Here is a 57,671-nt window from a genome sequence, read left to right as displayed (position 1 = left end):
CGAAGGAGTAGAAGGTCTTGCTCTTCACTTTGTGCAACCTGAAGGAGCAAAAGCAGCAACAGACACAGAGTTGATGACGCATGCGCAGCTCGACGGTGAAGCAATAAAGGCGCAGGTTCGCTATGAAATCATCTCGGCAGATAAAGAAACCACATGGGTAGATACGGAAGAATCCAAGCCGGGTGAGTATACAGCAAACTATCAATTCCCTAAAGTAGGCAGCTATCAAGTGATTATTCATATCGAAAATGAAGACATTCACGAGCATGAAGAACATACAGTAGAAGTGAAATAAGTACCATCCCTCGTCGCTCCGGTGGTGAGGGTATTTTATTGGGAAGTAAAAGCTGTAATTCATTGATGAAAAGGGTTACACTAGTATACGTGAAAGATTAATGAATCAAGAGGAGTGTTAGCATGACAAATTATCCAGAAAAAACATGTTCAATAGAAAGACTTGTAACTATTCCGGAGGACGTACAAAAAGTACTCAACGGTGAAAAGTGGGCTACTAGACGTAATGGTGTCTATGCATACCCAGGCGAAACGATGACGTTAGAAGGCAAAGAGTTCAAAGTTGAAAAATTATATGAACAAACACTCGGAGAACTGACAGATGAAGACGCCAAATCAGAAGGTCATGAAACAGTTGAAGAATATAAACAGGCGATGCTGTCGATCCACGACAAAATGCCTTGGCTTCCTAAAATGAAGGTTTGGGTGCACGAATATAGCCCAATTCAGAAATAATATCTTAAATGAACTTTTATTACGGAGCGATTGTCTTTGCACACGTAGTGTCGGCTATAATTTCAGTAGGACCTTTATTCCTCTTGCTGCCCTTAATACGCCGGCTACGTTCTGCTAAAGCAGAAGCAGAAGACATCTATCTGGCGATTATCCGAGTCATTATACGACTTGTTATGCATTCAGGCCATGTGCTTGTTGTGACTGGTATATTATTAATTTTATTTGGTCCGTGGCCATGGAACACGTCGTGGATTATTCTCACAATAGGCGTCATGTTGCTGTCCGGGTTCTTCCTGGCAACTGGTTTCTCTTCTGTATTGAAAAGATTCCATGATCCAAGCAAAGACAGGGAAGCGGTACTCAACAAGTTACAACGTACTGCCTGGATTTATATTGGATTACTTATGGTGATGCTTTGGCTTATGGTACAAAAACCGGCAGTCTGGTGAAATTACATAGCGAGCAAAAAGATGTGTACAATGTTGCACATCTTTTTAATTGCAGGATTTGGTTTGACAGTGAAAATTACAGCGAATATGATGAAGATAGTGTTTTTTGAAAGGAACGATTTAAGATGAAAATGAAACTAGTCGGTCTGCTGACGATCCTTGGAATGCTGTTAACCGCATGCAATCCTACAGGCAGTAATGAAACGATAAAAATTGGTACAACGGCAGGGATTTATGCGAAAGTCATCGATCAGGCATTAAAACCGGCACTTGAAGAACAAGGGTACAAAGTCGAAGTGGAATCATACGTAGATTTAATTGAACCGAATAAAGAGTTGGCAGATGGTGAAATAGATGCCAACATCAACCAACAACAAATTAATCTTCAACAATTTAACGAAGAATATGACTTGCCTATAGTTGCTTTGACGGAAGTTCCAAGTGTGGGACTAGGCTTATATTCTAACTCGTTGACGTCGATGGATGATATTCCTAACGGTTCATGGATTACTATTCCGAATGATGAACTAGGCACAGCGAGAGCCCTACGTTTCCTTGAACAACAGGGATTAATTTCATTGGATCCAAGTGCAGCCACTTATGCAGTTACAGAAAAACATATTGATAGTAATCCGAAAAACTTGAACATCCAGCCTATCTTGATTGCACAGCTGATACCATCTATGGCAAGTGGTGATTTAGCCATCATTCCAGACAATTATATTATGGTCAATGAAATGGAATTGGAAGACGCACTAGCACATGAAGAGCTTGGTGAAGAGTTGCAATATATCGTTGCGGTCAGAGAAGAAGATCGTGAGAAGGGTTTTGCTTTAGCGATTAAAGAAGCAGTAGCATCAGAGACGTTCCAAGAAGCTATTGATGAACATTTCCAAGGCTTCGGAAAATAAAAACCACGTATGGACTCAACTATGAGCCATACGTGGTTTTTTCATCTACCTTATCTTTGCTGTCGCTTCAAAAAGTCTACATTTGGATAATAGGCATCTTTTACGAGTAAATTCGGTCCAAGACAACGCACTGCAGGACAGTGACAGCTTACGCTTTTTGCTAAGGGATGTTGTTGCCATTTAGTATATAAATCCGTCAACTGGTCGGTTTGAATATTCCCTAGTGGAGGAACATCTCCGAAATCTGTCACGATCACGTCTCCGGTAAACATATTGACATTCAACCGAGAACGACCGTCTGGATCATTTCGCACAGTGACATTTTCACTTGCTGCAAGTTTCTCAAATAATTCTTGATCTCTTGCATCGTTACTACAATTATAAAACGGTAAAGTCCCAAATAGCATCCATGTTTGTGGATCACGGTATGACAGCAGATCGAACATTGCTGTACGTGTTTCATCCAAAGTTAGTACATCCAATGAAGAAGCGAAATCGCTAGGATACATAGGGTGAATTTCATGGCGACCACATTTCATTTCATGGATAATTTGTTCATGAATGGTCTGTAGATGAGGTAATGTTCGGCGATTCAACATCGTTTCCGCTGACACCATAACACCCATTTCAGACAACGCTCGGCTGTTTTCAATCATTAGTTCGAATTGTGCGGCACGACGCTCACGTGGTGGCTTGCGTTCCATCCGGGCGAATCCACCATCGATGAAATCATCCACTGTACCCCAGTTATGCGAAATATGCAGGACATTCAAATACGGTGCAATTAATTCATAACGTTCAATAGGCATAGTTAGATTCGAATTCATCTGCGTCTGAATTCCGCGCGCATGTGCATACTGCAATAACGGTACGACATACTGCTCGACAGATTTTTTCGAAAACATCGGCTCGCCGCCTGTTAAGCTAATCGTTCGTAAATGGGGGATTTCATCCAGCCGCTGTAGCAGCAACTCGAGTGGTAATGCTTGTGGGTCTTTTTGTTGTAGCATATATCCAACCGCGCAATGTTCACAACGCATATTGCATAAATAGGTCGTCGTGAATTCTATGCTGGATAGAACTTGCTTACCATGCAAATCTACATCTTGATATGCTTCCCATGCATCTGATAAACGGGAATGTGATAGTACCATGTTCGTAACTCCTTAAGTCAATTAATTTTCATCGCTAGCATATTCTGCTAGGTCTTTCGCATATTTACTCATCGAAGAGGTAGAAACATCGAATGCTTCTGCGATCTCTTTTAATGTCATATCAAGCGGTTCGAAATGTTTATTGTCTAAACCATAACGGATTGCACCCGCAGCAATTGCTAGTTTCTTTCGCGCTTTTGGTTGCTTATCTACTAAGAAATCTTCAAGCACTTCTAACAAAGCTTGGGATTCTCGGTCATGTTGCTTTAAAAATTCAGCAGCCGCCTCTATAACTCCTGCTTCAAATTCGGTAAACTCATCTCCTGTATAGCCACTTTCACCGAGCGCAATCCAGAATTTCATGATGGAGTCTTTGAGTGAAGGATTTTGCGTGTCCGCAAGAGTTTCAGCAAACTGTTTGATCGCTTCCGAATGATCGGTCGGGAAGAAGATTAAACTTGAGACTGCTAGATAGTTACTTTCAGACGTACCATCGGAAAGAATGAAGCAATAGAAGTGGACACCTACGGGAACAGGCTTATCGCTTTCTTTCCACAATTCAATCGTTTCATCACCTAGAATACTTGTAGCCGTTAAATATGTATCTCCGACAGCGGTTACTTCACCGACAAATACCCTCGGCTCTGACCATCTATCAAGTAATTCTAGAATCGATGGGCGAATATGTTTTTTCTTCTGCTTGGCCAAATAGTCGTCCCAAATATCTCTCCGTTGATGGAAGAAGAATTCATCAAGCGCAATCGTTTCAATCATTTCTTGTGGTAAATAACTATTCAATGAAGATTTCCATGTATTTGCAAATTCCACGAACGCCGGTACATCTGGTCGCTCTGGATGAATGTCATAAAACGTCTGTAGTATATTCTCCATTTCATCTGTCAGTAAATCTTCAACTGTCACAGCTTCTTTTCGTTCACAGCACTTTTTATATTTCTTTCCACTGCCACAAGGGCACGGATCATTACGTCCAACCATTAAAACACTTCCCTTTTTAAAATTACTACATCTCTAAGTGTACCAAACGAGAGGCGAGTTCGCATGATATATGTGTGATGAATAAACTGCAGTGAAGTATTCGCTTATTTGTACTAAATAATAGTGGTAGTAGTAATCAAGAAAATGGAAGAAAGCAAAGTATGCAGTTAGATCCTCTCATATGTTCCCGGAAAAAATTAGGTAAACAGGTTACCATTTTGTTTGTTTATCCATATGCTATTTCGAGGTGACCTATGGAGCAGTCTAACTTGCTGTATTTATTGTATGTAGACATCTGTTTAATCATTGGCTTTTATATGTACATCCGAAAAATGAGGAAATTAATAGGTTTCCATTTAGGTATGAATATGAGCATGGATTACATAAGTCTTTTCTACAACGGCTACAGTATTTGGTATCATATTTTTTTTTGAGGCACTTCTGACAGTAATGGTGATCTCCACATTTACAATTATTTTCTTTTTTCAAAGCATTCACCTCCCACCGCTCTATGTAGTATATGAATATCTACTGCTAGAGAGATGATGGAACAACCTAAGAAAGTTGTAATGTCTAGAGATTCATTTTTTATAACAGATAGTGAGTGAAATTCATTCTCCACAAACTTTCTTTCCATAATAATTATATGGCTAAGTATACAAAATGAGAGGCGAGATCGTATAATGCTTTTCTGATCAAAGGATGCTGGAGAAATGAAAAACCGCTCTTTGAATCATCTAGATTCAAAGAGTGGTCCATTACGTAGTATTAGCTATCTAGACTTTTAATGAAGTGCAACACTTCATCCGCGGTAGATAGGGAAAGAATATGATCTATCTGTTTTTCTAAGGTAACCTTAGATAGTTTCTGGATTTGTGAACGTGTACGAAGTATGGAAGATGCACTCATGGAAAACTCATCTAATCCCATCCCGAGCAGTATAGGAATCGCCGTTTCATCACGTGCCATTTCTCCACACATTCCCACCATCTTGCCTTCTTTGTGAGCCGCATCAATAATCATTTTGATAAAGCGTAAAATAGATGGATTATACGGCTGGTAGAGGTAAGAAACGTGCTCATTCATCCGATCAGCAGCCATCGTATACTGAATTAAATCATTTGAACCAATGGAGAAGAAATCTACTTCCTTGGCAAATATATCAGCCAAAATAGCTACAGCCGGTGTTTCAACCATAATTCCGAGTTGAATCGTCTCACTTACTTCGATTCTTTCACTAATAAGTTGTTGCTTTACGTCTAAAAATAGTTCTTTTGCTTGCCTGAATTCATTAATCGTTGCGATCATCGGAAACATGATCCTCAAGTTTCCATATATACTGGCACGCAATAAAGCGCGTAACTGTGTTCTAAACATCTCTTCATGATCAAGACATAGACGGATTGCTCGTAATCCTAAGAATGGATTGGCTTCATGTGGAAGTTGTAAATACGGTAATTCTTTGTCTCCACCAATGTCTAGAGTACGAACAATGGTAGCGCTTCCGTTCATTTGCTCTAGCACGCTTTTATATGCTTCAAACTGCTCATCTTCGGTAGGGAATTGTTCTTTTCCCATGTAAAGAAACTCCGTCCGGAATAATCCAATCGCTTCTCCACCATTTTTCAAGACATTTTCCACATCATCGGGTGTCCCAATATTTCCAGCTAATTCAACGCGATGACCATCAAGTGTAATAGCAGGCTCGTTCGCAAGTAACTGCCATTCGGCTTTTTGTTTGGCAAATGCCTGCTGCTTTTCTTGATAAACGGCTAATGTTTCTGCGTCAGGGTTTACAATAACCTTCCCAGCTTCACCGTCTACAATAATGATTTCACCGTTTTGAATCATAGCCATTGCGGTTTTACTTCCGACAACGGCTGGAATTTCCAATGTTCTCGCTAAAATAGCAGAGTGAGAAGTAGGACCCCCAATATCTGTTACGAAACCTTTAATTAGTTCAGGATTCAGTTGAACAGTGTGAGAAGGCGTCAAGTCTTCTGCAATGATGACGACCTCTTGCGTAATGTCTTCGGGCGTTTGAATGCTGACGCCGAGCAAATGGGAAAGGATTCGTTTTGTTACATCCCGAATATCAGCAGCGCGTTCTCTCATATATGGATCATCCATCGCTTCGAAAATTGAAACATATAAGTTTGCCGCTTCTTGTACTGCATATTCGGCGTTTACGTGTTGCGTCTGGATTGTATCTGTAATAGCTGTGCGTAATTCTGGATCGTCGAGAACAAGTACATGTGCACTGAAAATAGCTGCTTCCTGTTCACCGAACTTTTCTTGTGTCTGTTTCTGAATCGTCGTCAATTCTGATCGGGAATGAGAAAGAGCGTTTTGTAGACGATCTATCTCTGTTGACACGTCTGAAATGGATTCCTTCAGTACAGTCAACTCCGCATTTTCTAGACGAAAGGCTTTGGCGATAGAAATACCATTGGAGGCTGCGATGCCCTGAAGGATCTTTGTCATTAGTCTTCTGCGCCTTCAGATCGTAATAATTCCTCCAGCTTGTTCATCGCGTCTATTTCATCTTCACCATCCGCAATCAATGTAATTGTAGATCCTCCAGCGACGCCAAGTGACATCACACCAAGAATAGATTTTAGATTTACCTTTTTTTCTTTATACTCAAGTGAAAGTTCTGATTTAAAAGGGGTAGCAGCAGCGACCAATTGGGCGGCTGGACGAGCGTGAAGCCCTTCACCATTGCTGAATACGAATTGTTTTTTTATCATTACGAAAACCTCCTATGAATTGTTTTGAATGTTTTTGACTGCTTATGAATGATTATGATGGATTTTATTGAATAATTCAAGTAATATGGTGTTATTGATAGAGAAGGTGGGTTGCATATGCTGACAAATGAACGGTTTGAATTGATTTTAAATAAATTAGCTACTCATAAAACAGTAAAGATCTCAGAATTAGTAGAAGCAACCAGCGCATCGGAATCTACCATTCGAAGAGATTTAACTGAACTTGAAACACTTAATAAACTTCAGCGTATTCATGGTGGAGCTACAATGCCAGATCGGGATATGCAGGAACTTAGCATCTCAGCGAAGTCAGAAAAGTATTTGGCAGAAAAAGTTCAAATTGCTTCATTGGCTGCGGACCTGGTAAAGGATGGAGATTTTATTTATCTAGACGCAGGTACAACTACGTATCAAATGATTCCTTTTCTAAGAGACCGTAATATAACGGTTGTAACAAATGGACTGACACATGTGGAATCACTAACTGAGCATGGTATTTCCTCTTATTTAATTGGAGGGTATGTCAAAGCGTCAACAGGTGCACTTGTAGGGCAACAGGCAATGACATCTTTGAAACAATATCATTTCAATAAATGCTTTCTCGGTACGAATGGAGTGGACTCTGTTAATGGATATACAACTCCCGATCCCGATGAAGCATCAGTGAAAAGTTTGGCAGCTGAGCTATCGAGAACCACGTACATTGTGGCGGATCATTCCAAATTGAGAAAAAGTAGTTTTATTAAATTTTTATCTATCGACGAAGCGGTATTACTGATAGATAAATTACCAGACGAGATCTTGAATGAATTAGAAGAAAAAACGTTAGTAAAGGTGGTACAGAAATGATTTATACATGTACATTCATGCCATCAGTGGACTATACCACCTATATACCCGCTTTTGAGCTTGGAGAACTAAATCGTTCAAATGAAGTATATTATTACCCTGGAGGAAAAGGTATAAACGTATCGAGGGTAGTCAAAAGACTAGGTGTAGATACTATAGCAGGGGGCTTCATTGGCGGTTTCACAGGAGATTATATCGAGAACTTTTTACGAGATGAAGGAGTAAAAACGGATTTTATTCGGACACCAGAAAACACTCGAATTAATGTGAAGATCAAATCTACCGAAGAAACAGAATTAAATGGACCGGGGCCTGAATTGAATGAACAGAATATTCAAAGCCTTATCGAGCGAATTGGACGCTTATCAGAAGAAGACTGGTTGATAATTGCAGGAAGGATACCAGCCTCGTTACCTTCATCTTTTTTATTAGAACTTGCAGCATATTGTGAACAAAATAAAGTGAAGCTGGTAGTAGATACGTCAGGGCCAGCTTTGAAACAGATTATGGAAATAATCAAACCTTTCTTCATCAAACCCAATGTGCAAGAACTTGAAGAATTGGTTGGTAAGACTATACACAGTAAAGAAGAAGCGATTGTTTACGCTAAAGAATTAATCGGTGACGGAATTCAACATGTTGTAGTGTCGATGGGTGGGGAAGGTGCGCTCTATGTATCTGACGAAGAAACATTGTTTGCCACTGTACCAAAAGGAAAGCTAGTTAATTCAGTAGGTGCAGGAGATTCACTAGTATCGGGTTTTATTGCGTCTTATTCTCAGGATGGTTGTGCAGAAAAAGCATTTAGATATGGCGTAGCAAGCGGGAGTGCCACTGCTTTCCAATCTGATTTATGTAAAAAAGAAGATGTTGAATCGTTAGTAAGTCAAGTGATTATTAGCAAACAATAGGAAGAGGTGCTATTTTATGAAAATTACACAACTCTTGACGGAAAAGACAATTAATTTGCATTTGCATTCCAGCTCCAAAGAAGCGGTCCTAACAGAACTGATCCAGCAGCTACATGATGCGGGGAATCTGCGTGATAAAGAACAATTTACAAATGATATTCTACAACGTGAGAGTCAGAGTACAACGGGGATTGGAGAAGGAATTGCTATCCCGCATGCGAAGTCAGCTGCGGTGCAAACACCTGCTATCGCGTTTGGTCGATCTATTGAAGGAATAGATTTTGAATCGCTTGATAGTCAACCTGCACACTTGTTTTTCATGATTGCTGCGAGTGAAGGGGCTAACAACGATCATTTGGATGCACTGTCTAGATTGGCTACATTCTTGATGGATACGTCATTCCGCGACAAAATCTTGTCTGCACAAACAGCGGCGGACGTTTTGCAAGCTGTTAATGAGAAGGAATCGGAATTAGATGAGGAATCCGTGGAAGAAGTTCAAACAACTCAAGAAGAGAAGTCAACTGTACGTCTGCTAGCGGTCACTGCGTGTCCAACAGGAATTGCACATACGTATATGGCTGCTGAAAAACTGAATGAGAGAGCAAAAGAACGTGGTCTTTCTTTGAAAGTCGAAACAAACGGTTCATCAGGTGTGAAGAATAGATTAACAGATGCAGAAATTGCGGAGGCAGACACCATTATTGTCGCGGCAGATACCAAAGTCGAAATGGCACGATTCGCTGGTAAACATGTGATCCAGACGAAAGTCGGGGATGCGATCTATGAAACCGATGCGTTATTGGACAGAGCGATTCAAAAAGATGCACCGATTTATCAACCTGAAAAAGGTCAGGAAGATACATCATCAGGGGAAAAGAAAAGCGGTTTTTATAAGCATTTGATGAATGGCGTATCCAACATGCTACCATTCGTTGTCGGTGGGGGAATATTGATAGCGCTCTCTTTCTTTTGGGGAATTGAATCATCCAATCCTGACAGTCCTGAATATAATGCTTTTGCAGCCATGCTTAACACTATAGGCGGTGGGAAAGCATTCTTCCTGATGGTTCCTGTATTGGCTGGTTTCATTGCTTCAAGTATAGCGGATCGACCTGGTTTTGCTCCTGGTATGATTGGCGGTTTGATTGCTGTTACAGTTTCAGGTGTGGATGGAGCAGACGGCGGTTCAGGATTTTTAGGGGGATTAATCGCTGGATTCTTGGCAGGATATATTACATTACTCGTCAAAAAACTGTTTGCGCGTTTGCCTAATTCATTGGAAGGGTTAAAGCCAGTACTGTTTTATCCGGTTTTCAGTATTGCAGCGACAGGATTAATCATGTTGGTCATCAATCCACAGTTGGCTAAGCTATACACAGGATTCTCTACTTTCCTTGAAGGAATGGGTGGGACAAATCAAATTTTGGTTGGTTTAATCATTGGTGGAATGATGGCTGTGGATATGGGTGGACCCATTAATAAAGCAGCGTACACATTCGGTATTGCGATGCTTGACGCACAAAACTTCCAATTTATTGCGGCTGTAATGGCTGGCGGTATGGTACCACCGCTTGGGATGGCCATAGCGACTACATTATTTAAGAATCGTTATACAAAAACTGAGCGCGAGGCTGGTAAAACAGCGTATGTGCTGGGCGCTTGCTTCATAACAGAAGGTGTCATTCCGTTTGCAGCAGCTGACCCATTGCGTGTTATTCCCGCTGCCGTAGTAGGGGCAGCGACGGCAGGTGCACTGACGATGGCTTTTGATATCTCCTTGCGTGCACCACATGGTGGAATCTTCGTCATGGGTCTCGTCGAAGGTGGAATTAGCAAGATTGTGCTTTACGCTTTAGCAATTGTCGTGGGTTCTATCATTACTGGACTACTTGCAGGAATGTTACGGAAGAAGCCCGCTTAATTTTGAGTTATATAATTAATAAGAGCTGGCCATGCGAAGTGATCAATTTGACACTGCATGGCCAGTTTTTTACTATTTCTATCCTATTCTCCTGCAACATGGTAAACTATTCTGAATGAACACTTCCGTATGAGATAGAAAACCATTGATATCCCCAACGGCAGTGTATGGTGACGTTTTAGACAAAACTATATCGAAAAGGGGAATAATTGTATGGGACTATTTGATGCGCTATTAGGAAATGCTTCTGCTGTAAACAATGTAGAAGTGAAGAAAGAACTGAACATGATTTTGGCAGATAGCGAAGATGTGGAAGCGGCATTTAAGCTTGTCCGTGATTTAATTGTATTTACGAAAACGCGATTAATTTTAGTCGATAAGCAAGGCATCACAGGAAAGAAAGTGGAATACCATTCGGTACCTTTTAAAAGTATCTCTCACTTCAGTGTGGAAACTGCAGGTACGTTCGATATGGATGCGGAATTGAAAATCTGGATATCAAGTTCCGAGACTCCACAAATCCAAAAACAATTTAGAAAAGATCAAGCCATTTATGATATTCAAAAAATATTAGCAACCGTTTGTGTTTAATTTTTATTTCAAACAAAGAAGTGGTGCTCTCTGTAATAGAAAGTACCACTTCACTATTATTTCGTGTTTTTTGAGATAGTACTCTCATACGCAACGAGTGTCACACCTAGTTTGTTTTCCAGGTGGTGTAAAGCATGTAATTCCTCCGCGTTTAACTTTGCAATCGAAGCGGCTTTGTTTGTCATACACATAACCTCCCTTCACGATTTGCATATAAGGTGGCTTTATTGAAAAAATCTATACATATAAGAGATGGGGAGGCCACGCTATGTACGATCCAACTGTATTTGAAAATTTAAGAGTGGCATTTGAAAATCAAATTTATGACTTGGACAATCTAGAACAAACAGTCCATATTTTAAATCGTAAAGATCAATTGGATTTAGCTATTATGGCAAGAGAATTTACGATTCGTTTTTCAAAAGTCGGATATCCGTCAGTCATCGTGGATCTCACTTTGAGTTCATCCCTTAAGGAACTTGCGAATGAAATACTCGAAGTTGAAGAAACGGAGCCGGGTTGCACGCTAACGCTTCTCGTTCGCACATTCATTTCTGATGTAGATAGGGAATGTGAGGAAATTGCGAGTATCCTTCGTACAGTTTGGGAAAACGATATTAGTTATACGCAAACACTTAGTTTTCGATATGAACAAACAGAGCCAGGCTTGATGAATCGTGTACGTATTCAATTTAAACCGAAATTGACGGAAGAACATATGTGTGAAATCGATGCATTCCTAGAAAGTGTACTGGACATGATGGTGCGAATTGGGGAAGTCTCATAGCAAAAGAAAAGCGCTTCCTTATACGGAGCGTTTTTTAAATTCTACTGTACTATTGTTTGTTTAAGAGCCCATATATAATCCATACCATCTTCACTTGGATGACTGGGATCACCAAACTCCGTCACACAACCACATCGATCACATACTGCGGAATAGCCAATTGATAACACACCAACTCCCGGTTCTTCCACGTTTGATACGGTTAGATAGGGGATAAATTTATCATGCGTACAAAGACGACAAATAAGCAGATGGTCTAAAATTGTTATATGGCTTCTAACGCTTTCTAGTTCTTCTACCATCATGCATCCACCTCGATATAGACAATATTTGGTTCGTCATGATGCGACTGTTCTTGAATCAACTGCGTTGTACTACATACTTCACAAGCAAAAGATTGTAATGTTAGGCGAGCAGGTACTTCTTTGGATGTGGGTTCTACATCCATGTACACTTCTCGGTGAATAAACGTTGTGCCACCGCAAAGTGTACACTGAAGCGGCATGCTTAGTACTTCAATTTCATAAATACCACGTCTTCTAACCATTGTTCAACACCTGCCTTATTTTTTAAATCGATTTCCTGTATTTGCGTAAATCCATGCAAAACCGAGTACTATCACGAAAAGTGATAGTCCCACTATGAAATATATATCTTCTCCTAGCAGTTCACTCACTGCGAATAAACCGACACAAAAACTTAAAGTGAACATAATCTTTGCTATAAACTTGAATAATGCACGTTCGTTTAGTTGCATCCTTTTCTCACTAGACATCGTATTATAACCTGTAAGCAGAGCTGCGCCTTTACCATGCCAAAGAGCAATACCGTACACAATAAATGCAAGCAGAATGACAACATCGAGTAGCAGACCGAGCATAAGCATCCCTCGTTTCATTAAATATGGAGTGAACTCTGTAACGAGTTCACTCCATTTTACATGATTAAACAGTTGCTTGACGAGTCTTTACGGCCATTGAAAGTGAGATAGCCGCACATATGAACGCAATGATGACAAGGATGCCGCCAACAGCAGGCATATTTGTTACGGTACCTGTCTGACTGTATACGACACCACCGACACCCGAACCAAGCGCGATTCCGACTTGCAGAGCCGAGTTGTTGAAACTCTGGTGAACGTCGGATGTAACAGGATCACTTTGAATAATATAATCTTGTTGTGCAGGTGCCAACGCCCAACTCAATCCACCCCAAACCATCATGAAAATGATGAATAACGGAATCGAAAACGTAGAGTAGGGAAGGGCGAATAAGCTAATAGCAAACGCGCCAAGAATAATTAAAATACTTTTCTTAGAACCAAGCCGTGTTGCCAACCCTCCACCGAATGCTCCGCCTGCAACTGCAGCCAATCCGAATAGGAAGTAGAAGACACTAATCCAGTAAGGACTTAATTTCATTGTTGTCTCAAGGAACGGAGTGAAGTATGCATACACGGTGTAATGACCGGCTAGCATAAACATCGTTGCCATATGAGCAAAGAATATTTTTTTATTCGCCAATGCTTTAATTTGTACAGAAAGTGGTTGTACATCGCCTGTAGGAATCTTCTCGAAAAACTTGGCAATCAAAATAATCGAAATGATGGTCATTATAGAGATTCCTAGGAATACAGAACGCCATCCAAAAGCATTTGTTATGACGATCCCAATTGGCACACCGAGCACAAGCGATGAACTGATTCCCATATAAATATAGCCAAGTGACTTCGCTCGGATTCGAGGTTCAACCATACGCGCCGTAATCGTCAACGACAAGACAATGACGAGTGCTGCGCTTGCTGCAGTTAATATGCGTGCAGCCATCATCAAGCCGAACGTTGGGCTCAAATACGTTAGGATGTTACCTATTAAGAATACAAAAAGCGTAAGTAAATATAATTTCTTTCGCTCCACTTTCGCAGTGAATGATAGTAACACAGGTCCCGCCACTGCATACACCAGTGCGAAAATTGTGATTAACTGACCCGCGGTTGCAATCGAGACATGTAAGTCCTCTGCAATCACTGGCAGTATGCCTCCGACTACCAACTCTACCAGTCCTACTGTTATAGCTGAAATAGCCAATAATAATACACGTAAATTCAAACTAACTCCTCCTACCAGTTCTACCACATTTATTACTCCATAGAAAAATCCCGATTACAAAAATGACTTTGTAATCAGGATTTAACGGTTCCTGGTAGAGACCCTCGAACCATATTATCGAGGTTATACATGTTGATTCCGTAAATGAAATTTTCTATTGTTCAATTTATCACGGAAATTATAGAATGGCAAGGAGAAAGAGCCGAAATTAATGTGGTTCCACCACGACACCTTCGAAGGCAGACTTATAAATCGCAAAAATGTCATCTCTTTTCAATTCCATTGGGCTGCGTGCTAAAATTCTGGTTTGTTTAATAGCGTCATCAGTGAGAGCTTCTAAAGATTCAATAGGAATATTAAATCCTTTAAGTGTAGATGGAATACCTACATCATTAACAAGTTCCTCCAATTTATTTATACATGTATAGGAAGCTTCTTCTTGTGTTTGTCCAACCGTACTACTACCCATGGCTTCCAAGATGTGTTTCAACTGTTCTTCACAGCTTATTCTTATATACCCCATCACATAAGGTAATAATACAGCATTGGAATCTCCATGAGCTATATGAAATTGACCGCCTAAAGGATAGGCAAGCGCGTGGACACCCGCAACACCTGCATTAAAAAATGCTAATCCGGCTAGATAGCTTCCATAGCTCATATCAGAGCGGGCTTGTTTATTTTCACCATCTTTCACTGCTGTTCGTATTGCTCCACTAATTAATTGTATGGCTTTAAATGCTAAAGAATCCGTTATGGGATTAGCATTTTTTGATACATAGGCTTCAATGGCATGGGTTAATGCATCAACACCTGTAGCTGCAGTTACTTTCGGAGGCAAAGTGATGGTTAGTTCAGGGTCTACAATAGCAACATCTGCTAATAAAAAGTCATGTGTGACTACATCTTTTGTTGTATCTAGCGATAGTACGGAGATATTGGTAACTTCAGATCCGGTGCCTGAAGTAGTTGGAATAAGTATTTTAGGTAAACCTTTGTCCGTAATAGTTCGATTTCCAGATAGGTTTAGATAGTCTGAGACGTTTCCATCATTCATTGACAAAACAGCAGCGATCTTCGCTAAGTCTAATGCGCTACCGCCTCCTAAACCAATGACCAAATCAAATTCATGACTTCTTGTGTATGCAACCAACCTCTCTCCGATTTCTAGTGGCGGTTCCGGTTCTACATCTGTGTAAATATCTGTTGTGCAACCCATTTGTTGTAATGGTTTTTCAATAGTGTCAGTTATACCGAGCTTCAGTAAGAAAGGATCAGTCACAATAAGGATTTTTTTAGCTTGTAGTCTTTTAACTTCGTCAGGTAATACCGAGAGGCAACCCCATCCTATATAACTCGTTGGTGCGAATGTCAGTTTATGCATAAGCTTCTACTCCATTCTTATTCATAATAACCTTCCGTTGATTTTCTGAAACTCTTGAATTGTACTGGATCATGGCCGAACCATACATCGGAATTGGTTTCATTGGCTAATCTGCGAATTCTTTCAACAGTAGAATTATAGCCAACAGAATCATAAATGATGCCTGGTGGTTTTACAGGTGGTCCGAAACTTTCTGCTGTATATATTGCATCTGATGCTAAGATGATTCCTCCGGTGTCAGGCATATTAATATGAAGACCTAACATACCCCAAGCATGTCCACCGCCGAAATTCAGGATTTCAATACCTTCAGCTAACTTAACATGATCTTCTCCTCTTTTTATCACACGCCATTGCAAATTATTCTTTATCCACATATCAATGTCTGACCAGATATAAGCCCCTTCAGTTACATTTTTAGCGTAAGTTTGGAGTGTGCCATTGAATTCATCTTCTTGGACAATGATCGTCGCATTTGTAAAGTACTCTAAGCAACCGGCGTGATCTAAATGCAAATGAGATGCCACTACATATTTAATATCTTCTGGTCGTGTATTCAACTCTTCTAAACGATGTAAAAGATAGCACTCTTCTGGCATATTGATAGGGAATGCTTTTTGTGTAGATTCACTCCAGCGTCCTTCAGGGCCCATAGAGTTTGGGTTGCAAGCGGTATCGAATAAGATCTTACCTTCAGGATGATCAATTAATACAGTGTAAACAGGAAATTCAACAAATTCATTCGGTTGATGGGGATGATCAATAGTAGCAGGATTGTGCATAGCAATCATAAAGTTCTTATCCATTCGCATAGTTCCGTTATCCATAACGTAAAGTTTTGGCTGTTGATTAATTAAATTCATTACTACCATCTCCTTTTATTGTTTGAATGTATAATGATCTGTTATTGCTTACCAAAGTTTAACAGAATCTATTTCTCTCACGCAAGTAATAAGTTGATTATTCTGAATTTTGTTGAGGTAGATGAAGTTATTATAATTTCTTAAGTACTTTAATAAAAGACTAATCAAGATTCGAAATGTGTTAATAAGATTGAAGTAGGAACAAACAGTTTAATTTGTAAAACACAGCTCAATCCAGTATACTTTTCCCGACAAACAATACGAATTAAAACATAAATAAAGGATGGGTATACATGACATTTGAAGAGATTTTACCACGTTTAAAAGCAGGCGAAAAAGTAATTCGCAGTAATTGGGGTGGGGCAGAATTATATGTCAAGCTAGTAGGGGAGAGCGAGCAAGACGGTAAAAAATTGAACCCATATTTCGTCATTGACGTAACGGGAGAAGGCTATACTATGTTCACTCCGACAGTTTGCGACTTGTTAGCAGAAGATTGGGTCGTCGTAGAGTAATAGAATGAATCAAAGCTCATGAGTGATCATGAGCTTTTTATTTTGGAGGGATAGTATGAAATTTGAAGAGTATGTAGGAAAGACAGTGCTAGTAACGGGGGCAGCATCAGGTATCGGGCAAGCACAAGCGAATGCGTTTCTTAAGAACGGGGCGAATGTAGTTGCGTTTGATATGAATGAAGGCGATATGCAAGCGATGAAACAATCGTATCCAAATCAGTTTAGATATGTCATAGGAAGTGTCAGCTCGAAAGAAGATATCCAACATGCGGTTAAAGACGCTGTACATTCATTTAGCAGTATTGATATTTTATTGAATACAGCAGGTGTACTGGATGGCTTTGCGAAAACGTTGGATACTGATGAAGCGCTATGGGATCGAATTATGGATACGAATGTAAAAGGTACTTATTTCATGACCAATGAAGTCTTGCCACATATGCTCGCTAACGAGTCGGGTGTCATCGTGAATATGGCTTCTATTGCGGGGCTTGTGGCAGGTGGTGGCGGTGCAGCCTATACTGCATCCAAACATGCGATAGTCGGCTATACGAAGCAACTGGATATGGATTATTGTCGTGAGGGGATTCGTGCGAACGCGATTGCGCCAGGCGCGATCCAAACTCCAATGAACAAAGTAGATTTTGCAGGTGATGGTGAAATGGCGAAGTGGGTTGCAGAAGAAACACCAGCTGGACGCTGGGCGCAACCGAATGAAGTCGCAAACCTCACATTATACATAGCCAGTTCCTTAGCTGATTATATCCATGGTGCCGTTATTCCTATCGATGGCGGATGGATAGCGAAATAAAGCTTCTCTAATACAGGAACTTCTGTTATAATACCGTAGCAAGCAAATTCTGTTTGCACTACGACACTTTTGATCGAACGATAAGTTCTTTCTTCCTTTGGTCGTAGTTATTACTGGAATAGCAATTAAGCTATTTCACAAAGGAGAAAATAATATGAGTATGTCTTATGTAAAGGATTCACCAAAAAGTACGGTGAATGAACTGGCAAAAACAGCACTCGTTGCAGCTTTGTATGTAACGGTGACATTTGTATTTGCGGTTATTAGTTTTGGCGCGGTTCAACTGCGTTTGTCGGAAATGTTCAACTATCTCGCGTTGTATAATAAGCGTTATATAGTCGGTGTTACGCTAGGTGTAGCACTTGCTAACTTCATGTCACCTACTTGGCTATTGGATGTGCCGATAGGTTCGATGGCTACATTAGTTGCTTTGCTAATAAGCCGCGCACTAGTGAAGAAAATTAAAAATGATATTTTAAAAATGGTGATTACTGCTATTGTATTTGCAGTATCTATGTGTGCAATTGCATTTCAATTGAACATCTTGCTAGGCTTCCCATTCTGGGCGACTTGGCTAACAGCGGGTATTGGAGAATTATTGTCTATGACAATTGGTGGAATGGTTATATACGCATTGAATAAAAAAATAGATCTAACTAAATAATAAAAAGCACATTCGCAAATAGTGAATGTGCTTTTTTTACTATTTATGCACGTTGCAAGGCGGTAAAAGATATCGCATATATAATCAATCCGCTGATAGGAATAGAAGCAGTTGCAAATAATGGATACCAAATATGATCCAAGAAATAGTTCGGAATAAACATAAACGAGCCGATCATGAAAAAGGAATAAATCAGTAAACCTGAAAAAGCATAACTTACAGCTTTCCGTGTATTCGCAATGGCACGTTCATCTGTTGAATCATATTCAAATGTTATGAAATCTCGTATATCTGTATTCTTATTTTTTCGTAATCGTAAAAAGTAAACTACATTGCCTACTACAAAAAGAAAAAGAACAATCAACATTAATGAACCAGGCCATGAAGTAACTTGAACAGAAAACCCTTCTGTATACCCCCTGTTCATGAGAGTAAATTGTTGCTCAACGCGTAAAAAGTCAAACACCATCATAGCCAGAGAAATGAATAATAAAATTCGTAATGTGACTGATAGAAATACATGGTTCATTGCGCATCCTCCTTATAGAAAATCTCTTCAATTGAAAGCATAAATACTTCTGCAATGTTCATAGCTAATAGAAGAGAAGGCGTATAACTTCCTTTTTCTAGTGCCACTATCGTTTGCCGAGTAACTCCAACCCGTTCAGCAAGCTCGCCTTGCGTCAAATCCGCTCGAGCACGCAACTCCCTCACACGATTTTTTATCACGCCACTCATCACCTCATCTAATTGTAGTGTATACTAAACTATACTTTTTGTCTAGTTTGCTTTACAATTTGAGGTTAAAGCGACCAAAAGTATGTATCGATCTAGATAAAATGGAGAACACAGAATGATTGAAGTAATGTATAACAAGAATTAAATAGTTTTTTTCTATTATGAGTACACCATTTAGTTAAGTAGTACAACAGCTGAAGTAATAAGCGGATTTACACTGATTTAAAATGTTAAGTATCATTGGAATTAACGGTGCCATTTTGGTGATTAAACAAACTACTGGAATAATTATGCTATACTATTTACAAAATATGTGTAGGCTCATTGTTCAACAAACGGCCATTTACTTGAATAAACCTATCAGTAGAAATAAGGATGGAAATGTGGTGCTCAAAATGTTTAGGAAACAAAGTAGTATTGATTTTAATTATTTTTCTGGACAAAGTGTTATTGAGGTGAATACAGAAAAAAACTTACCATTGGGATTGGGGTTTAGTAATGGTGGGTTAATAATTGAATGTCCTTGGAGATTACTAGTTGCTAATCAAGTCTTAATTGGGTTTTCAGATTGTACCCAAGGCCCTGATAAATTCACCCATAAGAATCTAGAAAGTATTCTTATGGGTAAAAAGGTTATGAATATCTATCATTTTGAAGAAATATCTGACTTAGTTTTGGAATTTGAAGATAATACTTTTCTTGAATTGTTTCACGATAGTAGTTTTTTTGAAGGGTGGCAGTTAAGAGGAGACAATGGATTCTATTTATTTACATTACCAGGAGGTTCTTACTCAGACTAAGTAAGCAATTTGCTTATTTCACTAATGGGCGCAATTGTGGCACATTGTTAATCGCACTCGCTCAGTTGATCTTCGTTACAGCCGGCGACCCCGGGAGGTTCACCGCTCGCCCATAGGACACTCGTTGATCTGCAGCGCAGATCAACGAGTTCAAAAACTGATTTATCTAGGGCATAATTTTATTTCATCTAAAAACTTGATAGTATATAAGGAGAAAAAGCCACCTAATTCATACGCGAATTAGGTGGCTTTTTAGTTATTTCATTTAATTTTGTACCAGTGAACAGAACTGTTTAATACTCTGAGAGACAGAAATTTTGTCTATGAGGCTTTTACTTCTTTATTTCTTTTCCTCGGATCTTTAATCAAAATAGCTAAAATTAAACCTACAACTGAAATCCAACCAGCAACGAAGAAGGACATATTCACGCCATGTATTTGACCCGCAACCGTACCGTTGTTAATTTCAGTTGTCACCATAACCGTAACGAGTACAGCAGTACCGATTGAGCCTGACATTTGGCGGAACGTATTGTTCATCGCTGTACCATGAGAAATTAAACGATTCGGCAATTCATTCAAACCAAGTGTAGTCGAAGGCATCATCACCATAGAAATACCGAACATTCGAACAGCATTCAATGTAGCCAGATAAGCAAACGTTGTTTCTTCAGTTAAGTTAGCGAAAACGAATGTTGTGATGGTGAGAATAACAAAACCGGTGAGTAGTAACCACTTTGCGCCATATTTATCAAACAATGTACCGGTAACAGGGTTCATGACACCCATGACGATCGCACCTGGCAATAGCATCAAACCAGAATGGAACGCACTAAATCCAAGCATCGTCTGCATAAATAATGGCAAGATAACCGTTGTACCAATCATCGAAGCAAATACGATCATGCCGAGACTAGTTGCCATCGTAAATACGCCATACTTAAAGACCCTAAACTCAAGAATAGGCTCTTTCAAATTCAATTGTCTAAGAATGAACCAGACTAACGAAATAGCACCGACAATGAGTGAGATCAAGACATTTGCGTGTAACCAGCTAGTCGTACCTGCAATACTGAAACCGTAGAGAAGACCACCAAAACCAAATGTAGATAGCACAACGGATAAATAGTCCATTTTAGGATCAGTTGTTTTCGTTACGTTTTTAAGTAAGAAATACGCTGCGATAATATTAAAGAGGGCAAATGGTAATACTACGTAGAAAACGCTGCGCCAAGGGAATTGATCCACGAGATAACCAGATAAAGTTGGTCCTATAGCGGGTGCAAATGCAATCACTAGACCGAAATATCCCATCGCTTTACCACGTTGTTCAATTGGAAAGAGTAGAAACAATATAGTTTGCAGAAGTGGCATCATAATACCCGCGCCAGCACCTTGCAAGACACGTCCTATTAATAGCACTGAAAAATTGGGTGAAACTGCAGCCACGAGTGTTCCTAACGCGAATATACTCATCGCAGTAAGAAATAATCGTCGAGTCGTGAATTTCCCGATTAAAAAAGCTGTAATGGGTATCATAATTCCGTTCACAAGCATGAAGATCGATTGTAACCATTGGACCGTACTTTCCCCAATATTGAGATCCTTCATAATAGGCGGTAAGGCAGTAGCTAGAAGGGTTTGGTTGAGAATCGTTATGAAAGCACCCGACAATAAAACAATCAGCAGAGGAAGATTCTTTTTAAAATTAAATGTTTGTGAGTTTACCATGTCTATGCATCACCCCATAATTAGTTGTTGCCACAAAGTAATTCGGCATTCGTTATAAATTTAACATACATGCTATATTAGTTGTTATTATCATAGACCTCAATGATATTGCCTAACTGATTCGCTGAAGATACTGGATGAATAGGCCTAGTGTTTAAAAAGATGCTAAAAGGATATGCTACGCATTAAGGAAATTTTAAGGAGCGAATACGTTATGAAAAAAGCCGTATTTCTGGATCGGGACGGTGTCATTAATGAAGTGCTTACTAGCCGTGTGAAGTTTGTCAACGAGCCAAATCAACTCTATTTTTTACCTGGTGTACCAGAGGCGATTAAGCGGTTGAATGAAGTGTTCGATTACATTTTCGTTGTGACCAACCAAGGTGGTGTGGGACTTGGTTACATGAAAGAATCTAAGTTACAAGCTATTCATACTCATATGCAATCGGAATTGGCTAAAGAAGACGCTCACATTCAGGAAGTCGCGTACTGTCCGCATAAACCTAAATCAGGTTGTGATTGCCGTAAGCCTAACAGTAAGTTGATCGTTGATTTGGCAGAGAAATACCAAGTGGACTTGTCATCATCTTACATGGTAGGGGATACGGATACAGATATTATGGCTGGTAAGCATGCAGGTACAAAAACCGTTTTTCTTGGCACTGCTGATCCGTTAGCTGACGCCGTGTTTCCAAATTTGCTCCAAGCTACGCCGTGGATTATCGATAATATAGAAAGATGAAAAGAGTTGGAGCAATATTTCAACTCTTTTTTATGTATGTAGAAGTGGTGTACTCGTTAAAATAATGGAATCGAAATTTATTCAGACCATTGGCTCAGCATTTAATACAATACCCTAAAATCATCTGAACTACCCTTTGAATTAAAAATATACTAGATTTTCAATAGTACGTTATGGAAGAAATATAGTGATAAAGTTTTACATTATGTTATAATTGATAAAATGAATTGAATTAATGATACTATGGACCCTTTTTATTTGGTGAAATTCGTTGGCTTTCGTTGAAAATCACCCTTACTAAGCAACAATAAATGAAAATGTAATAGTTGAGGGAGAGAAGACTTATGAAAAAGTTAGTGAATTTTATGTTGATTAGTGCATTTATATTAGTGATTCCTGTAGGATTATGGTTATTAAAGAGTGCTCAACCTCTGAAAATAGCCATTATAGATAAGTCTGCAGTCGAAGATTCCTATTCAGAACATTTAGGAATTAATTGGACCTTAAATTATATGAAAGTGCAAACCACACATAATAAACCTTTTGACCCTGCACGTGATTATTATGGGGGATTCACGAATGTTGAAGGCAAAGGTATTTCCGAATTACGTCCATTGCCAGAAGACTATTTAAAAACGGATATTATTTATTTAGCCAATACAGCCAATACTGACGAAATTGAACAGAATGATATGGATCCTTTGCTTGCTGTATATGAAAAAACACATGGTGGTCTTAGTGAAGTAGAATGGCAGCGTATGTTAAAGCGTCTCAATACAAAACAGCCATCGATGTTTATAGCAGAGTTTGATTCCTTTTCTGCACCTACTAGTGAAAAAGTACGGACGCGTGTAGCTGATCGTTTAGGTATGACGTTCTCTGGTTGGAAAGGTATTTATGTAGATGAACTAGATCCAGAAAAAAACGAAGAAGTACAGAAAGTTTTTTCAGAGCCACAAACTACATGGAATTCTAGCGGCCCTGGATTTCTACTAGTAAATGATAGTACAGGAGAGGTACTTGGATTACAGCAAGATCAAGAGGTTTCTGGTGAAGGGATTCATATACAATTTAACGATCTAGCTCAAGAACGTTTGAATGTTTCGGGTTCACATCCATTTCACGCATGGTTCGATATCGTAACAGCTGAAAAAGGGGAAACACTAGCTACATATGAGTGGGATCTTACAACTAAAGGTACAAAAAAATTAGTGGAGAAGGGTATTCCAACTAAATTTGATGCTGTAATTCGTAATACATCGGGTGTTTCAGAAAGCTTCTATTTGGCAGGGAAATTCAATAATATGACTGACGTTCCTAGCATATATCAAGTAAAAGGTATTGCGAACGTCTATAAAACACTTCAGAGATCAACAGATAAGACTTTTTTCTGGGCTGCTTATGTTCCTATGATGCAGGGCGTGTTGGCGAAATTTGGACAAGTAGAAGAGGAAGTTTCAGAAGAGCCAAAAAGAGATGGAATCCAGATGAATTCTCGAATGAATGGAAAATATCTAGAGGTTCTACAAGATGGTAAGTGGACACCGATGATTGTTAAAGGTGTCAATATTGGAATGGGGAAGCCGGGAGCATTTCCTGGTGAAGCTGCTATTACAGAAGAAGAATACTATAGGTGGTTTGAAGCTATCGGTGAGATGAATGCGAATACGATTCGTGTGTATACACTCCATCCTCCAGGTTTTTATCATGCACTAAAGGCGTATAATGACATCCATGATGACCCGATTTATGTCATGCATGGTGTCTGGATTAATGAAGAAAATCTTGAAGAATCTCTAAATGCATTTGAAAAAGAGAATTTGGAAGATTTTCAAAAGGAAATGATTCAACTAGTAGATGTTATTCATGGGAACGCTGATGTGAAGCCACGTCCTGGCCATGCCTCGGGTGTTTATGATTCAGACATTTCACAGTGGGTGACGGCTTGGATGATCGGTATCGAATGGTATCCGTTTATGGTGGAAAACACGAATAAGATTCATCCCAATCTAGGGGAATATCAAGGGACCTATTTTGAAACTAAAGGTGCCGCGGCATTTGAATACTGGTTAGCTGAACAAATGGATGTTTTAGTCTCTCATGAAGTGAAAAGCTATCAACAAATCCGCCCAATGAGCTTCGTCAACTGGGTCACTACGGATCTGCTCACACACCCCTCCGATTCATCGGGCAAGGAAGATATAGTGTCAGTTAATCCGAACTTAATCTATACAAAGAACGAAATGAACAAGCCGGGACAATTTGCATCGTATCACGTGTATCCATACTATCCCGACTTCTTGAATTATGAGAAGAAGTATCGTGAGTTTATAGATTTCAGAGGACAGAAAAATAACTATGCAGGTTATCTGAAAGATTTACATGAAGCACATCGTATACCTATTCTGATATCTGAATTTGGTATTCCAGCTTCACGTGGAAAAGCGCATAATAATCCATTTGGCTGGAACCAAGGCTTTATATCCGAGGAACAGCAAGGAGAAATCTTGACTCACTTATATGAAGATATTTTACATGAGAACATGATGGGGGCCTTGGTATTCTCTTGGCAAGATGAGTGGTTCAAACGAACATGGAACACTGCAGAATATGATAATCCTGATCGACGTCCATACTGGTCCAACACACAAACAAATGAACAGAGATTTGGTCTAGTCAGTTTTGAACCTTTGAAAATCAAAGTAGCAGGTTACGAAGAGGATTGGACCGGTGAACCGTTATATGAAAGCCAAAAAGGACCATTGGAAAAGATGTACATCGACCATGATGAGACATTCTTATATATACGAATGGATTATAAGGAGTCTGAAGTAAGTGAAATGGACGCTCTTAATATCGTTTTCGATACTGTACCGAATCGTGGAAACAGTAGAGCTAGTCGAATAAATGATATACAATTTACAAATGGCTTAGAATTTATTGCGAAAATCAATGGTGGAAAATCTCGTATGTTGATTGATCCGCATTATGATTTATTCCATCATGACTATGGGGAAGATGTTGGGTACGTGCCCGACCAAACAATGAAAGACCGAACTGATCAGTTTATTCCAATGCACTATGCGCTCAATGGGGAATACTATGTGGAAAACGAAAAACGTACGATTCCATTCAGCTCCTATGAAACGGGTAAATTGCGAGAAGGCAATGGAGATCCAGAATCTAAAACGTATGATTCACTTGCTGATTACCATATAAAAGACGGCATGCTGGAGTTGAGAATTCCTTGGATGCTGCTACAAGCACAAGATCCAAGCAGAAAAGAATTCACTGAGAATTTATTGGAAGATGGAAGACGAACAAGTACGATCGTAGATGAAATTTTCATCGGAGCCGTTATAACTTCTGCTGACGGAGAAGTACTTGATTCATTCCCTCGAGTAGATCGTATGAAAGTAGATGCCTTAAAGAGTTACACATGGGATAACTGGCAAGTACCGATGTATGAGGAGCGATTGAAGAAGTCCTACTATTACTTACAAGACGCATTTAAAGTGAAATGATTCAGGATAAAGAAGAAACAGAAGCCTTTCGTCGCTTCTGTTTTTCTTTGTGTTTTATTGATGTGTAGCCGCTTATTTTCATTGTAAATAGAAGTAAAAACCAGAATGAATTTGTGATATAGTAATCAATGAACTAAATTGAAGAAGATTTTTCAGATGGGGGAAGTAAATGAAAGATCTATTATTACCGAACAAGAGATTTCGTCCTGAAATAGAAGGGATACGAACAATTGCTACGTTATTAATCGTGATTTACCATATATGGTTAGGAAGGGTTTCGGGAGGAATTGATGTATTCTTTATCATTTCCGGTTATTTGATGACACTTTCTATATTATCGCGGATAGAACGCACAGGTTCAGTGAATTTCATCGATTATTTTCTGAATTTAACAAGGAGATTATTTCCGCAAGCAATCGTCGTCGTGATTTTTACTGGAATTATGGCAGTGATATTTCTTCCTCAGTTTGAATGGGGAGAAATCATTTCGCATATGATGGCCTCTACGTTTTATTTTGAAAATTGGCGACTGGCGTTTGATTCTGTTGATTATTTAGCGAAAGATAATTTGGCTAGTCCATTTCAACATTTTTGGTCTTTAAGTGTTCAAGGACAATTCTATCTTCTATGGCCTATCATACTATCTAGTACATATTATATCGCACGTAAAGTTTTGAAGACGCCTGTTTATAAAACACTACTAGGATCACTTATTATCGTATGTTTTTTGTCGATGATCTTCTCAATCTATCAAACAAACGTTAATCAGCCTTTTGCGTACTTCAATACATTCACAAGAATGTGGGAGTTCAGTATCGGCGGTATTTTTGCGTTACTCTCTCCGTACTTAGTATTCAATAAAAGACTTAGTGTGGTACTAGGATGGTTCGGTCTACTAATCATCTGTTTAACAGGAGTCATACTACCAGTTTCTACAGTTTTCCCTGGTTACTTGGCGTTACTACCTATTAGTGGCGCATTACTTATTTTAATTGCTTCTGAAAGCATTACCGTATATGGAGTCAACCGATTTTTGGCGACAAAACCGCTGATTTATTTAGGTAGTCTTTCATATGGTGTGTATTTATGGCATTGGCCATTGTTGATTTTCTATCGGTCCTACATGGAAGTGGAAACCGTTCCGATCGTAGACGGCATTCTGCTCGTCATTATAACGTTTGGTTTATCTATGATTTCTACTAAGTTATTGGAGAAGCCTGTTCAGAAAATAGGTAGAAACCAGCAGAAAGGGAAACTGGTCTTCGTGCTGACTATGATGTTAGTGCTTGCTTGTAGCTCGATATTTTCTATTTCGGCTTATATCGAGAAAGCAACAGCCAGCTCGGACGTAGTAGAAATTAAAGATTATCCAGGTGCGGAGGTGAATTTTTATCAATTAAAAAATATACCTGAAGTTGAACCCATTCCTTCACCAGTGGAAATCAAAACAGATCTACCGTCATTTTATAAAGATTTAGAATGCCAGTCAGCCAATCTTATAGAGGTTAGAAAATGTTCTTATGGCGTATTAAGAGACTATGATTTTACTGTGGCACTTGTAGGCGGCTCACACTCTGGACACTGGTTTCCCGCATTGATTGAGCTATCAAAAGAAATGAATTTTAAAATCGATTTATATAGCCATGACGGATGTCGGTTTACAGACGAAGATAGTAAAGGAAACTTAACAGAAGCATGTATTCCGTGGAATAAGAATTTAATAGATATGCTAATTAAAGATCCACCTGACCTTGTTTTTACGACGTCTACAGTGAATAAACGTCCAAAAGTACCGAGAGGGTTCATTAATCAGTGGAAGAGACTTGAAGGAATCACTACCGTTTTTGCTATTCGTGATAATCCACGTATGAAGACTATTATCCCTGTCTGTCTAGAACAAGCTGATGATCCTTTGGAGTGTTCTGTACCACGGGATGAAGCTATTGCGAAAGAAGATCCGTGGAAAGTGACAGAGGGAATTCCTTCGAATGTATTCTTCGCAGACCTTACAGATTCATTTTGCGATGAAACAACTTGTTCACCTGTAATCGGTAATATTATCGTCTATCGTGATGATAACCACATTACTGCAGAATATGCTAAAACTCTTGCCCCTGCATTGAAAGAGCCTTTGCAGCAAGCATTCGACAGTCTGGATACAACTGATCTACGTAAATAATGGATTGTTGATTTAAATTCTGCATAATTCAAAGGAAGTAGGAAAAGCTATCGTAGATTACCCAAATATATATAAGGGAGTGCATATGATGGCGAACAAGTATCCAAAACCGAATGACCCTGCAGATAATAAAAAACGATTGAATAAAACCATCAGCAATATGGAGGCCGCAGAAGACGCGATGAAGTTTGCTGAAGGGGAAGAGTTCAAGCAAATCCAAAAGAAAAATGAACGCAGAGCGGAAAGTATCGAGGCTTTAAAGGAAGAAATAATTGAAGAAGACAAGTCACGAATTAATGGTTATTTATAAGCTTTTCACATAGAATATGTATGATCCTCACTTATAAAAGTGAGGATTTTTGCTGTTTATAATGCTTAATATATATAGGCAAAAAAGAGGTATGCACATCGAACGCTGTATAGAATAGAAGTATCTACTATATTTCATAGTTTTTTCATTTAAGGAGAGAATGCAAGATGAAAAGAATTAAAAAAATCGACGAATGGCGTGAGTTGCTAGAAGGGTCGAATACACAACCCTTCTTGTTATTTAAATCTAGTATGACATCTATCAGCAGTTTAGCGGCTAAAAAGGAGTTGGATGGACTGCGTACAGAACTTCCAATATATATCGTCATCACCCAAATAAGTAAGAAACTATCCGCTACTATTGAATCGGATCTAGGTGTTCCTCACGAAGTTCCTCAATTATTGATAGTGAAAGATAAACGAGGCATCTGGCAAGCCACGCATTATCAAATCAAAGAACAGATTTTAGTGGATGCAATAAAAGAATACGTCTGATATTTTGGGGGAATATCTTTAGACATTCAGATAACCACAACTACGCAATGTCTGATGAATAATTATGAAGCGACAAAAGGAGTTCTACTAATGGCAAGTTTATTTCCTAGAATCTATGACGTGGCTATGAAGCCTTTAGAAATGACTAGATTTAAAAGAGTTCGAACGGAGTTAATCCGTAATGCACAAGGAAACGTATTAGAAATTGGTTCTGGAACGGGTATCAATTTTCCTTATTATCAACAGGCGAATCACGTGGCCGCAATTGAACCGAATCCTCAAATGAGTCGCTTGGCAGTAAGCCGAGGTAGAAATGCCAGTGTGCCTATTACTTTATATGAAGCAAAAGCGGAATCATTGCCTTTTCCTGACAATTCATTTGACACGGTGATCGCGACATTAGTATTTTGTACAATACCAGATCCAATTCTAGCCTTGAAAGAAATTCAGCGTGTTAGCAAACCAGGTAGTACAATTTTATTTTTTGAGCATGTCAAAATGAAACAACCAGTTCTGGCCAAAACACAAGATCTATTAAATCCATTTTGGCAAAAAGTGTGCGATGGTTGTCAATTAAACCGTAATACCCTTTCGACAATAGTCAATTCCGGGATTTCTGTAGAAAGTGTGGAATCATTATACGCGGGCTTGTTTTTGTCTATACAAAGTACAAACCAAAAATAATCATTGGTGTCGTCTATAAAACATTTCCTATTTAACGGATGTAGTAGAAATTAGAACCCTTTATCATGTATAGTTCTACTTAACTACTATTCATCTGACTTTTGTTAGCTACATAATTAAAGGAGCAAGACAATAATGATCCAATCTATATTATCCAATTTAGCCGTCATTTTGCTTAGTCATTTGGCAGTCACAACGTTACTCGGTTATCGGGAACGATTTTCCAGACGTCGGCTCCAGTTTTACATAGTGATATTGATGTCGATCACAGTAATTTCTATGTTCTACTTACCCATTCAATTTAGTAATTACCGCCTGGATTTACGTTTAATTCCGCTTATTATGCTCGCAATATTTAGTGGATGGCATATAACGATGCCTGTGTTAGTTATTGCTTGTATATGGCGTTATTTTCTTGGAGGAGACGGGGCCATTCCAGGAATTGTATTTGGTATGTCGCTCCCGACTATATTTGCTTTAGTATACATGCGAATAATTGGGAATCGTAAAAAAGTCTGGGATATATTCGTATTGATTACTATCTGTTGGTTTATATCCGATATACCTCTTATATTCTATCCGTATGACGGGCTAGAGATACTCAAACAGATTGGCTTTTTACGGTTTTCGTCATTTTTACTTGCCACATTTATCTACTATACAGTTATCGAAATTGAAAACGGTCGACTTATTATGAAGCAACAGCTGGAATTTCTCGCCACGCATGATCAATTGACTAAACTACTTACCCGTCAAGAATGCATTCGACGTGCAGAGATTAAACACAAAATGAATGAAAAGAATACGCATCACTTTATGGTGATGATTGACGTAGATCATTTCAAGGAGTTGAATGATGAATACGGTCATGCCGCAGGCGACGATACTCTAGTAGAGTTATCAGAGATACTTAAGTCGTTTGAAAAAGATACATTGCAAGCCGCGCGATACGGTGGGGAAGAATTTTTATTGTGGATCTGTATAGAGGATAAAGATAGTATCACTCAGACAGTAGCAGAAATTCAAGAAAATATTCGTCACACACATTTTGAAGTGGGACTAAATCAAGCTATACCGATAACTGTTTCTATTGGAATAGCATCCTGGCCTACTGGAACTTCAATACATGATGCAATAAAAGAAGCAGATCGCAAACTTTACATAGCAAAAGATCAAGGACGGAATCAAATGATCGTTTAATGATGGATATAGGTGATAGGGGAATTCTATCAGGCATTTACATATTGTTACTCTAAAACGGTTATCAAAGCGAGTTCAGTCAAGTTAGTCAAAGAATAACACTGAGAACTCAGCTGTTCATGAAGTCATTCAAAACAGACTTTATGAACAGCTGTTTTTACATTAAAGGAGATCATACTAATGAAAAAAATCACATCGATCCTCACTATTTGTTTGTTAGGCTTTATGTTAAATTTCACAGTAAAAGAAGTGCACGCACATGAATTTACGGACATTCAATCGTACCCATCTGCTGACTCTATCGAATGGGCTTATTCAAAAGGATTGGTCGGTGGTTTCGAAGATCATACCTTCCGGCCAAATAGCTGGCTCACAGAAGCCCATTTCGCTGCGATTCTTACGCGTTACTACAAGGTAATTCAAGATGAAAGTGCACTATATATAGCCCATGATAATAAAATATGGTCGAACAGTATATATGAAGCATTAGCAAGATTTAAAGTACCTTTAGTCGGCTATGAGGATAGAAGTTACCGGAATAAACCCGTGACTCGAGGAGTTTTGGCACAAGTCATTTCGTACGTGAACGGCCAAGCTTATCAACTGGAGAAATCCATACAGTATTTATTCGACGAGCAGATTACAGTTGGACAAGTTCCACATGCTAATACATTACTCGAGAAGTATGGAGCTAAAAATCGTTTGACCCGGGCACAGGCCGTATTATTCTTCCATCGACTAGATCAGCAGAACAAAAAGGAAGTAGCACCAACTGTTCTCCAGGATAAATTGCCGGCTGGAAGTAATTCTGCAGTCGTAAATAAAGTAAAGCTACAGGCTATCTCACGGGTGGATCCACGCGTAAAACCCACCATTTTCTTGCCTGCAGATAAATATATTGAAGGCCAGCTACTGCCAGAGAAACCTATCTATATAAAAGGAGTTTTACTTGTCAACAAGCAGTATCCTTTGCCGAAGAACTATGCGCCTGGCGAAGACCGGACTGCACGTGCACAATTTACGAAGATGGCTGCTGATGCGAAGAAGTCAGGCATCAAATTAACTGCATTTAGCACGTATCGTTCATTTGATTATCAAACGAATTTATACACAAAATATGTAAAACGAGACGGAACAAAAGCAGCTGACCGTTATAGTGCCAGACCCGGGTATTCTGAACATCAATCAGGACTTGCATTTGATATCGGTGAAGCGAATGCTCCGAGACATTGGGCGAATGCGTCATTTGGTTCAACCAAGGCTGGGAAATGGCTGGCAGCAAATGCATACCGATATGGTTTTGTCATGCGGTATCCTAAAGGAAAAGAAGACATTACGGGCTATATGCATGAATCTTGGCATTACCGCTATGTTGGATTGGCACTCGCTAAAGAGATATATGTAAAACAAAACACTATAGAAGAGTATGTAGGATTAAGGGAATAGTTATACAGAAGTACTCTATCAGTTCATGGACTATATGTTCTGGTAGATTTTTTGCATTCTTTTAAGATTATCTAGTAGTATAGCGGGAAAAACATGTGAAAGGAGCTGAATATAATGAAAAAAAGAATCTATATAAGCAATGTCATTTTATCACTCGGTTTATTGAGTGCGTGCTCTGCTGAAACAGAAACAGAAAAAACTTCTATTGAACAACCTTCGAAATCAGAAGGAGAAACACTTACTGTTCAAGATCAGGAATCAAATGGAGAGCAAATAGCATCTGAACAGATAGACGATTTGACACAAGAGGAAGTACTCTCGGCCATAAAGGATCAAATTTCTACTACAAACTTTGACATAGTGTTGCCTGATAAATTACCGATTACAACGGACCAACATCTAACAGCTACTACAAGTTCCGAGTCCACAACGTATCAAATCACCTTTTTTGTTACGGATGAACCAGTTCCAATAAATAATGCAGCATTATTTGACGGGCATACAAAAAAAGAAAAACTAGCGACTTTACTAGTGAATGATTATAAAGATCAAGAAGGGCAAGCAGAAACTAAAGTTGCGTTTGAAGATTACGCAAAAGTTGGAGGTGAAGAAGTGGATCTCGGTCATGATATTACGGGTTATCAAGATGCAGGTGTCGGAAACTTATGGACGAGTTGGAATGAGGGTAGATGGTCGCTTGCCACACATACATCAATTGAACAGCCAGAAAAAGGAGTAGACTTAGGTAGAAAAGCTGTAGACTACTTGGAAACTCACCGTCTTCCTATCCCGAAACAACATGGATCGATTCGGTTGGATGCAACAAGTGAAAATCATTATGCGATTTGGGCGAAAGGTTCTGTGGTCTATGAACTTTCCGAAGTGCAATCAGCAATGGACTTACTGGAGATAGTAGTTCATTTCCAATAAGATCATTCCCAAACTAAAAGGATATTGATAGACTAGGGGTATCAATATAATGGGGGTAAAGGAGTGATGACGGAATGACAGGCTGGATTTTCACAATCATTATAGCTATTGTTTTACCATTGTCATTCGTTATATATGCAATCCTTAAAAAACGATGGATCCCTTTCTTTCTAGGAGTTCTAGCGTTTACTGTATCCCAGTTGCTCATACGCATCTCACTTTTACAATACGTGGAAAAGAACAGTATAGTCTTTTTGTTTTTTAGTAGTGTACATCCCATACAGTACGCTATCGTGCTTGGATTCTCCGCTGCGCTATTTGAAGAAGGAGCACGCTATCTTGCTATGCGGTATTTGATGAAGCAAAGGGACTGGCTATCAGGATTTTTATTTGGAGCAGGGCATGGTGGTATTGAAGCGCTGATCATTGTAGGAATTCCAATACTTTCCGTATTTCCACTTACAGTAGGCAACGGAATGCTTGCTTTAGCGGGTGTAGAGCGATTCTTTGCTATGCTGCTGCATATAGGACTGTCAATTATCGTCCTGCGCGGCATAAAACAGAAACGTCTTTCCTATCTGGTGATTGCTATTGCCATACATACAGGGATTGACTCAATGATTGGAATTTTGCCTGTATTTACTCCGCAAGAGTATGTGGTAGTATCAATAGAGAGTATTCTTGCATTCGTGGCGGTTAGCGTCATTAGCTACGGAATCTATAGTAAAAGGAGGGAAGTCTGGTAATGAAAAAACTTGTCCTATTGACTATGGCAGTCGTTTTATTGCTTGCTGCATGTGGTAAAAACACAGTAGATGAATCTGAGGCTGCTCAGTACATAGAAAAATCGAAAGAAGCCATCACGTTATTGAATGAAGAAAAATTTGATGATATGCGTGAAATGTTTGATGCCACGATGAAGGATTCTTTATCTGTGGAGCAACTAAAGGAAGTATCAGATATTGTGAAAGAATCAGGGGAGTTTGTCAATTTCGAAAAAGAGTCTGTTGCAAAAAAAGAGCAGTATTTTGTAGCGTCGATTGCTGCTGAATATAAAGAAGATAAACGTGTCTATACGATTACGTTTGATGACCAGCAACAAATCGCAGGATTTTTTGTGAAATAAATACCACTATAAAAGCCCTAACGAGATAAAGTACATTCTCGTTAGAGCTTTTTTTATGGATTTTGTTCAATTAAATTTTTTGTGCAAAACCTAGAGAGAATCTTTCCGAAAAAAGAATTGTATGAACATGGATGGAATGAAGTTGACGCTGACAATGCTCATCCGATAACGATGTATCGATTTATTATTGACCATTTACTATTTCTTTTGATTTGGTATGATCAATCGTTCTGGCCCCATATAGAATACGGCTAGTATAGAAATGGCAACCGGAATGAGTGCCCATAGAAATGTCGTAGAAATAGAATTAGACATAGCATTTGTCATGACATTCAATATATCTTCTGGAATGGTTTTGCGGACTTCAGGTAAAAAAGCGTTTTGTATACTACCCACGGCACTATTGTCTCCGTTAGGGAGTTTAGCAAAACCGGATGCCAATTCACTTGCCAATAATTTGGTTTGGATTGCTCCGAAGATCGTGATGCCCAGTGCCAATCCTAATGATCGGAAAAAAGCATTTGTTGAGTTGGCTGAACCTCTGAATCGGAAATCCATATTGTGCACAGTGGCAGCTGGTAAAAGTGAGAAGGAAAATCCGACACCAAATCCAACAAACACCATATAGAAAGATAGGATGGAACGAGAAGTATCAGGGGTAATCGTACTCATCAATAGCATTCCGATCGAATAGGCAATTACGGAAATAACCATGATTTTTCGATAACTCGTTTTAGTCTGTAAGATACCGCCCAGCGCACTTCCGACGACCGATCCAAGTAACATCGGCATAAGGATAATTCCGGCATTCGTTGCGGAGCCACCATATACAGCTTGCACGAAAAGAGGAATGAAGATTGTTAAACCTATGAAAGTAGCACCGTAAAGAAGTGCTAAGACTTGTGAAGAGGCGAAAAGACGGCTTTTGAACATCCAAAATGAGATAATCGGTTCTTTCGCTTTCGTCTCTGCCACTAAAAATATAATGAAAAATACCGTAAATAGACTAAATAATGTAATGCTTTGCCAAGAGGACCACGCAAATTGTTTACCGCCAAATTCAAGTCCAAACATCAAACTGACAATGGCAGTGACTAGTGTAATCGCACCGAGCCAATCAATAGCTTGCTTGGAAGGTTCAGTTGCTTCTTTATAAAAGCGATAAATTAGAAATAAGGAAACGAGTCCAATGGGAATATTGACATAGAATACCCAATGCCAACTAATAGACTCCGTAATCCAAGCACCAAGTAATGGTCCGATGACACTGGATGCTCCAAAGACTGCACCTAGAATACCTGTCATTTTGCCACGTTTTTCTGGAGGGAATACGTCAAATACAATAGTGAACGCGATGGGAAGTAAAGCGCCTCCGCCAATTCCTTGAATAGCACGAAAAACAGCTAACTGTGGCACGGATTGTGCAACACCGCATAGTGCTGAACCAATCATAAAAACAATAATACCAAACATGAAAAATCTTTTGCGGCCATACATATCTGATAACTTACCAAAAATCGGCATCCCGGCAAGTACAGCTACTGCGTAAGCAGAAGTAATCCATATATAACTATCGACTCCACCTAAATCACCTAGAATTGACCCGAGTGCAGTTGCGACAATGGTATTATCCATCGCGGACATTAAAATACCGAGCAAGATACCAGCTAGAACTAAACGCAGCGTTTTCTTATCATCCATTTATTCCACTCCTTTAACGCCTGCACTTCATAAGAATATATGAGCTACTTAATTTTAGCAGTATTATTCTTTCAGTGCATAATTAATATGTTCCTCAAATCAAAAAACTGTTAAGTGTTCTAGTCATCATTTTTTGCGTTATAACATCATTGAGATACAATAGAAGAAAATCGTATAGAGGTGAAGTTATGAAAAAAGTATTATGGTTAATCGTAACCGTTTTAGTATTAGCAGCTTGCGGTACGACAAATGAAGGTAAGAAAGAAGAAGTCTATCAAACAGTAGATTTGAAGGATATTGAAACCTTGCAAATGAAAGGCGATATAGTATTGGATGTAAGAGAAATAGATGAATTTGAAGACGGGCATATTATAGGGGCAATTAATATGCCTTTATCACAAATACAAAATGGTGATAGAACTGGTTTGGATAAAGACCAGAAGTATGTCGTCGTTTGCCGAAGTGGAAGCCGTTCGAAGATGGCAAGTGAGATTTTATTCGACGAAGGATATGATGTAATCAATGTTTCAGAAGGTATGTCAACTTGGCAGGGGGAAGTTGAATAAAGAGAAAACAAGCGACTGCCTACTAGCTATCGCTTGTTTTTGTGTATTGTTCGTATAGTATGTAAACTACAAAATAGCGTGAAGTAAAATGAATATTTGATTCCACGTGTCATAAAGGACAATAGAGGGTATTTGATAACAGAGTAGAAAATTGCTATAGCAGGTAAAGGTGGAGGAGATAGAGTATGGTGAAAGAATATGATTTGCTAGTGGTCGGAACCGGAAATGCAGGGTCCCTTGCGGCAATAAAATGTAAGAAAGAAGGCTGGAGCGTTGCGATTATCGATGACCGGCCCTTTGGGGGGACCTGTTCTCAGCGAGGTTGCGATCCGAAGAAAGTATTGGTAGGAGCAGCTGAATTAATAGATTGGAATAAACGTATGCACGGAAAAGGTATCGAAGAAGATAGCAAAATTAATTGGTCAGAATTAATGGAATTCAAACGAACGTTTACTCAAACGATACCTGAAGATACAGAAGAGAAGTATGGAAAACTAGGAATTGATATGTATCATGGCAAGGCAGTTTTTCAAAGTGAAACGGAATTAAAAGTCTGTTCAGATGTATTGAAAGGGAAAAAGATTCTTATTGCTACAGGTGCAGAACCTATGAAAATGGATATAGAAGGTGAAGAATATCTGACGATGAGTGATGAGTTTATGGAACTGGATACACTTCCAAAACGTATCGTATTTATAGGTGGCGGATTTATTTCATTCGAATTTGCACATGTTGCTGCAAGGGCAGGATCTGAAGTGCATATTTTGCATAGAAGTGAAAAGGCTTTAAAAAACTTTGATCAAGATTTGGTGAAAATGCTGATTAAACGTTCCAAGGAAGTAGGTGTGCATGTACATCTTAATACACCTGTAAATGGAATTGAGAAATGTGGTAATGCATTTGTGGTTAAAGGAGAACAAGAAGATCGTGAGGTAGAATGGAAAGCGGATCTTGTTGTACATGGAGCAGGTCGCGTACCTGCACTAGACATGGACTTGGAAAAAGGAAATGTGAAGTGGGATAAACAAGGTGTATGCGTTAATGAATATATGCAAAGTGTTAGTAACCCTAATGTATACGCAGCGGGTGATGTGGCTTCAAGCGACGCACCTCCGTTAACGCCTGTTGCGACGATTGAATCACATGTAGTGGCTTCGAATCTTCTCAACGGGAATAATAAGACAGCAGATTATCCAGTAGTTCCTTCTGTTGTATTCACTGTTCCAAAGTTAGCATCAGTCGGAATGAGCGAACAAGAGGCAAAAGAGTCCGGTTTGAAAGTGTTCGTAAAGTCACAAGATGCAACGGAGTGGTTCACATATAGACGAACGAACGAAGGGGCAGCGGCATTTAAAGTAATTATCGATCAAGAGAAAGATGTCGTGCTCGGCGCCCACCTATTGAGTGGGGAAGCGGATGAACTAATTAACCATTTTGCCCTAGCGATTCGTTTCCAAATTCCTGTCGAAGAATTAAAGAAGATGCCATTCGCATATCCAACAGTAGCTTCTGATATTTCGTATATGCTGTAATGGTATCAAGACTTTTCCCTATCCTACTGCTGGATAGGGAATTTTTAATTAAGGGAAGTATATTCTGATCATGTGAAAGACAATGAAATTGACTCTTATAACCAAGCCACGTTATCCTGTACAATGACGTAGATAATTAAGAGATATCTAGATGTATTACATAGTAGACAGGAGGAATGAACGATGATCAAACGCGCATTAACTATCGCTGGTTCTGCTGCACGTGGAGGAGCAGGAATCCAAGCAGATTTGAAAACGTTCCAGGAGTTTGATGTATTCGGTACAACAGCCGTTACAGCGATTGTTGCGAGAAACCCTCGAACGGGTCAAGGCATATTCCCTCAATCTTGGGAAGCGATTGAAGCGCAATTAGTAACAATACATGAAGATATCGGTGTCGATGCGATGAAGACGGGTATGTTGTTCACTAAAGAGATTATTGTCAATGTGGTGGAGTGGATCAAGCAGTCCGCAATTCAAAATATCGTAGTAGATCCAGTAATGATTGGAAAAATGGGCTCGGCACTGTTGAAAGACGATGCAATGGAAGCAATGCAGAAGCAATTGATTCCTCTTGCAACGATTATTACACCGAATATGCCAGAAGCTTCTTATTTATTAGGGGGTATGGAGCTAAAATCGGTCAACGATTTAAAAGAAGCCGCACGACGCTTGTTTGAAATGGGACCGAAGTTCGTCTTAGTTAAAGGCGGCAGGTTGGAAGGACCTGCAGTGGATGTGTTGTACGATGGAAAACAGTTCTATCTACTTGAAGCGCCAAGAATTGATACGATCAATACGAATGGAGCGGGTTGCAGTTACTCTGCAGCTATTACAGCGGGTCTGGCAAAGGGACAAACAGTGCAAGATGCCGTAATTGAGGCGAAAAAGTTCATCACAGCCGGCATTCGCCACTCCCTAACCTTTAAAGCAGGAGTCGGTCCAACCTATCATGCGGCTTATGGTAAGTATGATGAGACAAGTTGTAAGGTAACGATTGAACAAGAATGATTTCAGAAAGCCATACAAATGAGAGGATGTCTAAGAAGTAGTAACACTTCTAGGACATCCTCTTTTGTATAGTTTAAGTTTAAAAGCAAGTGCTTGTAAGTAGTTCGGGATGAAAACTCCAGTTGGCGGACGCTTTCGCATGGGCCTGCCGTGAGCCATCGGGAGTCGCCGCCAACTTCCGCTTCCATCCTTCGTTAATAGGAGTTTTACTTAGATCACTCACTGTAGGTAGTTTGTGAATTATTATTTTGTCTTAACTTTTTTAGATTCAAGTATCAAAGTTCAAAATTTATTACAACACTTACTTTAATGCGTAATAAAAAGTATATCCCACTCGTATTGCAAGGGATTGGAGTGCAGAGCGGCGACTCCCGCGGGAATAGCATGAGCCTTGAGACCCCGCAGGAAAGCGTCCGCTCGGAACGGAAATCCCCACCCCTACACACTGCCTTTCGCTCTTCTTAACTTCCTATATTTTACATATAAGTAGTAATCGCATCAATTGGCAGTCGAGTAGAGCCGTAAGCAGGTGAAGCGGCTTTGCCTAGCGCGATCAGCACAAGTGGCTCGTAGCGAGACTCAAGCTCGAACGACTTCGCAAACTGTTGCTTATCAAATCCACCCATCGGCACCGTATCATACCCCCTAGCCTTCGCAATCAACATCAACTGCATCGAAACTAGACCCGCGTCAAACGTCGCAATATTGCGTCTCGCCTCAAGTGGTGCGTTCGGATAAGCCGCCTTGGCATTATTAATTTGAATCTGCACATGCTCCTCATCTATATTTCCTGCAGCTAAATTCGAAAGATAAATCTCATCAATATTATGATACATTTCCGTATCACCGATCACCGCGATAATAGCCGACGCGGTTTCGATTTGTTCTTGATTAAATGAAAAACGATTGATTTTCTTCTTCAACTCTTGATCTTGTATAACTAGAAAACGCCATGGCTGCAAGTTACTCGAAGATGGCGCAGAAGTTGCCTCATCCAGCATAGTCGTAATATCTTCTTTATCGATTGTATAGTTCGCATCAAACTTTCTAACAGATTTGCGTGCATGCATAACTTCCAATAACTCATCGTAATGTTGGGACATAATATAAAACTCCTCTTAATAATGTTATTTTACTTACTATTAGTAAGTTAATTTCAAGATTACTATTAGTAAGCTTGTTTGTCAAACATGAATGTGATAAAGTGAAGGAAGTACAGGATTGGGGTTTTGCTAATGAAGAAAAATGAAGAGTTTGTTCAGTCGGTAAATCCTAAAGGTCAAAAAAGTTGCGATAGTTTCCACAATACAATCGAGTTTATCGGTAAGCGTTGGATGGGAATTATCATTTATCATTTATTAGATGGACCCAAAAGGTTCTTTGAGTTATCGGCGGAGATCGAAGGAATATCAGATCGTCTTCTAACGGAGAGATTGCGTGAGTTGGAAGCGCATGGTTTGGTCATCAAAAATCAATCCGATCCAACGGTTAGAAAAGTAGAGTATGAGCTTACTGCAAAAGGTAAAGAATTAGAAGGTATTATTCAGGCCATTTTTGAGTGGGTTAAGAAAAATGGTGGCTGTCAGAAGGAGAGAATGAATTGATTAGAGAAAACGCGAAACTATTTAACGACGTTCCGTTATCCATATTAGATTTAGCTATGATCAATGAAGGTAGTCATGCAGGGCAATCGTTCAAAAACAGTGTGGATCTTGCGCAACATGCAGAAGATTGGGGATTCAATCGTTACTGGTTGGCAGAGCATCATAATATGCCGGGCGTTGCAAGTTCCGCTACATCGATTATCATTGGACATGTAGCGCAAATGACCAAGGAAATTCGAGTGGGATCTGGTGGCGTCATGTTGCCAAACCATGCGCCATTAGTAATTGCAGAGCAGTTTGGTACACTAGACGCGATGTATCCAGGCCGTATTGATTTGGGATTAGGCCGTGCGCCCGGTAGCGACCAGGCAACAGCCTATGCACTTCGTCGCACGTTACAAAGCGGTGGAGAAGATTTCCCTCAACAAGTGGAAGAGTTGCGTATGTATTTCGAAGGTAATCCAACTGACCGTGTTCGTGCATTTCCAGGAGCAGGGCAGGATGTTCCTATTTGGTTGCTTGGTTCAAGTGGCTTTAGTGCTCAATTGTCGGCAGAACTTGGCTTGCCATTTTCATTCGCCAGCCACTTTGCGCCACAATTTATGATGCAAGCATTGCAAATCTACCATCAAAATTTCCGGGCTTCGAAAGATCTTCAGAAGCCACATGCCATGATGGGCGTAAACTTGATTGCTGCGGATACTGACGAAAAAGCCCAGTATCTGGCTACATCTATGCAACAGCAATTCTTGAATATCCGTCAAGGTAAAATGATCCAGTTCCAACCACCGATTGATGATATTGATGCGCAGTGGTCGCCGTTTGAACAAGAAGCGGTAGCGCAGCAAAGTCAATCACCATCTGTTATTATTGGTAGTCCTGAAACAGTAAAACGTAAATTGGAAGAGTTCGTAGATATGACGAAAGCGAATGAATTGATTATCAGTTCAGGTATATTCAATCATGAAGACCGACTTCGTTCATATGAAATCCTAAGCGAAATAATGAAATAATAGAAAAGCATCTGCTTTACAGGAGTAAAACCTGCAAAGCGGATGCTTTTATTTATCTAACTTATTGTGCTTCAATTTCTTCAGTCAGCTTCTCGATTTCATCGATTAATCCACCGATATAAGAGATCGTATCGCGCAATGGTTTGTCTGTCGTGATATCGATTCCCGCCATTTTTGCGAGTTCCGCTGGTTTCTTTGAACCGCCTGCACGTAAAGTGTTTAGCCAATCTTCAACAGCTGGTTCTCCCTCTTGCAATACGCGTTTTGCCATCTCAGTAGAAATCGTTAATCCAGCACTGTATGTGTACGGGTACAAGCCCATGTAATAATGTGGTTGACGCATCCATGTCAATTCTGCACCATCATTTATTCTCACGCTGTCTCCCCAGAATTCTTCAAGTACGCCACGTTTCAAATCATTCAAAATAGTGGCATTGACATTGCCGCCTGCATCCACAAGTTCGTACACTTTACGCTGGAACGCGGCTTCAAGCAGATGCGTAACGAAATTATGGTAATACGTTCTGGCTACGATAGAAGATAGTACCCAACGCTTAAATTTCGGGTCATTGGAATTCTTCAATAAATGATTAGCCATCAGCATTTCATTCATAGTTGAAGGAGCTTCGATGAAGTACAGTGACGATTGTGAGTTAAACAGATTTTGTGCTTCATTGGCGTAATTGAAATGTCCGGCATGGCCTAATTCATGGGCCAGTACAAAGACATCTTCCATGCTGCCTGTCCACGAAATCAATATGAATGAGCCACTGCCGTAAGGGCTTGCACAAAATGCACCTGTAGATTTTCCTTCATTTTGCGCAAAATCAATCCGGCGTTCTGAATAAGCACGGTTCACCATATCAAGATAATTTTCACCCATAACAGAAAGAGCATCATTCATATATTTTTTAGATTCTTCGACTGTAATTGAAGGTTCATATAATGGATCTACTGGCATTTTTAAGTCTGCAAACGTCATTTCATCCAGACCGTAGATGTTCTGAAGAAGTTTCGCATACTTGCGCATATGGGGTGCTAGTTCTTCCATGATTACATCAATTTGGCGATTGTACATGGAACGATCTACGTCTTGTTCCATCAATAAATAATCAATAACAGAGTCATAACCACGTAAGTCAGAAGTCGTTTTTTCCATCTGTACATGCATATCATAGGTTTTGGCAGTTGTATGTTGATATTTGCGCAATGTATCACTGAATGTTTTAAAGGCTGCACGTCTTACTGGCGTCTTCGGTTCAGACTCCCATTTCCCTTCGAATAATACATAGCTTAAAGGGTAAGCTTTTCCGTCTGAAGTGAAATCAGGGAAGTTAATATCCGCCATTTTCGTCGTATTATACAATGAATACGGTGCTTGGAAAGAAGAAGAGAATGCAGCGAGTGTTTTCTCTACCTCGGGATGTAGTTGATGCGGTTTTTCCCGAATTATCTTATCGAATAAGCTGGCATACCCTTTTGATTGTTCACTCGCTTGTTGTAACGTTTGCTCAGAAAGCTCCGTTAATTCACTCATTATGAATGCAGTTTGGCTACCGATTTTCGCAGCGATTGAACCAAATTTACTTTCTCTCATCTGCGAATCATCATTTGTTAAATCGACACTTGCTGTCAACTCAGCATAACTCGAGATTTTGGTGAGTTTCTCCTGTAGACTGCGATATGCATCTAATGCTTGAATAGCGGAGTTTGCATCTGTAACGGTCCCTTTAAAATTTTTCTCGAAAGCAGCCGCTTCTTCTTTTGCATCTGCTAAGGCTTTCTGATAATCTTGCTCGTTTTCAAATAGAATGTGTAAATTCCAAGTTTCTTGTTCGTTTACTTGGGCGCGTTTAGGTAAGCTTTTCACCAATGTGAATCTCTCCTTCAAATCGATTATTCGGTTGCCGAATTAATTACTAGTATAATACAATGAATGTTCAGAGTACAAAGTTATGGTTTATTGGAAATGATAAAATCCATTAGCCAATCTACTTGCATAGGACCATTGACAACTTCGTAGTATAGGCGATCATTATGGATTAAAACTCCTTCTTCAATTAGAATGGTCATTCGATTTCCAGTCTCGTCTTGTAAATCAATTGTGAAGAGCGATTGATCGTCAAACAATTGCAGTGTGTCCGGATCTATTCTCTCATAATCATATGCTTGGAGAAATGATAGCAATCGGTCTATTTCTTCAGCTTCGTCTACTTTCCAAGTAACGGCATGTCGTGCTTGAGAGCCAGGTTGCCGAAAAGTGATTGAAGAGTAAGGATTTAAACCATTTAGCTGTTGGTCTTGTAGTCGCTCAAAAGGATGGGAGGAAGCTTCATCAATTGTCTGAATCATGACATAAAATCCTCCAGCCACTAGCAGTGCCAATATCACACCACGTATTTTCATTAGAATTCCCTCCTTCCGCAAAATAACGTTTCTCACTAGTATATGAATGTAGTAGTGAAGATACGCACATAACTATCAGTGTAATGATAGTTATTTCGTTTTGGCTCGATATTTCAATATTCGGAATGTATAATAGAGAGACTCATCTGAAAGGGAGGTACTAACTATGAAAGAATATGTTACACATGCAGTCCAGGACGATTATGCGGATGACTTTTCATGGTGTTATGGTTGTGGGAGTCTCAATGAGGAAGGAAATCATTTCCGAACAGGTTGGGAAGGCAATCAGACGGCTACCTATTCTTTACCGCCAGAAAAATATACTGCCATACCAGGATTTGTGTACGGAGGATTTCTAGCTTCATTTTTGGATTGCCATGGTACGGGGTCTTGCGCGCTCGCATTACACCGGAAAAATGGTCATGAACCAGGTGATGGATCTGTTCCTCCACGCTTTGTGACAGCTTCCTTGCAGATTACATATAGTAAGCCGACACCACAAGGAGTAGTATTAAAGGCTGTTGGGAACGTCACGGAGATTCACCCGAAGAAGTGGAAGGTCGCAGTAGAAATTTTCGCAGGCGATGAACTATGTGCCACTGGAGAAGTAGTAGGGGTTGTCATGCCTGCTACATTCACGAAGTAAAATAGACAACTAGATAAGGTGTGACCAGAGGGTATGAATAAATCTCCACAGACTGCCGTAGCGAATCCGGTATTTCCAATCATGATCGCGATTGCAGTATGTCATTTATTCAACGACACACTGCAGGCAGTGATTCCGGCGATGTTGCCGATTTTGGAAAAGGAATTTCAATTTAGTTATAAACAATTAGGTTTCATTGTATTTGCATTGAACATCGTAGCTTCTCTACTTCAACCCGTTGTAGGATATTTGAGTGATCGTAAGCCGAAGCCGTTTGCTTTGCCTATAGGTATGACATTTTCAATGATCGGAATTGCGGGGTTAGCATTGGCGCCAAGTTATTGGCTGATTATTCTTTCCGTTATGTTGCTCGGGTTAGGATCAGCTATCTTTCATCCAGAAGGTTCCCGTGTATCGTTTTTGGCTGCAGGAGACAAGCGTGGACTTTCACAGTCTATCTATCAAGTAGGAGGTAACACGGGCCAGGCACTTGCACCGTTAATTAGTGCATTTGTTCTCGTTCCCCTAGGCCAAATAGGCGCAGCGGTTTTCGTTTTAGTAGCTGCAGCAGGAATTGCCTTGCTATCCCGTATTTCCATCTGGTATAAGAAGCAGCTCGATGAAGAACGTTTAGGTAAGCGGAAGAAAGTACTATTGACGACAATGGAAAACCTGACTAAGAAACAAGTTGTCATTGCGTTGACATTATTAATGGTCATCATATTTGCGCGTTCATTCTATGTAACGAATATTACGAGCTTCTATATTTTCTATCTGATCGAAAACTATGGCATGACGATCCAACATGGTCAGTTGTATATTTTCCTATTCTTGGCTCTAGGTGCTGTCGGAACGTTTTTCGGTGGACCGATGGCAGATCGTATGGGACGAAAAAAAGTGATTGTCTTGTCGCTTGTCGTACCATTGCCGCTAAGTTTATTACTTCCATATGCTCCTGTGTGGGGAATCATATTACTACTACTAACCATTGGATTCTTTATCATGCTTAGCTTTTCGGTTACTGTCATCTATGCTCAAGAGCTCGTACCTTCGAAGATTGGTACGATGGCCGGATTAACCGTAGGATTAGCTTTTGGAATGGGAGCTATTGGTGCAGTTGCCATAGGAAGTCTTATCGACTATATTGGAATCTATCAAACGATGATTATTACGTCGTTCTTACCGTTCATTGGTTTAGTTGGTTTAGCTTTACCACGTGATCAAAAGATTACATCAGCTTCATAATCAGATTACTAGTTTTATCATCATGAAAAGTAGGTGTACGAAATGAAAGTAGTCAATAATATGGCGGAATTAATTGGCGATACTCCGCTAGTAAGAGTACGAACGCTCGGCGAAACTACAGGTGCTGCTGTATATGTGAAACTGGAGTACTTTAATCCGAGCCGAAGTGTAAAAGATCGTGCAGCTTATCAAATGTTAGTAGAAGCCGAAAAGAATGGTGTGCTGAAACCGGGTGCTACGATTATCGAGCCGACATCAGGAAATACAGGAATCGGACTGGCCATGAATGCTGCTGCAAAAGGATATCCTGCAATTTTCGTTATGCCGGATAATTCTACAATTGAGCGTATTAACTTAATGAAGGCATATGGAGCCAAGGTTGTGCTTACACCTAGCGCAGAACGTATGCCGGGTGCGATCGCAAAAGCGAATGAAATTTCAGCGTCTATCGAAAATAGTTTCATTCCTATGCAGTTTGAAAATAAAGCCAATCCAGATAGTCATAGGCATACAACTGCTGTGGAAATTATCGATGCGATTCAATCAATCGATCGCAAATTAACGGCTTTTGTCTGTACTTCAGGAACGGGTGGTACGGTAACGGGAACAGGTGAATCATTGAAGCAACATGACCCTTCGATTACAGTCCATGTAGTTGAGCCCGCAGGATCACCAGTATTATCGGGTGGTAAACCTGGAAAGCATAAACTGGTAGGTACAAGCCCAGGATTTATCCCTTCCGTATTAAATACTACTGTATACGACGAAATTTTCCGTATTGAAGATGACGATGCATATAATACAGTCAGACAATTTGCTAGACAAGAAGGTGTATTACTCGGTCCGTCAGGTGGTGCATCTCTGTATGCAGCATTGCAAGTGGCTAAGCGATTATCACCAGAAGATACAGTTGTTTGTATTGCACCGGATTCCGGCGAAAGATATTTATCGAGTGATTTATTTCAATAACTACTAGCGAAATTAACCTCTACCTACATCAGGTGGAGGTTTTTTTATGTAATATATTAGCAAGGTAGAGTAGTGAAAAGCTATCTCTACTGAATTACGACTATATTTTTAAAATAGATTGAAAAAATAATTTTAAATAGTATTGACAAATCCAATAGGAATGGTAGATTATATATATATAAAACATATAAAGTTAGTAGGGATTAAAACGTAAACGAATGGAAAATGCTAATGAGGGGGAATCAACATGTATTTAGAAATTCAAGGCATTGAAAAGAGCTTTCCCCATAAAGACAAGGGAACGGTCAAGGTATTGGATAACATCAATCTTGAGATAGAAAAAGGACAGTTTGTTTCCATTGTAGGTCCTTCAGGTTGCGGGAAATCCACTATGTTGTATTTGATTGCAGGGCTGGAAAAAGCTGATCAAGGGAAAATCAGTATTGATGGAAAAGAAATTAAAGGTTCCGGCTCCGACCGCGTAGTCGTCTTTCAAGAAGCAGGATTGTTTCCTTGGTTGACAGTACTAGACAACGTTACATATGGGTTGCTTCTAAAGAAAATGCCGAAAAAAGAAGCAGAACAAAAAGCTATTGAGATGTTGAAAATGGTCCATTTAGGTAATTATATCGATTCCTATCCACATCAACTATCTGGAGGAATGAAGCAACGCGTATCTATTGCCCGTGCACTTGTGATGGAACCAGACATTCTTTTGATGGATGAACCATTTGCGGCACTAGATGAACAGACACGCATGGTACTTCATAAGGAGTTATTGGATATTTGGAGAAAAACGAAAGTAACGATTCTCTTCATTACGCATAATATCCGGGAAGCCGTATTACTTTCTCAAAAGATAGTCGTGTTTGCGACACGTCCCGGAAAAATTAAAGCGACTTTCATCTCCAAAGATTCCAAAGACGGTGTCATGCCTAGTGATGTGACGTTGCAACTAGAAAAACAGATTTTAGCTGAACTGCAAGAAGAAATAGAGAAGGTGTTGAAGGAGGAGATGGGCGATGACTACAGCTTTAAGACGAATAGTGTTTCTCGGGATACTAGTGGCGATATGGGAAGTCACATCTAGACTATCGGATTTACCCGATTTTATGTTTCCGAGCTTCACGCAAGTTATGTCGACTTTGATTTCAGGACTCATCTCCGGACAAATCTTGACTGCAATTGGTGCGAGCCTCAGTAGATTACTAATCGGATTCACGATTGCTTCTATACTAGGGCTGGTGCTTGGTTATCTGATCTGGCGCTACAAAATCGTAGAAGACACACTTGGATTTCTCGTGACGGCATTACAGTCCATTCCGAGTATCGTCTGGTTCCCGCTTGCCATCATCTGGTTTGGTCTCAATGATTTTGCTATTTTATTTATCGTTACATTAGGCGCAACTTGGACAATGATTGTCAATGCAACGAGCGGGTTCAAAAACGTACCGGTGTTATATCAACGCGTAGCAAAATCATTAGGTTCTAGCGGGCTTCACTTTTTGCGGACGGTAATTTTGCCCGCATCTGTACCGCAATTGATTTCTGGTTTACGTATCGCATGGGCTTTCTCTTGGAGAGCGCTCATGGCAGGGGAATTGCTAGGTGCAAGCGTCGGTCTCGGTCAACTACTGGAAGCAGGACGCGCACTTGGACAAATGGATTTAGTTATTTCGGTCATGATCATCATCGGTGTGATCGGAACGATTATGGATAATGTATTATTCTTACGTTTGGAACGCAGTGTAGAGAGAAAATGGGGAATTCGGGCGTAAAACGCTCTAAGAAAAGGGGAATAGAATATGAATAAGAAATTATTGGGTGGACTACTTTCGGTATTTGCTATTGTAGGGATCTTATCAGGATGCGGAAAAACAGACGCAGGCAGCTCGGATAAAAGTGAAGTAAAGATTGGATACTTTCCGAACTTGACGCATATCGCAACGATCATAGGACTAGAAAATAATTATTTCGCGGAAGAATTCGGTGAAGATATTAAGATCACAACAAAAACTGTAAGTAACGGTGGGCTATTCATGGAAGCAATGGCTTCTAACTCGATCGATATCGGAACTGTTGGACCAGGACCTGTTATTAACTATTTCGTTAAAGATCCAAAATACCATATTGTATCCGGCGCAGTAAATGGTGGTGCAGTATTAGTAGCAGACGACAAGAGTGACATTAATGAATTGGCAGATCTTGATGGGAAGCGTATCGCTATACCAGTAATCGGAAGTACACAGGACGTAATGTTACGTAAAGCATTGAAAGACGTAGATTTAAAAGCAAAAGCGAATGGTGGATCAGTTGAATTCTTCGCGGCAGCACCCGCGGATACAGCGACTTTATTCATCCAAGATTCAGTTGATGGTGCAGCAACGCAAGAACCTTGGGGGTATATCTTACAAAATCAAGCAGGTGGTAAATTGATTTTGGACTGGGAGGACTTTGCTTGGGGTAAAGAGTCTACGAATACAGTAGTTGCCACTAGTGATGCATTCTTAGGAAATGAAAAACTATTAAATTCTTATTTAACAGCTCACGCAAAAGCAGTTCAGTTTGTTCGTGACGAGCCAGAGAAAGCGCAAGCGTTAGTTGTGAAGCATATCAAAGATCTGACAGGCAAAGAATTAAATAGCGATGAACTTGAAGCAGCTTTCAGCCGTATTGTCGTCTCAACTGATGTAAATGAAGATGTATTGCAAGAAATGGCTGATATCAGTCAGGAAGCAGATTATATTAAGAGCAATGAAATTGACGGATTGATTGATCTGGAAGCAATTAAAAAAATCACAGCACAATAATACTTAGCGGGTATCCATTTGGGATATCCGCTTTTCTATTTCCGTATCATTTGGTAATTATCAGTCAAACAGGATATGCTACTATAATAGATAGAACATAATTTCGCTAGTTGAAAGGATGAGGACAGTGCTGGGAGATTTATTGAAAGAATCGAAACGTACTATCGTCTATACAGGAGCAGGTATGTCAACAGAAAGTGGATTACCTGATTTTCGTTCCGCTAAAACGGGCATGTGGGAAACTGAAGATCCTGCGAAAGTGGCAAGTACAACCGCTTTAAATGAACAATTTGAACAATTTCTACAGTTCTACAAGCAACGTGTCATTGCTGCGAAAGAAACGGGGCCACATGCTGGTCATGAGATATTGGCTAAATGGGAAAAGCAAGGACTAATCAACGGCATTATTACGCAAAACGTCGACGGATTCCACACGATGGCTGGATCAAAAAATGTCATGGAACTTCACGGAACACTTCGTAATGTACATTGTGAAACATGTAGTAAAGTGTACGACAATGAACGGTACGCGCATGATGAATTTTACTGTGACTGTGGCGGGAAATTACGACCGTCCGTTGTGTTATTTGGAGAGATGTTGCCAGAAGAAGCATTTATTCAATCGATTTTTGAAAGTGAGAAGGCAGATTTGTTCATCGTACTCGGTTCATCGTTGACTGTAACTCCAGCAAATCAATTTCCACTGATAGCAAAAGAACAGGGCGCGAAGTTGGTCATTGTTAATATGGAACCTACTGAAATGGATCGCTATGCAGACTTGGTCATCAACGAAAGAAAAATTGGTGAAGTGCTAAATGAAGCTGATAAAGCAGTAAAGAATAATTAAATAAGACAGAAGAATAGGTGTAGCAGATTAGGATCTTTTTTACAGATCCGCTGTTACACTATTCTTCCTGTCTCTACTTATATATATGAAGAGAGGGGAATGGATTTGAAGATTTTCCATACGGCAGATTGGCATCTTGGAAAACTCGTGCAAGGAGTTTACATGACAGAGGACCAGCGCTTTATTTTACAAGCTTTTATAGAAGAGATTAAGAAAGAACGACCAGATGTAGTGGTGATTGCTGGGGATCTTTACGATCGTGCGATTCCACCAACAGAGGCGGTAGGTTTGTTGAATGAAGTTCTACAAGAGATTGTTATCGATCTGAAAACACCTGTCATCGCAATTGCAGGAAATCACGATAGTCCAAGCCGACTTCATTTCGGTAGTACTTTTATGAAAGATCAAGGATTGTACATAACAGGAGAATTATCCACTCATTTGTCTCCGATAAAACTGCATGACCAATATGGCGACGTCTATTTTCATTTGATACCTTACGCAGATCCATCAGTAGTCAGTTATTTGTTTGAAGATGATACGATATCTACTCATCAGAAAGCGATGAAAAAGATTATTGAACGTATCGAGCAATCAATGGATAAAGACGCTCGGCATGTTTTAGTCGGACATGCGTTCATCACAAAACATGGCGAGAAAGAGGAAAACACAAGTGACGCCGAACGTCCATTATCTATTGGCGGTGCTGAATATGTATCTTCTGATTTATTTGAGCCGTTTCATTATACAGCGCTTGGTCATTTGCATCAGGCGCATTTTGTAGGTAATGAAACAATTCGTTATTCTGGATCACCGTTAAAATACTCTATTTCTGAACAGAATCATCAAAAAGGTTATCTAATTGTTGAACTGGCAGAGAATGGCGAAGTAGAAACTGAGAAAAGATTACTTACTCCACTGCATGATGTGCGTACGGTGGAAGGGACCATGGAGGATATAGTGGCGATGGAACATAATGAAGATTATGTGTACGTCAAACTGCTAGATACGGTACCGGTTATACAACCTATGGAGAAAATTCGATCCGTCTTTCCAAATGCGATGCATGTGGAGCGTAAACTAGTCGTTTCTTCTTCGGATGGAATTGGCGGATCAGTAGATGTCGAGAAAAAAGAAGATGACCAGGCAATGTTTGCTTCCTTCTTTAAAGAACTTCAAGGCGAAGAAGCAGATGAAGAGACGAAAGAGCTATTCGCTGAAGTCTTGTGGGATGTTATGAAAGAGGAGGGTCACTCATGAAGCCAATTACGCTAACTATGACGGCATTTGGACCATACAAAGATAAAGAAACGGTTGATTTTCGCGATTTAAAAGAGCATCGTTTATTTGTTATTTCGGGAAAGACGGGTGCAGGAAAAACTACTATCTTCGACGGTATTTGTTTTGCGTTATATGGACAGGCAAGTGGCGAAGATCGTACAGACACGAAAGCATTGCGCAGTCAGTTTGCTGAGGATGACGTCCAAACGACAGTTGAATTAACATTTGATATTCACAAGCGTCGGTTTCGAGTTGTGCGCCAGATTCCTTACCGAAAGAAAGGAAATAAAAATGATACACTTGGTCGCTGTGAGTTATTCGAAGAAAAAGAGGAGCAATTCATTCCAGCAGTTGATCGTCAAATAGTCACCGAAGTAAATGACAAGATCGAACAATTATTAGGTTTTACGCATGCGCAGTTCAGCCAGATCATGATGCTGCCTCAGGGTGAATTCCGTAAATTCTTAACTTCCGATACAGGGAATAAGGAAGCGATCATGCGCAAAATCTTTAAAACTGAACCGTATCAAAAAATTGTTGAACGGTTAAAAGTGAAAAAAGAAGAAGCAAATGCGGAATTTCAACGTGAAAAGCAAATGAGTGATGCAATCCTTCATCAAATACCGGCAAAGTTACCTGAACGTAACTCGTTATTGTTTACCGAATTACAGTCTGAGTATCCAAACTACCATCAACTTGTGTCTGGCTTTCAACAAGAACATACACACCATGAAACACGATCTAGCGAAACGCATAAAGAATATACAAGACTTTATAGCGTCCATAATGAAAAGCAACAGCAACTACATGAAGCTCGTTTAATCAATGAACAATTTACGAAATTGCAGCAACGTCAAAATGAACTAGGTAGTTTGCAAGCGAAAGAACAAGAAATGAAAATACTAGAACAACAATTGCAACAAGCAGAACGAGCAGCAAGATTAGAAGATGTAGAACAACTCGTGAAGACTAATCAAGCGGAATGGCAGAAAAAAGATCAAGGCTACTCTGAAGCTGTGACAGCCCTTGCCGCTGCAGAGGAGAAATTCGTCTCAACACAGGCTTCTTTTGAACGAGAACTAGCTAAAGAACCTGAAAGAAATGAAATAAAAGAAGAGTTACTGACGTTGAATCATCTTCTTCCGACAGTATCGGGCCTAGCTACGCAACGAAAAGTGCTAGAGTCACTCAAGAAAACAGTCAAGGAAGTAGAAGAGTCCTTATTAGGAAATAAACAAGCGTATGATCAGCAAAAAGAAATGATAACTGTTCAAAAAAATGAAATAAAAGAATTAGAAACTTCATTGGAAAAACATGAACAGTTGATAGAGGAACTTGCAAATACTAAAGCTATCGCGAAGCAAGTACTATCTCACGGGCAACAACTGGCAAATCAAAAAGAGCTCGAAGCCCAGTATAAAATAGCCGAGCAACAAGTAAAGCAGTACACAGAAGTCTATCAAGCGCTTGAGAATCGTTGGATTGGCAATCAAGCGGTAATCCTCGCTGCTGCACTCCATGATGGAGAATCTTGTCCTGTTTGCGGTAGTATAGAGCACCCTAAAAAGGCAGGTGAATCGGAAGGAGAACATGTATCTAAGCAACAATTAGACAAAGCGAAAATAGAGTTGACACATAAAGAACAGACTTTCCATCTTAAGCAAGCTGAATTACAGCAAGTGCAACAGCGCATTGAGGCAAGTGAGGCTGAACTGCATGAACAACAAGTGGATTTGAGTCATGATTATCAAAAAGAACAAACAGAGTTGACGGAAAAGGTGTCCGTACTTAGAAGCAAACGAGAATTACTAAAAAAAAGAAAAGAACAGCAAAGTCAATCAGAACTAGAGATGGAAAAGCTTGCTATAGAAATAAAAAGATTAGAGCAGCAACATAACGAATCAAAAGGAGAACTCGAAACGAAACAAGCACTGTATGAACACGTGCTTGCAACTGTTCCAGAAAACCTACAAGAGCTATCCGCGTTGCAAAAACAAATTCAATCTAAAGAAGCAACAAATCTACAACTTGAAAATGCTTGGAAATCTATTCAACAGAGATTACAAGACGTTACAACGGAAAAAACAAAATGGGAATCCCGAGAAGATCTGGAGAAGAAGTCACTTGCAGATATGAAAGAAAAGTTGGATCAAAGTGTAGTTTCGTTTACTAAACGTCTAAAAGAAGAAGGGTTTACTTCAGAAGAGAATTATTTACAAGTAAAACTGCCGACACAAAAACGCCAGGCTATCCAGCAACAACTTCAAGAATTCGCCCAAACGCTTCACACGTTGAAGTCAACCGTAGCAGAACTCAAGAAGTCTGTGGAGGGCAAACAACTGATGGACATGGCGAGTATGGAGAATCAAGTAGAAGCGCTGAAAATACAATATGAAGAAGCGTTTGCCCTATATAATCAATCAAAAGCATGGCAACAGGCCGCACTAGATCTGCACAAAGAATTAGAAACAAGCAAATCAAAAGAAGCGGAACTTGAAAAGACCTACGGAAAGATTGCAAATCTATACGATATAGTTCGTGGTCAAAATCAATTAAAAATATCATTTGAACGTTATATTCAAATCGAGTATTTGGAACGCATCATTCAAGCGGCCAATATACGCTTGCGTGATTTATCGAACGGACAGTATGAATTAGTACGTAGTGATCGTCAAGAGACTAGAGGAAAGCAAAGTGGTTTAGGCATAGATGTTCATGATGCGTATACAGGACAGACCCGAGACGTCAAGACGTTATCAGGTGGAGAGAAGTTCAATGCTTCTCTATGTTTGGCACTAGGGATGGCGGATGTCATTCAAAGCTTCCAAGGTGCCGTTCGCATGGAGACGATGTTTATCGATGAAGGTTTCGGAGCGTTGGATGAAGAAGCTATTCAGAAAGCTATCGATACGCTGATTGCTCTTCAACAGTCCGGCAGAATGATTGGTGTCATTTCACATATCGAGGAGATGAAAGAGGCTATTCCTGCTACGTTGCAAGTAACTAAGTTGAAAGAGGGATACAGTCAGACGAAGTTTGTGTTGAATTGATGTTGTGGATTTCAGTTTATATATAAGGGCTTAGGAAGAGAACGTTCACCTTCGTAACGGAAATCCCTGACTACTGTAAATTAATATCTCATATTTAACTTTAAACTGATCCTTAAAAAGATCAGTTTTTTTATTTTAAAAATACATTTATATAATTCGATAAATAGTCAGTAAGTTAGCAATAAACGCAAAAGTTAAATGATTTAGTTGGCTGTTGATTTTCTAAATAGGGAAGAGTAATATGAGGGAACGTGATATATTGCATACAAATAAGTGCTGTTGTTTTTGGGAGGATTTTTAAACATATGGAGAAAAAATTATCGTTTTCATCGAGCTTAGTTATTGGTGTTATGCTATTCGCATTATTTTTTGGGGCAGGTAATCTAATTTTCCCAGCAGAGCTTGGACAGCTTGCTGGAGATCAAACGTGGAAAGCGATGCTTGGCTTTTTATTCACTGGAGTTGGTTTACCTTTTTTAGGTATATTGGCTATCGGTTTCTCTGGCAAGAAAGATTTACAGGACTTGGCAAGTCGAATACATCCGGTATATGCTGTTCTATTTACAGCAATACTTTACTTAACAATTGGTCCTTTTTTTGCGGCACCACGTACAGGAGCTGTGGCATTTGACATTGGGGTCGCTCCATTTTTGAATGGCTTTTCTATTGATCTTGCCCGTTTCCTATTTACATTGGCATTCTTTGGAATCAGTATGTGGCTATCATTAAACCCTGCCAAAATCGTTGATCGAGTAGGTAAGTATTTGTCTCCGCTTATCATTATTTTATTGATTGGTTTAATTGGTATGACTCTTCTTAATCCAATGGGAAGTGCACAAGTTTCACAAGCTCCATACAATGAAACGCCGTTCTTTACTGGTTTCCTTGAGGGGTATAATACGATGGATGCATTGGCTTCACTCGTTTTTGGAATTATTGTCATTAATGCGTTGCATGCGATGGGCATTACTAGTAAAAAGCAGATATTGGCTTCTACTGCTAAGACGGGACTTGTAGCCTCTGGATTTTTAGCCATTATATATTTAGGTATTGCGTATCTAGGGACTACTTCAGTTGATTTATTTGGTTATCTTGATGGTGGAGGGTCTGTATTAAGTGAAACTGCCTCACACTTATTTGGTACGACCGGTCTATTGTTACTCGGAGTAGTGATTATGTTAGCATGCCTGACAACCGCAATTGGTCTACTTACAGCATGTGGAGAGTATTTTCATGCGATTATCCCGAAAATTAGCTATAAGTTATTTGTAGTATTCTTTTCGACATTCTGCTTGGTTGTAGCAAACTTTGGTCTAGCGAATATTATCAATTATTCTATTCCGGTACTTGTATTACTTTATCCTCTGGCGATGGTACTAATCATATTGACGTTCACTGGTCCCTTATTCCGTCAATCCAGCTTAGTATATCGAACAGCTACGATCACGGCGTTCCTAATAAGTTTTGTTGAAGCGCTCGTGAAGTTTTACACTCTGGTAGAAAAGACTATGCCGAACTGGCTTGTCACTGTAGATGACATATATACAGCGTACATCCCATACTACGCGCAAGGCATCGGCTGGTTAGTTCCTGTTTTGATTGTGACGGTGATCACAGCTTTAGCTGTAGCACTATCCAATAAAGAAGCAGTAAATATCCAAACGGGTCCGAATAGTAATAAAATATAAAAGAAAAACAGGATCCGATATATTGGATCCTGTTTTCACGTTTATTTATAACTTCATTCTTTTATAGAGTGAAACTCCTCAATGGCTCGTAACCAATTTTCTCGCATTACAGTTGTAACCTGCTCACCATCACGCTTGCTCATCAAATCTATAATCTGTTCATGTTCTGCAATCGATTTCTCCGTCAATATAATGGAATTATGGAAGAAAAGTCTGCGCACATGAGCTTGAAGGGAGACAAGCAAAGAAGAAATATATGGGTTATTAGCTGTGTCGACAATGATTTGGTGAAACTTTTCATCAATTTTCAGAGCTTGAAAATAGTCTTCCTTTTCAACTGCTAGGGCGAATTTCTTATTCGTGTCACGCAATTTCTTGATCACACTGTCAGTTAGATTGGGTATGGAAAGTTCAGCTGAGAGTGCTTGTAGTGCAGCAAGTGGAGGGAGTAAATCAGAAATAGATTCACGATCTACATCGGTTACTTGCGTTGCTTTACCGGGGAACATCTGAACGAACCCTTGTACTTCCAATAATTGAAGCGACTCACGTATAGGCGTACGACTCACTCCGAGTGCCTCTGCTAATTCTACGTCATTTAGCTTTTCTCCAGGTTGGAGTGTTCCGTCAATAATCCACTTCTGTAATTGACTAAACGCATTTTCCTTAGCGGTTTTACGTACAGGTTGTGCATGATTAGTAGGGATAGGCATTATATCACACCATCTTTCTATAAAAGTTGTCTTTATATAAGTCGAATTGCACTAACAGCCGATATACAATATACTACATCTTTTCACTGTTGTTTAACAGTATTATTCAAAACTTGCAAAAAAAAATGGGAATTCCAATAGTGAATTTTGATCTTTTTTAAAGAATCAAATTAAATAATTTTAAATAGTTCTTGTAGTTTCCGCCTGTATTTGATAGATTTATGTCTATGCAGGTTTTGTATTAGCT

58 protein-coding genes and 1 riboswitch (1 of these 59 cut by a window edge) are annotated in these 57,671 nt (G+C 39.6%); of the genes, 39 read left to right on the top strand and 19 right to left on the bottom strand.

What is annotated here, in order from left to right:
- The 4 genes from CSV76_RS03360 to CSV76_RS03345 all read left to right on the top strand — a co-directional run.
- A protein-coding gene (locus tag CSV76_RS03360) for a FixH family protein (RefSeq protein ID WP_085426667.1) crosses the window boundary here: on the top strand, positions 1–295 show its 3' end. Its footprint begins 455 nt before the window's first position; only the last 295 of its 750 coding nucleotides appear in the window; its start codon lies off the left edge, out of view; its stop codon occupies positions 293–295.
- A 122-nt stretch (positions 296–417) separates the two neighbouring features.
- Positions 418–750 (top strand): ASCH domain-containing protein, encoded by a 333-nt coding sequence (locus tag CSV76_RS03355; protein WP_085426666.1) that lies wholly within the window; start codon positions 418–420, stop codon positions 748–750.
- Between the two features lie 8 nt (positions 751–758).
- On the top strand, positions 759–1,199 hold the full coding sequence (locus CSV76_RS03350; RefSeq protein ID WP_085426665.1) for a DUF2269 family protein: 441 nt from the start codon (positions 759–761) through the stop codon (positions 1,197–1,199).
- 125 nt (positions 1,200–1,324) lie between these two features.
- Positions 1,325–2,110, top strand: coding sequence for a MetQ/NlpA family ABC transporter substrate-binding protein (locus tag CSV76_RS03345; RefSeq protein ID WP_099624735.1), 786 nt, complete (start codon positions 1,325–1,327; stop codon positions 2,108–2,110).
- A 50-nt stretch (positions 2,111–2,160) separates the two neighbouring features.
- On the opposite strand, the gene yfkAB is transcribed toward CSV76_RS03345, so the two are convergent.
- The 4 genes from yfkAB to CSV76_RS03325 form a co-directional block, all read right to left on the bottom strand.
- Positions 2,161–3,264: a radical SAM/CxCxxxxC motif protein YfkAB gene (yfkAB, locus tag CSV76_RS03340; protein WP_099624734.1), complete on the bottom strand. Its 1,104-nt coding sequence runs from the start codon at positions 3,262–3,264 to the stop codon at positions 2,161–2,163.
- Between the two features lie 21 nt (positions 3,265–3,285).
- Complete coding sequence (locus CSV76_RS03335; protein WP_099624733.1) at positions 3,286–4,260, bottom strand: YecA family protein; 975 nt, start codon at positions 4,258–4,260, stop codon at positions 3,286–3,288.
- Positions 4,261–5,028: 768 nt separating this feature from the next.
- Positions 5,029–6,744, bottom strand: coding sequence for a phosphoenolpyruvate--protein phosphotransferase (gene ptsP / locus CSV76_RS03330; RefSeq protein WP_099624732.1), 1,716 nt, complete (start codon positions 6,742–6,744; stop codon positions 5,029–5,031).
- Positions 6,744–7,010, bottom strand: coding sequence for an HPr family phosphocarrier protein (locus CSV76_RS03325; RefSeq protein WP_099624731.1), 267 nt, complete (start codon positions 7,008–7,010; stop codon positions 6,744–6,746). The genes ptsP and CSV76_RS03325 overlap by 1 nt, the downstream gene beginning before the upstream one ends.
- A gap of 117 nt (positions 7,011–7,127) precedes the next feature.
- Here CSV76_RS03325 and CSV76_RS03320 point away from each other — a divergent pair, with 117 nt between their 5' ends.
- The 4 genes from CSV76_RS03320 (at position 7,128) to CSV76_RS03305 (ending at position 11,306) form a co-directional block, all read left to right on the top strand.
- On the top strand, positions 7,128–7,880 hold the full coding sequence (locus tag CSV76_RS03320) for a DeoR/GlpR family DNA-binding transcription regulator (protein WP_085426659.1): 753 nt from the start codon (positions 7,128–7,130) through the stop codon (positions 7,878–7,880).
- On the top strand, positions 7,877–8,791 hold the full coding sequence (pfkB, locus tag CSV76_RS03315; RefSeq protein ID WP_085426658.1) for a 1-phosphofructokinase: 915 nt from the start codon (positions 7,877–7,879) through the stop codon (positions 8,789–8,791). Before CSV76_RS03320 ends, pfkB begins: the two co-directional genes overlap by 4 nt.
- Before the next feature lie 16 nt (positions 8,792–8,807).
- The gene (locus CSV76_RS03310) at positions 8,808–10,715 is read left to right on the top strand and encodes a PTS fructose transporter subunit IIABC (protein ID WP_085426657.1); all 1,908 of its coding nucleotides are present in this window, start codon (positions 8,808–8,810) and stop codon (positions 10,713–10,715) included.
- A 213-nt stretch (positions 10,716–10,928) separates the two neighbouring features.
- Positions 10,929–11,306, top strand: a complete 378-nt coding sequence (locus tag CSV76_RS03305) for a PH domain-containing protein (RefSeq protein ID WP_085426656.1) — start codon at positions 10,929–10,931, stop codon at positions 11,304–11,306.
- Positions 11,307–11,362: 56 nt separating this feature from the next.
- Here the strand turns inward: CSV76_RS03305 and CSV76_RS17820 are convergent, their stop codons facing one another.
- Positions 11,363–11,491, bottom strand: a complete 129-nt coding sequence (locus CSV76_RS17820; protein ID WP_255396833.1) for a hypothetical protein — start codon at positions 11,489–11,491, stop codon at positions 11,363–11,365.
- A gap of 83 nt (positions 11,492–11,574) precedes the next feature.
- Here CSV76_RS17820 and CSV76_RS03300 point away from each other — a divergent pair, with 83 nt between their 5' ends.
- Positions 11,575–12,093 carry a hypothetical protein gene (locus CSV76_RS03300; RefSeq protein ID WP_085426655.1) on the top strand — a complete coding sequence of 173 codons (519 nt, stop codon included), beginning with the start codon at positions 11,575–11,577 and terminating at the stop codon, positions 12,091–12,093.
- 41 nt (positions 12,094–12,134) lie between these two features.
- Here the strand turns inward: CSV76_RS03300 and CSV76_RS03295 are convergent, their stop codons facing one another.
- From CSV76_RS03295 to ahlS, 6 genes are all read right to left on the bottom strand, one after another.
- Positions 12,135–12,395: a hypothetical protein gene (locus CSV76_RS03295; protein WP_099624730.1), complete on the bottom strand. Its 261-nt coding sequence runs from the start codon at positions 12,393–12,395 to the stop codon at positions 12,135–12,137.
- Complete coding sequence (locus CSV76_RS03290; protein WP_085426653.1) at positions 12,395–12,640, bottom strand: hypothetical protein; 246 nt, start codon at positions 12,638–12,640, stop codon at positions 12,395–12,397. The genes CSV76_RS03295 and CSV76_RS03290 overlap by 1 nt, the downstream gene beginning before the upstream one ends.
- Positions 12,641–12,655: 15 nt before the next feature.
- The gene (locus CSV76_RS03285; RefSeq protein WP_085426652.1) at positions 12,656–12,991 is read right to left on the bottom strand and encodes a DUF3784 domain-containing protein; all 336 of its coding nucleotides are present in this window, start codon (positions 12,989–12,991) and stop codon (positions 12,656–12,658) included.
- Positions 12,992–13,037: 46 nt separating this feature from the next.
- Positions 13,038–14,201: an MFS transporter gene (locus CSV76_RS03280; protein ID WP_099624729.1), complete on the bottom strand. Its 1,164-nt coding sequence runs from the start codon at positions 14,199–14,201 to the stop codon at positions 13,038–13,040.
- A 51-nt stretch (positions 14,202–14,252) separates the two neighbouring features.
- Positions 14,253–14,352: riboswitch (purine riboswitch) on the bottom strand.
- A gap of 57 nt (positions 14,353–14,409) precedes the next feature.
- A complete protein-coding gene (locus CSV76_RS03275) occupies positions 14,410–15,585 on the bottom strand; it encodes an iron-containing alcohol dehydrogenase (protein WP_099624728.1) in 1,176 nt (391 codons plus the stop codon).
- A gap of 17 nt (positions 15,586–15,602) precedes the next feature.
- Complete coding sequence (gene ahlS / locus CSV76_RS03270) at positions 15,603–16,448, bottom strand: AhlS family quorum-quenching N-acyl homoserine lactonase (RefSeq protein ID WP_085426649.1); 846 nt, start codon at positions 16,446–16,448, stop codon at positions 15,603–15,605.
- Between the two features lie 293 nt (positions 16,449–16,741).
- Here ahlS and CSV76_RS03265 point away from each other — a divergent pair, with 293 nt between their 5' ends.
- The 3 genes from CSV76_RS03265 to CSV76_RS03255 all read left to right on the top strand — a co-directional run bounded on the left by CSV76_RS03265 (position 16,742) and on the right by CSV76_RS03255 (position 18,438).
- Complete coding sequence (locus CSV76_RS03265) at positions 16,742–16,963, top strand: DUF2829 domain-containing protein (RefSeq protein WP_085426648.1); 222 nt, start codon at positions 16,742–16,744, stop codon at positions 16,961–16,963.
- 55 nt (positions 16,964–17,018) lie between these two features.
- Positions 17,019–17,774, top strand: a complete 756-nt coding sequence (locus CSV76_RS03260) for a 3-oxoacyl-ACP reductase (protein ID WP_085426647.1) — start codon at positions 17,019–17,021, stop codon at positions 17,772–17,774.
- A gap of 154 nt (positions 17,775–17,928) precedes the next feature.
- Positions 17,929–18,438: a QueT transporter family protein gene (locus tag CSV76_RS03255; RefSeq protein ID WP_099624727.1), complete on the top strand. Its 510-nt coding sequence runs from the start codon at positions 17,929–17,931 to the stop codon at positions 18,436–18,438.
- A 43-nt stretch (positions 18,439–18,481) separates the two neighbouring features.
- Here CSV76_RS03255 and CSV76_RS03250 read toward each other — a convergent pair whose 3' ends face one another.
- Together CSV76_RS03250 and CSV76_RS03245 are read right to left on the bottom strand one after the other, a co-directional pair.
- Positions 18,482–18,967 (bottom strand): hypothetical protein, encoded by a 486-nt coding sequence (locus CSV76_RS03250; RefSeq protein WP_099624726.1) that lies wholly within the window; start codon positions 18,965–18,967, stop codon positions 18,482–18,484.
- Positions 18,964–19,176, bottom strand: a complete 213-nt coding sequence (locus CSV76_RS03245) for a helix-turn-helix transcriptional regulator (RefSeq protein WP_085426644.1) — start codon at positions 19,174–19,176, stop codon at positions 18,964–18,966. Before CSV76_RS03245 ends, CSV76_RS03250 begins: the two co-directional genes overlap by 4 nt.
- Before the next feature lie 227 nt (positions 19,177–19,403).
- Here CSV76_RS03245 and CSV76_RS17645 point away from each other — a divergent pair, with 227 nt between their 5' ends.
- Positions 19,404–19,976 (top strand): hypothetical protein, encoded by a 573-nt coding sequence (locus tag CSV76_RS17645; RefSeq protein WP_233204388.1) that lies wholly within the window; start codon positions 19,404–19,406, stop codon positions 19,974–19,976.
- A gap of 321 nt (positions 19,977–20,297) precedes the next feature.
- On the opposite strand, the gene CSV76_RS03235 is transcribed toward CSV76_RS17645, so the two are convergent.
- Positions 20,298–21,707, bottom strand: a complete 1,410-nt coding sequence (locus CSV76_RS03235; protein ID WP_085426643.1) for an MDR family MFS transporter — start codon at positions 21,705–21,707, stop codon at positions 20,298–20,300.
- A gap of 214 nt (positions 21,708–21,921) precedes the next feature.
- Here CSV76_RS03235 and CSV76_RS03230 point away from each other — a divergent pair, with 214 nt between their 5' ends.
- The 11 genes from CSV76_RS03230 to CSV76_RS03180 all read left to right on the top strand — a co-directional run bounded on the left by CSV76_RS03230 (position 21,922) and on the right by CSV76_RS03180 (position 34,342).
- On the top strand, positions 21,922–22,449 hold the full coding sequence (locus CSV76_RS03230) for a D-glycero-alpha-D-manno-heptose-1,7-bisphosphate 7-phosphatase (protein ID WP_085426642.1): 528 nt from the start codon (positions 21,922–21,924) through the stop codon (positions 22,447–22,449).
- Between the two features lie 344 nt (positions 22,450–22,793).
- Complete coding sequence (locus CSV76_RS03225) at positions 22,794–25,973, top strand: hypothetical protein (RefSeq protein WP_099624725.1); 3,180 nt, start codon at positions 22,794–22,796, stop codon at positions 25,971–25,973.
- A 169-nt stretch (positions 25,974–26,142) separates the two neighbouring features.
- Positions 26,143–28,152, top strand: a complete 2,010-nt coding sequence (locus tag CSV76_RS03220) for an acyltransferase family protein (RefSeq protein ID WP_099624724.1) — start codon at positions 26,143–26,145, stop codon at positions 28,150–28,152.
- 88 nt (positions 28,153–28,240) lie between these two features.
- Complete coding sequence (locus CSV76_RS03215; protein ID WP_085426639.1) at positions 28,241–28,462, top strand: small, acid-soluble spore protein tlp; 222 nt, start codon at positions 28,241–28,243, stop codon at positions 28,460–28,462.
- A gap of 167 nt (positions 28,463–28,629) precedes the next feature.
- A complete protein-coding gene (locus CSV76_RS03210; protein WP_099624723.1) occupies positions 28,630–28,956 on the top strand; it encodes a monothiol bacilliredoxin BrxC family protein in 327 nt (108 codons plus the stop codon).
- Between the two features lie 90 nt (positions 28,957–29,046).
- A complete protein-coding gene (locus CSV76_RS03205; RefSeq protein ID WP_085426637.1) occupies positions 29,047–29,640 on the top strand; it encodes a class I SAM-dependent methyltransferase in 594 nt (197 codons plus the stop codon).
- A 135-nt stretch (positions 29,641–29,775) separates the two neighbouring features.
- Positions 29,776–30,840, top strand: a complete 1,065-nt coding sequence (locus tag CSV76_RS03200) for a GGDEF domain-containing protein (RefSeq protein ID WP_099624722.1) — start codon at positions 29,776–29,778, stop codon at positions 30,838–30,840.
- A gap of 180 nt (positions 30,841–31,020) precedes the next feature.
- Positions 31,021–32,286 (top strand): D-alanyl-D-alanine carboxypeptidase family protein, encoded by a 1,266-nt coding sequence (locus tag CSV76_RS03195; RefSeq protein ID WP_099624721.1) that lies wholly within the window; start codon positions 31,021–31,023, stop codon positions 32,284–32,286.
- Between the two features lie 114 nt (positions 32,287–32,400).
- Positions 32,401–33,216 (top strand): hypothetical protein, encoded by an 816-nt coding sequence (locus CSV76_RS03190; protein ID WP_099624720.1) that lies wholly within the window; start codon positions 32,401–32,403, stop codon positions 33,214–33,216.
- A 74-nt stretch (positions 33,217–33,290) separates the two neighbouring features.
- On the top strand, positions 33,291–33,962 hold the full coding sequence (locus CSV76_RS03185; protein ID WP_099624719.1) for a YhfC family glutamic-type intramembrane protease: 672 nt from the start codon (positions 33,291–33,293) through the stop codon (positions 33,960–33,962).
- Complete coding sequence (locus tag CSV76_RS03180; protein ID WP_085426631.1) at positions 33,962–34,342, top strand: DUF3887 domain-containing protein; 381 nt, start codon at positions 33,962–33,964, stop codon at positions 34,340–34,342. The genes CSV76_RS03185 and CSV76_RS03180 overlap by 1 nt, the downstream gene beginning before the upstream one ends.
- A gap of 198 nt (positions 34,343–34,540) precedes the next feature.
- Here the strand turns inward: CSV76_RS03180 and CSV76_RS03175 are convergent, their stop codons facing one another.
- Positions 34,541–36,043 carry an MDR family MFS transporter gene (locus CSV76_RS03175; RefSeq protein WP_099624718.1) on the bottom strand — a complete coding sequence of 501 codons (1,503 nt, stop codon included), beginning with the start codon at positions 36,041–36,043 and terminating at the stop codon, positions 34,541–34,543.
- 188 nt (positions 36,044–36,231) lie between these two features.
- Here CSV76_RS03175 and CSV76_RS03170 point away from each other — a divergent pair, with 188 nt between their 5' ends.
- The 3 genes from CSV76_RS03170 to thiD all read left to right on the top strand — a co-directional run bounded on the left by CSV76_RS03170 (position 36,232) and on the right by thiD (position 39,152).
- Entirely contained in the window at positions 36,232–36,609 is a 378-nt protein-coding gene (locus CSV76_RS03170; RefSeq protein ID WP_099624717.1) for a rhodanese-like domain-containing protein, read from the top strand.
- Positions 36,610–36,794: 185 nt separating this feature from the next.
- Positions 36,795–38,141 carry a dihydrolipoyl dehydrogenase family protein gene (locus tag CSV76_RS03165; RefSeq protein WP_085426627.1) on the top strand — a complete coding sequence of 449 codons (1,347 nt, stop codon included), beginning with the start codon at positions 36,795–36,797 and terminating at the stop codon, positions 38,139–38,141.
- Between the two features lie 183 nt (positions 38,142–38,324).
- A complete protein-coding gene (gene thiD / locus CSV76_RS03160) occupies positions 38,325–39,152 on the top strand; it encodes a bifunctional hydroxymethylpyrimidine kinase/phosphomethylpyrimidine kinase (RefSeq protein ID WP_085426626.1) in 828 nt (275 codons plus the stop codon).
- Between the two features lie 476 nt (positions 39,153–39,628).
- Here the strand turns inward: thiD and CSV76_RS03155 are convergent, their stop codons facing one another.
- Positions 39,629–40,255, bottom strand: a complete 627-nt coding sequence (locus CSV76_RS03155; protein WP_099624716.1) for a nitroreductase family protein — start codon at positions 40,253–40,255, stop codon at positions 39,629–39,631.
- A gap of 132 nt (positions 40,256–40,387) precedes the next feature.
- Here CSV76_RS03155 and CSV76_RS03150 point away from each other — a divergent pair, with 132 nt between their 5' ends.
- Together CSV76_RS03150 and CSV76_RS03145 are read left to right on the top strand one after the other, a co-directional pair.
- A complete protein-coding gene (locus CSV76_RS03150) occupies positions 40,388–40,756 on the top strand; it encodes a winged helix-turn-helix transcriptional regulator (RefSeq protein ID WP_085426624.1) in 369 nt (122 codons plus the stop codon).
- Complete coding sequence (locus tag CSV76_RS03145; protein WP_085426623.1) at positions 40,753–41,769, top strand: LLM class flavin-dependent oxidoreductase; 1,017 nt, start codon at positions 40,753–40,755, stop codon at positions 41,767–41,769. Before CSV76_RS03150 ends, CSV76_RS03145 begins: the two co-directional genes overlap by 4 nt.
- A gap of 61 nt (positions 41,770–41,830) precedes the next feature.
- Here the strand turns inward: CSV76_RS03145 and pepF are convergent, their stop codons facing one another.
- A complete protein-coding gene (pepF, locus tag CSV76_RS03140; RefSeq protein ID WP_199173027.1) occupies positions 41,831–43,642 on the bottom strand; it encodes an oligoendopeptidase F in 1,812 nt (603 codons plus the stop codon).
- An 80-nt stretch (positions 43,643–43,722) separates the two neighbouring features.
- Positions 43,723–44,175: a hypothetical protein gene (locus CSV76_RS03135; protein ID WP_085426622.1), complete on the bottom strand. Its 453-nt coding sequence runs from the start codon at positions 44,173–44,175 to the stop codon at positions 43,723–43,725.
- Positions 44,176–44,341: 166 nt separating this feature from the next.
- Here CSV76_RS03135 and CSV76_RS03130 point away from each other — a divergent pair, with 166 nt between their 5' ends.
- The 10 genes from CSV76_RS03130 to brnQ all read left to right on the top strand — a co-directional run bounded on the left by CSV76_RS03130 (position 44,342) and on the right by brnQ (position 56,711).
- Positions 44,342–44,821 carry a PaaI family thioesterase gene (locus CSV76_RS03130; protein WP_099624715.1) on the top strand — a complete coding sequence of 160 codons (480 nt, stop codon included), beginning with the start codon at positions 44,342–44,344 and terminating at the stop codon, positions 44,819–44,821.
- A gap of 33 nt (positions 44,822–44,854) precedes the next feature.
- The gene (locus CSV76_RS03125; RefSeq protein WP_099624714.1) at positions 44,855–46,066 is read left to right on the top strand and encodes an MFS transporter; all 1,212 of its coding nucleotides are present in this window, start codon (positions 44,855–44,857) and stop codon (positions 46,064–46,066) included.
- Positions 46,067–46,108: 42 nt separating this feature from the next.
- Positions 46,109–47,035 carry a cysteine synthase A gene (gene cysK / locus CSV76_RS03120; protein ID WP_099624713.1) on the top strand — a complete coding sequence of 309 codons (927 nt, stop codon included), beginning with the start codon at positions 46,109–46,111 and terminating at the stop codon, positions 47,033–47,035.
- Between the two features lie 247 nt (positions 47,036–47,282).
- The gene (locus tag CSV76_RS03115) at positions 47,283–48,125 is read left to right on the top strand and encodes an ABC transporter ATP-binding protein (protein ID WP_085426618.1); all 843 of its coding nucleotides are present in this window, start codon (positions 47,283–47,285) and stop codon (positions 48,123–48,125) included.
- Positions 48,058–48,813 (top strand): ABC transporter permease, encoded by a 756-nt coding sequence (locus CSV76_RS03110; protein WP_085426617.1) that lies wholly within the window; start codon positions 48,058–48,060, stop codon positions 48,811–48,813. Before CSV76_RS03115 ends, CSV76_RS03110 begins: the two co-directional genes overlap by 68 nt.
- 27 nt (positions 48,814–48,840) lie before the next feature.
- Complete coding sequence (locus CSV76_RS03105) at positions 48,841–49,845, top strand: aliphatic sulfonate ABC transporter substrate-binding protein (protein WP_085426616.1); 1,005 nt, start codon at positions 48,841–48,843, stop codon at positions 49,843–49,845.
- A 127-nt stretch (positions 49,846–49,972) separates the two neighbouring features.
- Entirely contained in the window at positions 49,973–50,692 is a 720-nt protein-coding gene (locus CSV76_RS03100; protein ID WP_099624712.1) for an NAD-dependent deacylase, read from the top strand.
- Between the two features lie 105 nt (positions 50,693–50,797).
- The gene (locus CSV76_RS03095; RefSeq protein ID WP_099624801.1) at positions 50,798–51,952 is read left to right on the top strand and encodes an exonuclease SbcCD subunit D; all 1,155 of its coding nucleotides are present in this window, start codon (positions 50,798–50,800) and stop codon (positions 51,950–51,952) included.
- Positions 51,949–55,023 (top strand): AAA family ATPase, encoded by a 3,075-nt coding sequence (locus CSV76_RS03090; RefSeq protein ID WP_099624711.1) that lies wholly within the window; start codon positions 51,949–51,951, stop codon positions 55,021–55,023. The genes CSV76_RS03095 and CSV76_RS03090 overlap by 4 nt, the downstream gene beginning before the upstream one ends.
- 305 nt (positions 55,024–55,328) lie before the next feature.
- Complete coding sequence (gene brnQ / locus CSV76_RS03085; RefSeq protein WP_099624710.1) at positions 55,329–56,711, top strand: branched-chain amino acid transport system II carrier protein; 1,383 nt, start codon at positions 55,329–55,331, stop codon at positions 56,709–56,711.
- A 53-nt stretch (positions 56,712–56,764) separates the two neighbouring features.
- Here brnQ and CSV76_RS03080 read toward each other — a convergent pair whose 3' ends face one another.
- Entirely contained in the window at positions 56,765–57,424 is a 660-nt protein-coding gene (locus CSV76_RS03080; protein ID WP_085426612.1) for a GntR family transcriptional regulator, read from the bottom strand.
- Between the last annotated feature and the right edge of the window lie 247 nt (positions 57,425–57,671).

Source organism: Sporosarcina sp. P17b, from assembly GCF_002743115.1.
Taxonomy (GTDB): Bacteria; Bacillota; Bacilli; order Bacillales_A; family Planococcaceae; genus Sporosarcina; species Sporosarcina ureae_C.
Note: the sequence above shows the minus strand (reverse complement) of the source record. Positions and strands in the feature narration are given on the sequence as shown.

What these genes read in the sequence shown, in the direction of transcription:
- CSV76_RS03200 (WP_099624722.1), top strand. Translation starts at nt 29,776, where the DNA reads ATGATCCAATCTATATTATCCAATTTAGCCGTCATTTTGCTTAGTCAT.
- pfkB (WP_085426658.1), top strand. Translation starts at nt 7,877, where the DNA reads ATGATTTATACATGTACATTCATGCCATCAGTGGACTATACCACCTAT.
- CSV76_RS03255 (WP_099624727.1), top strand. Translation starts at nt 17,929, where the DNA reads ATGAGTATGTCTTATGTAAAGGATTCACCAAAAAGTACGGTGAATGAA.
- CSV76_RS17820 (WP_255396833.1), bottom strand. Translation starts at nt 11,491, where the DNA reads ATGACAAACAAAGCCGCTTCGATTGCAAAGTTAAACGCGGAGGAATTA.
- CSV76_RS03355 (WP_085426666.1), top strand. Translation starts at nt 418, where the DNA reads ATGACAAATTATCCAGAAAAAACATGTTCAATAGAAAGACTTGTAACT.
- CSV76_RS03265 (WP_085426648.1), top strand. Translation starts at nt 16,742, where the DNA reads ATGACATTTGAAGAGATTTTACCACGTTTAAAAGCAGGCGAAAAAGTA.
- CSV76_RS03080 (WP_085426612.1), bottom strand. Translation starts at nt 57,424, where the DNA reads ATGCCTATCCCTACTAATCATGCACAACCTGTACGTAAAACCGCTAAG.
- CSV76_RS03165 (WP_085426627.1), top strand. Translation starts at nt 36,795, where the DNA reads ATGGTGAAAGAATATGATTTGCTAGTGGTCGGAACCGGAAATGCAGGG.
- CSV76_RS03105 (WP_085426616.1), top strand. Translation starts at nt 48,841, where the DNA reads ATGAATAAGAAATTATTGGGTGGACTACTTTCGGTATTTGCTATTGTA.
- CSV76_RS03175 (WP_099624718.1), bottom strand. Translation starts at nt 36,043, where the DNA reads ATGGATGATAAGAAAACGCTGCGTTTAGTTCTAGCTGGTATCTTGCTC.
- CSV76_RS03150 (WP_085426624.1), top strand. Translation starts at nt 40,388, where the DNA reads ATGAAGAAAAATGAAGAGTTTGTTCAGTCGGTAAATCCTAAAGGTCAA.
- CSV76_RS03125 (WP_099624714.1), top strand. Translation starts at nt 44,855, where the DNA reads ATGAATAAATCTCCACAGACTGCCGTAGCGAATCCGGTATTTCCAATC.
- thiD (WP_085426626.1), top strand. Translation starts at nt 38,325, where the DNA reads ATGATCAAACGCGCATTAACTATCGCTGGTTCTGCTGCACGTGGAGGA.
- CSV76_RS03305 (WP_085426656.1), top strand. Translation starts at nt 10,929, where the DNA reads ATGGGACTATTTGATGCGCTATTAGGAAATGCTTCTGCTGTAAACAAT.
- CSV76_RS03260 (WP_085426647.1), top strand. Translation starts at nt 17,019, where the DNA reads ATGAAATTTGAAGAGTATGTAGGAAAGACAGTGCTAGTAACGGGGGCA.
- CSV76_RS03135 (WP_085426622.1), bottom strand. Translation starts at nt 44,175, where the DNA reads ATGAAAATACGTGGTGTGATATTGGCACTGCTAGTGGCTGGAGGATTT.
- CSV76_RS03325 (WP_099624731.1), bottom strand. Translation starts at nt 7,010, where the DNA reads ATGATAAAAAAACAATTCGTATTCAGCAATGGTGAAGGGCTTCACGCT.
- CSV76_RS03250 (WP_099624726.1), bottom strand. Translation starts at nt 18,967, where the DNA reads ATGAACCATGTATTTCTATCAGTCACATTACGAATTTTATTATTCATT.
- CSV76_RS03115 (WP_085426618.1), top strand. Translation starts at nt 47,283, where the DNA reads ATGTATTTAGAAATTCAAGGCATTGAAAAGAGCTTTCCCCATAAAGAC.
- CSV76_RS03210 (WP_099624723.1), top strand. Translation starts at nt 28,630, where the DNA reads ATGAAAAGAATTAAAAAAATCGACGAATGGCGTGAGTTGCTAGAAGGG.
- CSV76_RS03335 (WP_099624733.1), bottom strand. Translation starts at nt 4,260, where the DNA reads ATGGTTGGACGTAATGATCCGTGCCCTTGTGGCAGTGGAAAGAAATAT.
- CSV76_RS03130 (WP_099624715.1), top strand. Translation starts at nt 44,342, where the DNA reads ATGAAAGAATATGTTACACATGCAGTCCAGGACGATTATGCGGATGAC.
- CSV76_RS03190 (WP_099624720.1), top strand. Translation starts at nt 32,401, where the DNA reads ATGAAAAAAAGAATCTATATAAGCAATGTCATTTTATCACTCGGTTTA.
- CSV76_RS03205 (WP_085426637.1), top strand. Translation starts at nt 29,047, where the DNA reads ATGGCAAGTTTATTTCCTAGAATCTATGACGTGGCTATGAAGCCTTTA.
- CSV76_RS03290 (WP_085426653.1), bottom strand. Translation starts at nt 12,640, where the DNA reads ATGGTTAGAAGACGTGGTATTTATGAAATTGAAGTACTAAGCATGCCG.
- CSV76_RS03295 (WP_099624730.1), bottom strand. Translation starts at nt 12,395, where the DNA reads ATGGTAGAAGAACTAGAAAGCGTTAGAAGCCATATAACAATTTTAGAC.
- brnQ (WP_099624710.1), top strand. Translation starts at nt 55,329, where the DNA reads ATGGAGAAAAAATTATCGTTTTCATCGAGCTTAGTTATTGGTGTTATG.
- CSV76_RS03245 (WP_085426644.1), bottom strand. Translation starts at nt 19,176, where the DNA reads ATGAGTGGCGTGATAAAAAATCGTGTGAGGGAGTTGCGTGCTCGAGCG.
- CSV76_RS03275 (WP_099624728.1), bottom strand. Translation starts at nt 15,585, where the DNA reads ATGCATAAACTGACATTCGCACCAACGAGTTATATAGGATGGGGTTGC.
- CSV76_RS03320 (WP_085426659.1), top strand. Translation starts at nt 7,128, where the DNA reads ATGCTGACAAATGAACGGTTTGAATTGATTTTAAATAAATTAGCTACT.
- CSV76_RS17645 (WP_233204388.1), top strand. Translation starts at nt 19,404, where the DNA reads ATGTTAAGTATCATTGGAATTAACGGTGCCATTTTGGTGATTAAACAA.
- CSV76_RS03185 (WP_099624719.1), top strand. Translation starts at nt 33,291, where the DNA reads ATGACAGGCTGGATTTTCACAATCATTATAGCTATTGTTTTACCATTG.
- CSV76_RS03180 (WP_085426631.1), top strand. Translation starts at nt 33,962, where the DNA reads ATGAAAAAACTTGTCCTATTGACTATGGCAGTCGTTTTATTGCTTGCT.
- CSV76_RS03225 (WP_099624725.1), top strand. Translation starts at nt 22,794, where the DNA reads ATGAAAAAGTTAGTGAATTTTATGTTGATTAGTGCATTTATATTAGTG.
- CSV76_RS03235 (WP_085426643.1), bottom strand. Translation starts at nt 21,707, where the DNA reads ATGGTAAACTCACAAACATTTAATTTTAAAAAGAATCTTCCTCTGCTG.
- CSV76_RS03195 (WP_099624721.1), top strand. Translation starts at nt 31,021, where the DNA reads ATGAAAAAAATCACATCGATCCTCACTATTTGTTTGTTAGGCTTTATG.
- CSV76_RS03170 (WP_099624717.1), top strand. Translation starts at nt 36,232, where the DNA reads ATGAAAAAAGTATTATGGTTAATCGTAACCGTTTTAGTATTAGCAGCT.
- CSV76_RS03230 (WP_085426642.1), top strand. Translation starts at nt 21,922, where the DNA reads ATGAAAAAAGCCGTATTTCTGGATCGGGACGGTGTCATTAATGAAGTG.
- cysK (WP_099624713.1), top strand. Translation starts at nt 46,109, where the DNA reads ATGAAAGTAGTCAATAATATGGCGGAATTAATTGGCGATACTCCGCTA.
- ahlS (WP_085426649.1), bottom strand. Translation starts at nt 16,448, where the DNA reads ATGAATTTAATTAATCAACAGCCAAAACTTTACGTTATGGATAACGGA.
- CSV76_RS03300 (WP_085426655.1), top strand. Translation starts at nt 11,575, where the DNA reads ATGTACGATCCAACTGTATTTGAAAATTTAAGAGTGGCATTTGAAAAT.
- ptsP (WP_099624732.1), bottom strand. Translation starts at nt 6,744, where the DNA reads ATGACAAAGATCCTTCAGGGCATCGCAGCCTCCAATGGTATTTCTATC.
- CSV76_RS03350 (WP_085426665.1), top strand. Translation starts at nt 759, where the DNA reads ATGAACTTTTATTACGGAGCGATTGTCTTTGCACACGTAGTGTCGGCT.
- yfkAB (WP_099624734.1), bottom strand. Translation starts at nt 3,264, where the DNA reads ATGGTACTATCACATTCCCGTTTATCAGATGCATGGGAAGCATATCAA.
- CSV76_RS03345 (WP_099624735.1), top strand. Translation starts at nt 1,325, where the DNA reads ATGAAAATGAAACTAGTCGGTCTGCTGACGATCCTTGGAATGCTGTTA.
- CSV76_RS03220 (WP_099624724.1), top strand. Translation starts at nt 26,143, where the DNA reads ATGAAAGATCTATTATTACCGAACAAGAGATTTCGTCCTGAAATAGAA.
- CSV76_RS03090 (WP_099624711.1), top strand. Translation starts at nt 51,949, where the DNA reads ATGAAGCCAATTACGCTAACTATGACGGCATTTGGACCATACAAAGAT.
- CSV76_RS03310 (WP_085426657.1), top strand. Translation starts at nt 8,808, where the DNA reads ATGAAAATTACACAACTCTTGACGGAAAAGACAATTAATTTGCATTTG.
- CSV76_RS03215 (WP_085426639.1), top strand. Translation starts at nt 28,241, where the DNA reads ATGGCGAACAAGTATCCAAAACCGAATGACCCTGCAGATAATAAAAAA.
- CSV76_RS03155 (WP_099624716.1), bottom strand. Translation starts at nt 40,255, where the DNA reads ATGTCCCAACATTACGATGAGTTATTGGAAGTTATGCATGCACGCAAA.
- CSV76_RS03110 (WP_085426617.1), top strand. Translation starts at nt 48,058, where the DNA reads ATGACTACAGCTTTAAGACGAATAGTGTTTCTCGGGATACTAGTGGCG.
- CSV76_RS03285 (WP_085426652.1), bottom strand. Translation starts at nt 12,991, where the DNA reads ATGAAACGAGGGATGCTTATGCTCGGTCTGCTACTCGATGTTGTCATT.